The organism is Parapedobacter brassicae (assembly GCF_051400755.1).
In the GTDB taxonomy this organism is placed as follows: domain Bacteria; phylum Bacteroidota; class Bacteroidia; order Sphingobacteriales; family Sphingobacteriaceae; genus Parapedobacter.
Genome location: NZ_JBLFFL010000010.1, coordinates 1 through 57671, shown reverse-complemented (window position 1 = coordinate 57671; position 57671 = coordinate 1). Strand labels below are relative to the sequence as shown.

Below are 57671 nucleotides of genomic sequence, written 5' to 3'. Positions count from 1 at the left end.
GCACTGTTTTTGATCTCAGCAAAACTGACGCTGTTTGCGGTGTTGGTCATTCCCTTGTCGGCGTTTGTCATATCCCTTATTGTCAAGCGGTTGAAGGCGCAAGCGACCGAGGCCCAACAGGTGTATGGCAATATGATCAGCTACCTGGACGAAGCATTGGCCGGTGTAAAAATTATCAAGGCGTTTAACGGTACGGAGTTTATCAAGAAAAGGTTCCACAATGAAAACATCCGGTTTTCAAAAATAAGCCGGCGGATGGTCAGGCGTCAGCAATTGGGCTCGCCGGTATCGGAATTACTAGGGGTAGCCATGGTAGCGGTGGTTTTGCTCTATGGTGGTAAACTGGTATTGAGTGAATCGGGAGAATTGTCCGCAGCGGACTTCATCGCCTATATCGCGCTTTTTTCACAGGTCATGCGTCCCGCAAAGGCACTGACCGATTCATTCAGCAACATCCATTCGGGCATTGCCGCGGGTGAGCGGGTGCTCGACCTGATCGATCAGAAAAATGAAGTGCCGGACGCGCCGGATGCCAAGACCATTGCTTCGTTCGATCAGGGTATCCGCCTGGTCAATGTCAGCTTTGCCTATGGCGAGCGGCAGGTGCTCAAGAAAATTAACCTGGAAATCCCCAAAGGCAAGACCGTCGCGTTGGTGGGACCGTCCGGTGGGGGGAAATCGACCTTGATGGATCTGATCCCCCGATTCATGGATACTCATGATGGTGAAGTCATGATTGATGGTGTTAATATCAAGAACCTAAAAACAACTGATTTAAGGGAGTTAATTGGACTAGTAAATCAGGATTCGTTTTTGTTCAATGACACGATCTACAACAATATCGCGTTTTCGGCAGATCGGGTACAATTGGATGATGTAGTGGACGCCGCGAAGATCGCAAATGCGCACGAATTTATCCTGCAAACCGAAAAGGGTTACGAGACGTTTATTGGCGACCGTGGAATCAAGCTGTCCGGCGGTCAGCGTCAGCGCATTTGCATTGCCAGGGCCGTGCTCAAAAATCCACCTATTATGCTGCTTGATGAAGCGACGTCCGCATTGGATACGGAATCTGAGAAACTGGTGCAGGACGCCCTGGCGAAGTTGATGAAGAACCGCACGACATTGGTCATCGCCCACCGGCTGAGCACGATACAGAATGCAGACAAAATCGTCGTGCTTGACGCCGGAGTTGTTGTCGAAGAGGGTACCCATCAACAGCTATTGACCCATAACGGATTATACCGAAAATTAATTGATATGCAACAGTTTGGAGAATAACCGTCGGTAACGACGCCTGCGTTGCAAATAATCGCAATTTTAGCTAAGTTTGCGTGCTAACATTTCAAGATATGGATGCCGAAAAAAAACTTACTTTCCTGCTTGAAAATAAACATCTTGATGCTGACCTCAAAGCGATTGCGGCTAAGGTATATCGCGGCGAGCGGATAAGCCAAGAGGAAGGGATTGTATTGTTTGAGCGCGGTGAACTGGGATATCTGGGGGTGCTGGCAAACTTTATCCGCGAAAAAAGGCATGGCGATATCACCTATTTCAATCGGAATTTTCATATCGAACCGACCAATTTGTGTGTCTATGATTGCAAATTCTGCTCGTACTCGCGCTTGATCAAGCATCGGGCCGATGGTTGGGAGGCAACCATGGACGAAATGCTCGATCTGGTGAAATCGTACGACAATGAACCGGTAACGGAGGTCCACATCGTCGGCGGTGTGCTCCCGCAATATGATATGCCGTTTTACATGGAGTTGTTTTCGGCAATCAAGCGACACCGTCCTGATCTCCATGTAAAGGCACTTACGCCGGTGGAATATCATTATATTTTTAAGAAAGCGAAGGTAGACTACGCCACCGGCATGGCCATGATGAAGAATGCGGGCCTGGACTCCATGCCGGGCGGCGGTGCGGAGATTTTTCATCCGGAGATCCGAGATCAGATCGCGAAAGATAAGTGCAATGCCGAGCAATGGCTGCAAATCCATGAAGCATGGCACAAGCTGGGCATGCACTCGAATGCCACGATGCTATACGGCCATATCGAGCAATACCGGCACCGGGTGGACCACCTGGAACGGCTGCGGCAGTTGCAGGATAAAACCGGTGGATTTCAGACCTTTATTCCCCTTAAGTTTAGGAATAAGGATAATCAGCTGGCGCACGTTCCCGAGTCGACCGTGGTAGAAGACCTGCGGAACTACGCGATCAGTCGGATTTACCTGGACAATTTTCCCCACATCAAAGCATATTGGGCCATGATCAGCCGCGAAACGGCTCAACTGTCGCTGGCCTTTGGCGTGAACGACATTGACGGAACTCTTGACGATACCACCAAGATCTATTCCATGGCGGGGGCTGAAGAACAGCATCCGGCCATGACTACGCGGGAATTGGTCGAGCTGATCCGGAATGCCGGTAGGCATCCCATTGAGCGCGATACCAGCTACCGTGTCATCACGGATTATCAAGACGTGGTTTTTGAAGATGGACTATCCAATCAATCAAGGTATTACCAATTGCCCGTATTAAACGATAAGTAAACAACGAAATTTCTTGGAAAAAACACTGTACATCATTCGTCACGGACAAACCGATCTTAATCTGCAAGGGATTGTGCAAGGCAGGGGTGTTGATTCTCCACTGAATGAAATGGGGAGAAAACAGGCCGATGCATTTTACAATTATTACAAGGACGCAGGATTCGATAAGATCTACATGTCTACCTTACTGCGTACGCACCAGACGGTGGAACCCTTTATGAATCAAGGAATCCCTGCGGAGCAATTGAATGGACTCGACGAAATAGGGTGGGGTGTCTACGAAGGGAAGGAGCAGACACCCGATATCATGGAAGGTTTTGCAGACCTGACTGCACGCTGGCGAAACGGGGAGCTGGATGCATGCGTAGAGGGAGGCGAAACACCGAACCAACTGGCCGAAAGGCAGCGCGCGGCCGTGCGCTACATGCTTTCGTTCCCAACCGAAAAGAAGGTGCTGGTCTGCATGCATGGACGGGCGATGCGGGTATTGCTGTGCTTGCTTATCAACCGCGATATTGCGCTGATGGATGACTTTCCGCACACGAATACGGCGCTTTATAAAGTGTCGTATGACGGCAGCGGATTCTCCATTGACGACGCCTACAATATTCGGCATTTGGAAGGGTTACTGACGGAATATTAGCCATGGAAAAAGTGAACGTTTCGGCGGTATCATATACCAATACGTTGCCATTTATTTATGGCTTGCAGCATTCATCCATCCGCGATCGACTGACATTGAGCTTGGACATTCCAAGCCGGTGCGCCGATAAGTTAATCAACAATGAAGCGGATCTGGGGATTGTCCCGGTGGCTGCTTTGCTTGATATACCCAACGCCGAAATCGTTTCTGACTATTGCTTGGGCGCCACGGGAGCGGTTAATTCAGTCTTTATTTTCAGCAAAAGACCGATCAATGAGATCAGCACACTCCGGCTGGATGGTCAGTCGAGAACGTCAAACCAGCTTGCGCAGATATTATTGCGGGACTATTGGAAAAGGGAAGTGACGTTGACGACAGCCGCTGAGGCCGATGCCTATGTGGAGATCGGTGACCGTACCTTCGGGAAACAGCATCAGCACCCTTATGCCTACGATTTGGCATTGTACTGGCAAAAGCTCACCGGATTGCCCTTTACGTTTGCTGCCTGGGTGGCCAACAAGCCACTTCCAACTGCCTTTATTCAAGCTTTTAACGAAGCCCTGGCCTATGGTCTGGACCATCGGGAGGCGCTGATTGAACAGCTTCCGCAGAGACTGGATTTTGACTATCGCCAATACCTGATGGAACATATCGACTACCACTATGACGACGCGAAAAAGACGGCCGTGAGGACATTTTTGGGGCTGATGAAAACGCTGGATCACGCGGCACTCGACCGCTTGACTTGATGATCAAAAAATGCCATTGAAAACAGAAGACGAATGAAGATAGAAGACGAAATCCAGACGCGAAAATTCCGTAATGAACAGCATAAGGCGACGATAAACATCGTCTTTACCAGTAATTGGATTACGGGCATCTTGGAGAAACGGGCCAGTGCGCAGCAGATCACCCTGCAGCAGTTCAATGTATTGCGGATATTGAGGGGACAGCACCCCAATCCGGCGACCAACAGCATGCTGAAGGAACGGATGCTCGACAAAATGCCGGATGTGTCGCGTATTATTGATCGTTTGGTGACCAAGGAGCTGGTTTCGAGGGGAGTTTGCAATACAGATAGGCGGGCTGTTGATGTAAAAATCACACAAAAGGGCCTCGATACATTGGCTGAATTGGAAGAAAGTATGATGATGCTGGATATCCTCGAAAAGAATATTACGCCCGATGAGTGCCGCATCTTGAATGAATTGCTCGACAAATTACGGGGCCATCACTAACCACCGATCACCCACCACCGATCACTGACCACCACACCCTCAATGCCCGTGTGAGTCGAACAGAAAGTTTACTAACGACACGGCAATCCCCAAGACCACAGCAACCATTTTCCGCCTGTTAAACTGATGATGGTCGGCAGATCCCGATTCAAATAAGATGGTCGTGGAGATGTGCAGGAAAATGCCGATGACTACCGCCATCATCCGATCGAAATACTGCTCGATACGGCCAATTTCTCCCGTACTGATGGCGTTACTGACCATATAGCCGAGCGGTGTCATCAATGCGAACGTTGCTAATAACAAGATAATATACCGTTTGGAAAGTGAAGCATGCAACAATAGGCTGCCTAACGCAAAAGCCGCGGGCACGTGGTGCAGCGCGATGCCAAAGGTCAGCTCGTTTTGGTGGTGAGAAGCCAAGGGCATCCCCTCCAAGAATGCATGCAAGCAGAGGCTGATCATGATGCCCAATGGGAAAACCCCGCTGGGTTTGTGCAAATGGTGGATATGCCCATGTTCAATCCCATGCGAGAATTGCTCCAAGCCCAATTGGAATAAAAACCCGATGAGCACAAACAGGCCGATGTACTCATGTGATGTGCTATGTGTATGATAAACCTGTGGGATGAGGTGCAAAACGGTGACGGAAAATAGATAGGCCCCACTGAAAGACAGCGTCAGCTTCAGGGCATTGGTGCTGTCGCGCTTTACAAAAAAAACGGAAATTCCACTGGCAAATGCAGAAACGAATAAAATGGCAATGATCAGCATGGTACTCATAAGGTGTTAGTTGCCGGTGTAAAATTAGGTGAGATGAAACGGAACACGAGACCGCTGAAATAACCGATTAAACTGCCCAATAACGCGCCGCCAATGATGTCCAAGGGGTAGTGCACGCCCACATATACCTGGGCAATGCTGATGATGGCGGCCCATGAAAGTCCGAGCCATAGGATGTGTTTCCATCGCCTATAGAAAATCATGACCAAAACCATCGCGATGGCAAAGTGGTTGGTGGCATGCGAAGAGGTAAAGCTGTAACCGCTGCCACACCTGACCAATAGGTTGACCTCCTCCTTAAACTCAATGTCGTTGCATGGCCTGACCCGCTTAATTGATTTTTTAATCACCGATGAGGAAAGCGCATCTGCCACGCCAAAGGTGATCAGGATGAACAGGACGATGAGAATGCCTTTTTTCCGGTAGTTACGGATGCAGAAAACAATGATGAAGAGGTATAGCGGAGCCCATGTGTAGGGATTGCGTAGCATCGGCATAAGCCAGTCAAAGAAGGAGTTGCTTAGCCCCTGATTGATGGCCAGAAAAACCTCCTGATCCAGCGAAACGAGTTGGTCGATCATGTAAATTAAACAAAGTTGCAACAAAAGTAAGCAAAAATTTGAATTTTCAATCAAATGATGATCAATTTAAAAATGCTGAACAATATTTCTATTTTTATCGGCTCAACAATTAGCGCATAGACATGACATTAATCAAATCCATTTCAGGCATACGGGGCACCATAGGCGGTAGAACGGGTGAGGCCTTTACCCCGCTTGATATTGTAAAGTTTACCGCGGCGTTTGGCCGATTTATCGGTGACAAGACCGGCAACAATAAAATCGTCATTGGTCGGGATGCGCGCATTTCAGGCGAAATGGTGCGCAATTTGGTGGTGGGCACCCTTCAAAGCATTGGTATGGACGTCGTTGATCTGGGGTTATCGACCACTCCCACGGTGGAGATCGCTGTGCCGGCGGAAGGTGCAGGCGGAGGGATCATCCTCACCGCCAGTCACAATCCGATTCAATGGAATGCGCTCAAGTTATTAAATGATAAGGGGGAGTTCATCAACGATGCGGAGGGACAGGAAGTGTTGACAATTGCTGAAAACCTGGATTTTGATTTTGCAGACGTGAGTCAATTGGGTTCGGTAAAGGCAACGGACGAATACCTGCAACGGCACATCGATCAGGTATTGGCACTTCCGTTGGTAGATGTCGGAGCGATACGGCAAGCTGGATTTAAGATAGCGGTAGACGCGGTTAACTCCACCGGGGGGATCTTCGTGCCCGCGTTGTTGGAAGCGCTGGGTGTGGAGACCATCTATAAAATCTATTGCGAACCCAATGGCTATTTCCCGCACAATCCGGAGCCGTTGGCCGAAAACCTGACGGACTTGTCCGCGCTCGTTGTCGAGAAAGGCGCCGATTTGGGTATCGCCGTGGATCCGGATGTCGATCGGCTTTGCTTTATGATGGAAAATGGGGAACTATTTGGCGAAGAGTACACCTTGGTGGCCGTGAGCGACTATGTGCTCCAGCATACCCCCGGTGATACGGTATCCAATCTGTCGTCGACGAGAGCCTTGCGCGATGTGACGGTCAACCACGGATCGCAATACCATGCGGCGGCGGTGGGGGAGGTCAACGTGGTGACCAAGATGAAAGCGGTAGGCGCGGTAATCGGCGGTGAAGGCAACGGAGGGGTCATCTATCCGACCTTGCACTATGGACGAGATGCCCTGGTCGGAATTGCGCTGTTTCTGACGCATCTGGCTAAAAGTGGTAAGCGTATCTCGGCGCTGCGAGCAGGTTATCCGCCCTATTTCATGTCCAAAAACAAGATCGTATTGACACCCGGACTGGATGTCGACAGCTTATTGGCAGCCATGGAACAACGGTATGCCGGTGTGCCTCACAGCACTGTCGACGGGTTGAAAATCGACTTTGAGCAGGAATGGGTGCATTTGCGTAAGTCTAATACCGAGCCGATCATCCGGATTTATTCCGAAGGACCGACACCTGAAAAAGCCGCAGCCGTCGCGCAACGGATCATCCGGGAAATGGAGGAACTTATCAGCTAACGCTATCAATCAAAACCGCTGTTCAAACGGCTTCCAGGGTTGCTGCGGCTCGAAGTAATTCCATAAAAGCGAGGAGATCTTGCGGATCAATTCGGATGCCTCATTGTTGTATTCCCATCGTTGATCCTGATTGTTTTTTGTCATGACGCTGAAGACGTAATCGCCGCTGGGGGCATTCACGAGCACTACTTCAGATCGCGAGTCATTCACCATGCCTTGTTTGGAGGCTGACTGCACCGTAGGGGGAATCTGGGACAGCGCCCCTTCATCATAATAAATGTTGGCCATGAGCCGATACATCCGATCGCTTGCCGCTTCGCTGATGAGCGCTCCCTTGCGGATTTTGGTGACCAACAAGGCAATTTCCCGAGGAGTGGTCTGTCCCCATCCGTACACCTCCCGGATTGCCTCGCGCCCCGGGGTACGGGAGTTGACCCGTGTATGCTTCAGGCCATGAGTTTCCATCAATGCGTTGATGGCTTGGCCGCCCCCTGCGAGCGCCTGGCACCAAAGGGCGGTGACATTATCACTATAAGAGATCATTAGGGACGCCAATACGCTTACATCCGTTTTGGCGCTGTCTTTAAAAAACTGCATCAATCCCGAACCGCCATAATACATCGAGTCGTCATACACCAACTCCTGCCGGTAGTCCAGCTCCTTTTTGTTGATCTTGTCAAACAAGCCCACCAGTATGGGCACCTTCACGATGCTCGCCGTAGGAAAAATCGTATCGGCATGGATAGCAGCCCCTTTCCCCGTCCGCAGATGTTGCACATAGATGCCCACATCGCCAGCAAAGCCATCAACGGCTTGTTCCAGTGCTCGTTGGAGCTTGGCATCCGGTTGAGGGTCTTGGGCCTGGGTGGGAGCGGGGGCGGTGATGAATAGGATGGCGACGAGGATGCCGGCAAATGTAGGATAGTTCATGGTTTCTCTAACGAATTTTTGCAAAAGTAAGCTTTTCGCCATAATTATGTATATTGCCATTTTTGATAACAGGATATGCCTACGATTAACGATCCGATTTATGTGTCTTCTGAAACCGGCAAATTACGAAGCGTGTTGGTGCATAGTCCGGATAGCGGATTAGGCAAAGTGGTCCCTTCAAAAGCACAGGATTGGCTGTTTGAAGACATTGTGCACTTGGATACCATCCGGCGCAATGAATATGATTATTACATTAAGCTGTTGCTCTACTTTCTGGATGAAGAGAAAATCAAAGGCAAATTAGCCGACATCGATGACCCGTTGCGCCATCGAGACTTCTATAAGCCGGGGCATGCGGATTTCTACCGTTCGAAAAAGGTCGTCGAATTGCAGGTATTACTGACAGAAATACTGGAAGACGAGTCCATAAAAAGCCAATTGGTCGCCTCGGTTTGTGCGATTGAGGCGTGCAGTTACGAGATCCAGCAGAAATTGATGGGCTATGCGCCGTCTACGCTGGCCAGGGTCTTTTTCAGCGGCACCTACAACGAAACCGAGCTGATTTTTCCGCCGATCCCTAATTTTATTTTCACCCGCGACATTGGCATTGTCATCAAGGATTACATCCTGCTCAATAAACCCAAGAAGGAAGCGCGCAAACGCGAAGCGCTGATTGCAAAGTATCTTTTTTTTCACCATCCGATCTTTGCCGGATACCGGAATAACATCATTGAATTGACCGACTCGCCGCACCACTTTTTGCTGCCCAACGATGCGGCTTCGGAGAAGGTAACACTGGAGGGGGGAGACGTAATGGTGGTCAGCGAAGATCACGTGCTGATCGGTGTGAGTGAGCGCACCAGCCGGGAAGCCGCAGCGCAGGCGATAACGAAACTGTTTGAGCGCGAGGTGGTCAACAAAGCGACAATGGTGAAGATCCCCAATAAACGGGATTACATGCACATTGATACGGTGTTTACGCAAGTAAAGAAAGATACATGGGTAATGTTGGGCGCGTTTTCCCGCGAACGCATTGAAGGACTGCAGACGGACAATGTGCGCCGGGCCTTGCATATCCATGCGAACAACGCGGACCAACTGGAAATTATCCAATTTGAGAAGGCGGACATCGCCCGACCTCGTTATTTCGACAGCTTGGAAGATTTGCTCGTGGATATCAGTGTGACGGATTTGCGATGTGCTGCCGACGATGTACGGATCATCCTATCCGGCAACAATGAGTTTCCGTATGATGTGCGGGAACAATGGACCGATAGCTGCAACTTGCTGGCCATTCAAGAAGGAGTCGTATTGGGCTACGACCGAAACGACCGCACGACAGCGGCGTTCCGAAAAGCGGGCTTCAACGTAGTCGACGTGAAACACCTGCTTGCCGACCTGGAGGCCGACCGCATACAGGCGCATCAGTTGACCGATACGTTGGTGCTGATGCCATCGGCTGAGCTGTCCCGCGCGAGGGGAGGCTTTCATTGCATGAGCATGCCGTTGCGGAGGGACGAGATATGACGCTGTTGATGATCCGTCCGGTACAATTTGGTTATAACGAGCAGACAGCCGTAAACAATGCCTTTCAGGTGCAAACTGCGGAACGTGCAGAAGAGACGCAACGGAAGGCTGTTCAGGAGTTTGATGCATTTGTCGAAAAGCTGCGTAAGCACGACATCGACGTGGTGGTTGTACAGGATACGGCACACCCCCACACGCCGGATAGCATCTTTCCGAACAATTGGATGTCATTCCACGAGGACGGCACCATGGTGTTATATCCGATGTTTGCAGCGAATAGGCGCTTGGAACGGAAGCAATCGGTATTGGATGCGGTGGCCAATCGTTTCATCATCCGCCACCGGATAGACTATACGATGAATGAAACAACGGGCGTGTTCCTGGAAGGAACGGGAAGCATGGTGCTCGATCGTGTAGCTAAAGTGGCTTATGCCTGTCGATCCCCTCGTACGGATGAAGCACTATTTCTGGACTTTTGCAAGCAATTGGAATACCGGCCGGTGATCTTTGACGCCAAAGACGACAAGGGGATGCCGGTGTACCACACCAATGTAATGATGTGTCTAGCGGATCAATATGCGGTTATACATTTGGCGTGCATGACGGAGGCGGACCGGATAAGGGTGGTCGATGCGTTGGAAGGTTCGGGGAAAGTGGTTGTACCAATTACCTGGACACAGCTGATGGCCTTTGCTGGGAATATGCTGCAAGTTGAAAACAAACGGGGAAAGCGTTATCTGGTCATGTCGTCACGCGCATATGAGTCACTTCGACCGGAGCAAATAGCACAATTGGAGGCGTTTAATCCCATCATCCATTCCCCATTAGAAACCATTGAACAGCATGGGGGAGGCAGCGCCCGATGCATGATGGCTGAGGTATTCCTGCCCCTTAAGCGTGTATCCACTTAAAGCTATAGCTCTTTTCAGGCACCTTCATCCGGTCGGCTAAGCGCAGCAAACGATCGGGTAACCGCACTAAGTAATCCCGGGCGCGTTCACCCGCCTCATTGAGCTCCCGGATGGATTCAACGTTCCATTCGCGGATTAACTCTTTCAGGATGTCGACATAGTCAATGGCGGTATACACCCCAAGTCGTTGGGCAGCATCGGAAAAATGCGTAAACGCCTCACCTTGCGGTTCGCCGGATTGCCGCAGCAAGTGAGCCGGCATGACAATTTTCTTGCGCATCATGTCTTCAAAAGCCAGCAAGACTTCGCTGGCGTCCACTTCCATGGCTTTAGAAATGAAAGACATATACGCTTTGGCATGCCTTGCCTCGTCAGCAGCGATGACACCGCACATTTTGGCTAATAATTTGTCGCCGTCCTTCTTTGCCAGTCCCGCAACTCGCCGGTGCGATACATTCGTGGCCAGTTCCTGAAAAGACGTGTAAACGAAATTGCGGTAGGGGTCATTGCCCGTACCGATCTCAATACCATCCTGAAGCAGGTATTGGGTGGACACTTCCATTTCCCGCATATTGACACGGCCGGAAAGATAAAGGTATTTGTTAAGCAAGTCGCCATGCCGGTTCTCTTCGGCGGTCCATGCCCGTACCCACCTCATCCAGCCGCCTTGCTGATTTTTGTTGACATCTTCCACCATGCTCAGCCACGATTCATACGTAGGCAAGGCCTCCTCGGTGATGGTGTCGCCGATCAATACGGCTACCAGATCATACGACAGCTCCCTAGCACTTTCCTGTAAATCTTTTATTTCTTCGAAAAAGGTATCCCGCGAAGCGTCCGGTAGCAGGTCTGCGGGTTGCCACATTTCCTCCACGGGCTTCAGGTATTCACTCATTTCATCCAGCATAAAAGGCTCCAAATAAGCCATTACCTCTTTCCGAGATCCTTCAGGTATTTGTTGTGTTAGCGTTTGCATATGTCCCACAAAGGTAGTCAAATGTGCCGACAATCTTTTTTATCAATCCGATTATATTTAAATTATGACAAGAATCATATTTTTGAAAGTAGCTTTGCAAGCCCCAGTTATACACCGCTTTTCGGTTAACGCTTGAATCATGGGGATTGTTTTCTCACATGTATAAACGTGAAATGTTAATAAGATGAGTAAATTCAATGTACGCGTATACGGTATCCTGATCAACGATCGGCAAGAGGTGTTGATCAGTGACGAACGGGAATATGGCATGGAGTTCAGCAAGTTTCCAGGGGGTGGGTTAGAATATGGAGAGGGGTTATTGGAAGGGCTTGAGCGTGAGTTTCAAGAAGAGTGCGGTGTTGCGATTGACATCTCACGTCACATCCACACGACTGATACATTTTTTAAATCAGCGTTTGACGATACCCAAGTGCTCGCGGTGTATTACCTGGTGCATACCAAAGCCTCCTTGGCCTGCCGGTTTAGTGACCGGCCTTTCGATTTTGAGGACGGCAAGGAGCTTGATCAGGTTTTTCGTTGGATACCGGTCGATCAGTTGACCGAAAAAGACCTCACCTTTGAGATGGACAGAGCGGCTTGGCGCGTATTGATGTCGGAAAAAAGCCACGGTTTGAAATTTTAGGAGGCCAATTGCATAGCCATCGTGATATTGGGCAGAAGATAATTGCCTACATTCGTCCGAGTTTTAGGATCAACCGATGGAAGTATTTTTTTGGATCAGCCTATCTATTGTTTTCTACACATACGTTGGTTATGGAATGGTATTGTATGGGTTAGTGTCGATTAAAAGATGGTTTGTCCGTGCAAGACAAACGCCTGCGGCGGCTGTTGCCGAGCTTCCATCCTGCTCCGTCGTCGTTGCGGCATACAACGAGGCCTTGATCATTGAGCAGAAGATAATCAATACGCTTGCCTTAACTTATCCACCAGAAAAAATTCACTTTTATGTCGTCACCGACGGCTCCGCCGATGAATCCCCCCGGCTTGTTGCAAACTATCCGCAGGTCCGCCTGCTGCATGTTCAGGAACGGCTGGGCAAGATTGCAGCGATCCATCGGGTCATGTGTCAGGTGACGACCGATGTGGTGGTTTTCACGGACGCCAATACGCTCCTTAACCAAGAAGCCCTAATGGAAGTGTGCAAGCACTATGCGGACGACAAAATCGGTGCTGTAGCCGGGGAAAAGCGGGTACATGCCGATGAATCAGCAGATGCAAGCTCGGCGGGCGAAGGATTTTATTGGAAATATGAATCGACATTGAAAAAATGGGACTCCGAGTTATACTCGGTGGTGGGCAGTGCGGGGGAACTATTCAGCATCCGAAGCGGCCTATATGAAGCGGTACCGCCGGATACGGTCTTGGATGATTTCATGATCTCGATGCGCATTGCCGAAAAAGGATATCGCGTGGTGTATGAACCAAATGCATACGCAACCGAAATGGCCTCTGAAAATGTGAACGAGGAGTTAAAACGGAAAATCCGGATAGCAGCCGGAGGAATCCAATCCATTGTATGGCTAAACCGGCTATTGAATCCGTTTATTCACCCGATATTGACCTTTCAATACGTCAGCCATCGGGTGTTGCGGTGGACCATCACGCCGGTCTTGTTAGTAGTAGTATTTGTCGTCAATGCGGCGCTGTACAGTAGGGGAGCGGGCGACGTGTATACGGCGCTCTTCTATGGTCAGTTGCTGTTTTATTCCTTGGCTGTCTTAGGCTTGTTGCTTGAACGGAAAGCGCTGAAACTGAAAGCAGCCTTTATCCCATATTATTTCTGTGTGATGAACTATGCGGTATTGGCGGGCATGATACGCTATTTCAAAGGCACGCAAAGCGTGACTTGGGAGAAAGCGAATCGGAAACCGATTAACGCGTAGTTACAGGACATAAAAAGCGACATCGGCGACCGGTTTGGGTGTTGCAAAGGACCCGATATACTGATCCGTTACCGGAAAGGAGTACAGGTAAATGCGATCGGGCGAATGCTCGCCGGTGATACTCCTGTCGGCCATGCAGGCGCCATCCAGTACTTCAAACCTCGGAAGGTGCTCTCCGATTCCTTCACCTGTTAATTTTAGGATCGCCTCTTTTCGTGTCCATAACGTGAAAAAGCGATAAATCATCGACTCCTTATGCGAAGTAATGAAGGCAATTTCGTTGTCGGAAAAACACGCCTCCAGCATATCCTGAATGTCCAACGGCCGGTGCAGCCACTCGATGTCTATCCCCACGGGATAACCGCTAGCCAGACCAATCATCGCCCGATTTTCGGTGTAAGACACATTAAACTCGATATTGGTGTCTTCAGGCATGGAGAGGAATGGTTTATGATGGTATCCATCGGTAAAACCGATCGCTTTTGGATCAGCGGTTGTCGAACGCGCCATCAGCAATCGAAGCAAGATACGGGCAGTTTCAAAACGCGCAGCATGAGTTGCCTGATGGAACCTAGCCGCCCGCTGTAATTCGTGTTCATTCAAGATACCTTGATACCGATCGTCGGAAAACCGTTTATGGGCATCCGGTGTATTGACCAACCATACTCTCGGAGTACCAAGGGCTGCCGCGCTTTCCAATGCATCCCACCCGTTCATCCACCGGATATGGCTGATCCATGCGGTGGTTATTTCCGTCATCATAGTCGTCACTTTTGATTGACATGATTAATATGCATATCGAATAATTCATCGAGAAAGATATGCGCCGTGCCGATGGCCCCCGCCTCAGAACCAAACTGGGAAAGTTCGATATGCACGAGATCCCGTATCGGTTGCATGCAATACGTGTTGATAGCCTTCTGAATCGGGATCGTAATATATTCCTTGGCTTCGGCAATCTTACCACCTAAAACAATAAGTTCGGGGTTGAATAGCTGGATCAGCGTTGCCATTCCCTTACCCAGCTTTTCGCCGAGGTACGATAGGATACTGATCGCATATTGATCGCCCCGTTTAGCGGCATTGATGATCAAGTGCGGCTCAATATTCTCGATTTCGCGGTCAGAAAGCTCATTTAAGAGCGAATCTTGTCCCGATTGAATGCCTTCCTTAGCCATCCTGGCCAGTGCGATGCCCGACGCAACCGTCTCCAAACACCCCCGCTTGCCGCAATAGCAGAGCATGCCATCTTCTACAAAAGGAATGTGACCTATTTCACCCGAGAAGCCAGCCGTTCCGCCCTGCAACTGTCCGTCCATGATGATGCCCAGCCCAATACCCCAATCCATGAGAATGACCAGCACATCTTTCCGTTCTTTCGCAAGGCCAAACTTCAGTTCCGCGGTTGCCACACTTTTTACATCGTTGATGATGACGACGGGTTTGTTGAAATGGGCTGAAAACAGTTCGTTTAGGGGAGTATCCCCCTGTTGACCAATCATGTAGGTATAGTTGTTGCCCGCCTTGTCGTGGATAAGGCCCGGCATGCTGATTCCGATACCGAGAATAGCCGCCCAATCGATCGCATGGCTATCGACAAAAGCAGAAATAAGTTGATTAAGGTCGCCAATCGAGGACTGATTTTTAGTCAACAGGAATGGGTAGATCGTCGGGTTCTTAACATTGTTGTTATTGTCTACCACTGATATTTTGACCTTGAACCGCTCAACCTCTACACACAGGATAAGCAGGGTACTATCCTTGATCTTATTCAATACAGGCTTTCGCCCGCCGATGGAATTCCCTTTTTCTTTTTGTTCAAGGATATCCTCGGCCACCAGCTTGTTAATTAAGGTCAACAATTTTGGGGTGCTGATATTGAGTTCGTCGCGTATTTCTGAATTGGTCATGCCATTATTTTCAACGATGGCTTTGACCAGCTTCAGGCGGTAGGTATAGTTTTTCCGTTCTAATTTGGACATGCTGTCCAAGCGTTGCTTATCAAAAAAAAGAGATTTCATATGGATTTCAGATTGGCAGGTAAAAATAGTTAAATATCTGGTAAACGAAGTTTATAGGGTGGCTAATCTAGGTACTTTACATAATTTAACATAAAAATAACCGCACTTATATAAAAAAAACATGAAATAAACTTTTCTTCGCAAAACGACTAAAAAAAGTTTTGGTCGTCGTTTACCTTTGTGCTACCGTGGGCGTTTGGCAGTGAGAGCAGTTTCGGACAGGAATATTGGGCGCCTAATGCTGATGACTTCAAAATAGCCGATAATGACCTTCAAAAGTGGACAGAGGTCACCATTGATCTGTCCACTGCACTTGGTAAGCATAACAGGGTCATCGTCATAAATGTCGGCGGGGAACCATCATTGACATTCGAACCGCCCAGTGACATGGTTTATTATTTTGCCAATTTCCGATTTACGAAGGAGTAGCTGGGAATCGATAGTCGGTAGGCCAGTATATTTGAAAGGCCATCCCGAAATATTTCGGGATGGCCTTTTAGTTTGCATTGCGAAATGCAGATATCATATAAGGATAAAAAATAAACACATCTCGTGTATTGATTTCATTTTTCCAGTGAAGGTTTTAACCACTTAGAATTTAAAGGACTCACAGCGCTTCTTTGGCCCCGAAAAAAGGATGCGCCTGAAACCTCCACGCTTCCGGGCCGATAATGATGGGCAAAATCCGAAAACTCACCGGGGTGGAAAATAATTTTCACTGGGGAAACTTTCCAAAGTTTCTTCGGAAAGTTTGGAAAGAGACTTCGGAGCGTTTTTGATCTGCTTTTTTTCTTTCTTAGGACGATAATATTGCGGGTCTCGAAATTCTTTGATTAATTACAAATTAATCATTTACGGTAAACCTATCCGTAAAGCGTCATTATATTTTTATTAAAGAAGTGTGTGTATTATTTTAAATGGTGTTAATTGTATAATCTTTTATAAAAAAATAAAAAAAGTTTTTGTAGTTTATAACAATATTGTAGCTTCGTGTCGTGCTTGTAGTCTGGCAAAACCAATGAATCACCCTGATTAACTTGAGGAAAATATAGCGAAGGCAGGAATGTCTTCAATCTATACCATCGTAATGGATGGGATGGGTATGTTGGTTGCTTAACAAGAAAGGAGGCCGCTGTATGTATTAGTGCATGACTCACCAGGAAAAATTAATCGGTTGAATTGCCTGCTTCAAGGCAAGTAACCTAAGATACTAATATGAAAATAGTTATACATTGATTATGAACAAATTTATGATTACAGCCCTGTTGGCTGTTTTATTTTCATCGGCCATAGCACATGCCCAGCAGCGGACTGTGCAGGGAACGGTTTCAGATGCCGATGGAAAACCAATTCCCGCGGCTAATATTTTGGTCAAAGGGTCGAATGTCGGTACCACTACCGACGACGATGGACACTATCAACTGACTCTCGACGATGAAGCCACGCTGATATTCAGTATGATTGGTTATGCAGATGCGGAGCGAACCACAAAAGGCGAGACCCGTATCGACGTCGTGTTGGTAGCAGAGAGCGAGACCATTGATGAAGTGCTTGTGGTGGGTTATAACACGGTGGAGCGGCAGCACTTAGCGTCTTCCATTGCCGAACTGGATATGACCCGTACCAAGTCACGGCCGATTTTCAAAATGGAAGAGGCGTTCAGTGGTACGCTGCCGGGCGTCACGTTGATGCAGGGCAACAATTTGCCGGGCAGTGTGCCGGGTACCATCTCCATCCGGGGGATCAGTACACTGCAAAATGCGGCGCCGTTGGTGATCGTGGATGGGATGGAGCAGTCCCTGACAGACCTTGACCCCAATCAGATCAAAAGCATCAGCGTATTGAAAGATGCCGCATCGGCGGCGATGTATGGTTCACGTGGTGCAAACGGGGTCGTCATTATCGAAACCGAGCGCGGAACCACCGGCCAGTTCAAAGTGGATGTCCACGCTTGGAGTGCAGTCAATGATCCCATCGACTTACCTGATTTCGTGGGTTCAGCGGATTATATGCGGCTTAATAATGAAGCCCGTACTATGCAAGGGCAATCGCTGCTGTACACCGGTTCGGATATCGAAAATGCCGAACAGGGCCAGTATGCAAACACAAACTGGCTGGATGAAGTGATGCAACGCCGGGCATCGTCCAACAACTTGTCTGCCAGTATCTCCGGCGGGGGTGGTGTAGGCACCTTTAATCTGATGCTGGGTTATATTGCGGAGAATGGATTGAACACGGTTGAAGGAACGGATAAATTCAGCGCCCGGTTTAATACCAATGTAAACATTGCGGACAAGTTTGTCTTGCTGGCCGATTTTTATGCGCATCGTCTGCAGGTAGACCGTTTATATGCGAATAACGACGGACATGGCTTGTATCAGATTGCCTGGCGGATGAACCCAACTCAATCCATTTATTACGAGTCGGATCTGCCTGATCACTACATGTTGCACAACAACCTGAATCCGATGGCGTCCATCGAACGCGGTGGGGTACAGAACTACTTGCATGACAGAAGTACGATCAATTTGAGGCCGAGGTATTACATCAATGATAACCTGCATATCGATGCCAATGTGTCCTATCTCATCAACAAATCAGCGGATAAATTCAAGCGGGAAACATTCAAGTTTTTTGATGGTGATGGCCGACCCGTCACGACCTGGGGGAACGCCGTTGGGGCGACACAAGGCGTGAGCGAAAGCCAGATCACCGCGCGGGCGAATATCAACTACGAACGAAACCTCCGCAAAGACAAGGATAAACTGTATTTAGTTGCCGGAACCGAAGTAATGGACTACAACTATACGGATTACCGGGAAATAGCTAAAGCTTCTTTTTTTGGAAAACTGAATTATTCCCTGGACAACCGTTACCTGTTGGAGGTGACCGCACGGGGTGATGGCAGCAGCAAATTTGCACCCGGAAACAGGTGGGGCTTTTTCCCTTCCGCAGCATTTGCCTGGAACGCACATAATGAAGGGTTTCTTTCGGGCTTGCGGGATAATGGAGCGATAACGAACCTGAAGTTCAGGTTTTCATACGGACTCATCGGTAATGAAAACGTAAACCCTTATCTCTGGCAGGAAATCGTCAATACCTGGGGATGGATGATGCGGGTTCCCAACCCCGATTTTTCTTGGGAAAAGCAAAAGCAGCGTAATATCGGTGTGGATGTTACAGCCCTAAACAACAAGTTGAATCTGACGGCCGAGGTCTATCACAAACATTCGTATGACTTGATTTATTCTGAATTTCCCGTACCGCCCTTGACAGGATCTTACTACCTGACGTCTTCGATCAATATCGGAGAGGTGGAAAACAAAGGATGGGAGGTGTCGGCTTCTTGGAGTGATCAGGTAGGCGATTTCTCTTATACCATTGGAGGAATGCTCTTTGACAATCGGAATCGGGTACTGAAAGCGGGATATACGACCTCAGATACCCTCATTTTCAAAGACAACACGGACAAGATCTGGTATCGGGGTATCGCAATCGACAATTTCTATGGTTACCAAAGCAATGGCTTCTTTCAGACCCAGGAAGAGGTAAACAACACCGCAGCTAAATTGCCGAACACGCTCCCGGGAGACATCCGTTATGTAGATCAAAACGGAGACGGGATCATCAACGATGAAGATAAGGTAGATCTCGGTGATCCGTTTCCCCACATGAATTTTTCCATCAATATGAACGTCACTTACAAACGATGGAATCTCAGCGTCTTGGGCCAGGGTGTAGGCCAGCGCACTGGCAGATTGAATGGGATGGAGGGATACCCGGTACTGATGGACGGCTCTAACAATAGCCTGGGAGCGCCGAGGCAATACTATGCCGATAATCGGTGGACACCCGGAAGCACGGCCAACCGTTTTCCGAGGGTTTGGACTGGTGCCAGCTCGAACGCGGTGCTGAGTGATGTCTGGTTGAGTGACGCATCGTTCTTCCGTATCAAAACGCTTCAGCTGGGCTACTCATTGCCCGGTGTCGGCAAAGGTATCCAGAATCTGAATGTCTATGTCAATGCACAGGATGCCATCACGTTTACGCGTTGGGAAGGGCTGGAGCCGGAACGTGACGGAGGAAACGGTAATTACCCGAGAATGGCCATTTACAGCCTTGGATTGAAGGCCTCTATTTATTGATTGCATTTTAAATCGAATACTCATGAAGAAGCGATTATTGATTTTAGTACTTGCGGCATCCACCATGACCGGATGTGAGGAGTTTCTGGATAAAACAGACCCTACGGCTACCTCATTTGTGGAGTTTTTTAATACGGAAGAGGATTTACGGCGCGTGGTCTATAGCAGCTACCTGGATGTTTTCACCAATCCCGGTGTCCATCAGACCTTGTTTTACATGGAAGACGGGAAATCGGATAATGCCTATAGCAGGGTAGAAGGGCATCATCATCAACGTATTGCAAATGGCAATATCAACAGCAATACCCAGGCGTTTTTGTATTACTATGAGTTACAAATGAAGCATCTGGGCCGGCTGAACACATTCATTGCCAATGTCGATGTGCCCTATGTGGAGGACGAATCCGTCCGGACCAAATACAAAGGTATATTGGAGGCGCTACGGGTATGGCACTATTTCAAGCTGTCTTCCCGATGGGGCAATGTGCCCTTTTATTTGGAACCGGCCGGCATTGCCGATGCCGTACAGCCCCCGACACCCAAAGCGGAAATTCTGAATGTCCTGTTTCCATTGGCTGACGAGATAGCTGGTCGCTTGCCTGAAGCAGAATATACATCGGATAAATACATGTTCAATCGGTATTCGCTCAAGGCATTGGCTATGCGATATGCCCTCTATGACGGACGATATGAACTGGCTGCGCGCTTGGCAAAGGAAATCATGGATAGTGGCAACTACTCCCTGTACCCCAATTATGAAGACCTGTTCCAGTATGAAGGTGCCTCCTCCAACAACGAGTTCATCATGCACTTTGATATGTCTAGCCATGACAACAGTGCAACGAACAGCTTCAGGGATCTGGGGCCGCATTTCCGGACGGGGAATGGGGAATCCTTTGTTGTGCCGTTGAAATCCCTGGTGGATTCATATTGGACCATGCAGGGCAACCCGATTGACAATTGTCCTTACCATACGATGGAAGAGTACGAGCTTGATCCGAATTTGAACAGGGATCCCCGGTACGAGGCGAGTATCATGGGCCATGGCGATATGTTCTACGGAGAGCAAATAGACGTCTATAACACGAACAATCCCATGTACTATGAAAATCAGCGCGCGAGCAAATCCGGGTACTGGTTCAAAAAGTTTGTATCCGAGACGGATGTGTTCCGGAATGGTGGAAATTTTGACTTCGGCCTGTTGCGTTACGCGGAAGTCCTGCTGACCTACGCAGAAGCCAAAATCATGATGAATGATATTGACGACCTGGCCAAAAACTGCATCAACCAGGTAAGGACAAGGGCAGGTCTGGATATGTCAGCGGCCGATGTCACGTTGCCACAATATGATGCCTACACCCAAGAGCAATGGATTGAACTGATCAGGAACGAGCGGAGGATTGAGTTTGCGGGTGAGGGCCTTAGGTATGACGACATATTACGCTGGGGAATTGCGGAAAGTGTCTTGAACCAACCGGCATTGGGGCATACCCGCATGGTGGACGGGCAGAAACGTACACTCAAAATAGAGGATCGCTCGTTTACCTCGCACAACTACCTATGGCCATTTCATGAAAATAGCTTAAAGGTAGAACCAGGTTTGATTCAAAATCCCGGATACTAGTTTTGCCATATTGAGCAGCTTAACGTAAACGTTCCGCTAATGGAACGGTTTACTTGCTTTTCAGTGAAAAACAATGATTATTATAAAAATAGCATGAACACCCGCCTCTTTCATAAAAAAATAAAAAAAGTTTCCTATGTTTATTGCAATATTGTAGTTTTGAGCCGGTGATACAATGTGTCATCGTTCGTTACCCACGAAAACCAATTTTGCTTATCAGATCGAGGAAGTGGTTTTGCCGACCCAGCTAAGGCTGGTATAAGAAAATGCAGAGAAGCTCATACAGGCTTCGTTGCCGTTAAAGAACGATTTATAAAAATGAAGCACTATAAAACTATTCTTTAATTCAAACCACTATGTTGAGATGTTTATTAATCGGGGTTCCGGACGGCACATGTCGGCGTTTCCCCCCAACGATGCGAATGACCATTCGCGCGATGCTGATGTGCCTGGCAGGCGTATTTCAGGTACTGAGTAGCATGGCCTTCCAGGGTGAGGTCCAGGGCACAGTGTATGATGAATCCAACCAGCCCCTGATGGGTGTTTCCGTGCGGGCGTCGTCCACAGGCGCGGAGACGGCGACGAATGACAGGGGCGAATTCAGGCTTGCCGCTGTGACAGGTGATACGCTGACATTTACTTTCCTGGGTTACCAGCAGGCCACGGCGGTGGTCGATGGCAAACCGGTTTTGGTGACCCTACTGGCGGCCGGAGCGACGGATTTGGAAGAGGTGGTCATCGTGGGGTACGGCACGCAGAAAAAATCAAACCTTACGGGCGCGGTGTCTGCCGTCAACGCGAAAGAGCTGACTAACATTTCACCTTCCAACTTGTCCAACACCCTGGCGGGTCGGGCACCTGGGGTGAATGTCACTAATACATCCGGGTTAAGTGGGGCGACGTCGAGTATCCGCATCCGCGGGGGGTTTGGCGAACCGTTATACGTAATCGATGGGGTTGTGCGCGACAAAGCGGCGTTCGATGCATTGGAGGCATTTGAAGTGGACCAGATGAGCTTCTTGAAGGATGCGGCGACGGCGTCTATTTACGGTTCAAGAGCCGGTAACGGTGTCGTGCTGGTGACGACCAGGAAGGGTACGCAGCAGAAACCTACCTTTACGTTCCAATCGAATTATACCATCGGTACGCCCACCATGCCCCTGCTTTCTGATCTTACCACGGCTACCGACGAATTGATCTATCAAAACCGCGTGGCCGAATTCAATGGTACGCCCCTGCCCAACGGAGAGGAGGAGTTTGCCTATTTTCAGGATAAGAGTTACAATGTGCATGATTTTATCTGGCGCAACCCCACCAGCCATCGGCAATCACTCAGCGTGTCCGGTGGATCCGAGCGGGTCACCTATTACTCGTTGCTGAGCTACCGTGGTGAACAAGGGTCGTATAAATCGGTGGACCACGGTAAGTTTAATCTACGCAGCAACGTATCGGCCAAGATCAATGAGAGTATTTCGATTGATCTTAACTTATCGGCTTATCAGCAAAGTGGCGACAGGTTTTATTGGCCGTTTACCGGAGATGATGATTATGATGTTTCGGATCTCTACCGCGTTACCTTCAACTGGCCCAAAACCTACCCTTTCTATACCGAAGCGGACGGTACGCCTGCCGATTATGTGACGGATTATCCCGTCCAAACCCCCATGGGTAGCTGGTTGGCTTGGAGCGTGATCGACCAGGTGATCGGCGACCGCTATATCAAAACGCGGGAACGGCAGTTCAATCCCATCCTTTCGCTCAATTTCAACCTGGATAAAGTGATTCCTGGTTTATCGACCAAAGTGGTGGGCAGTTACCTGGGCGAGGACTTCATGCGCAAAAAGTACCTGACATTCCAGACCAATTATCAGTTTATCCCGGCTGATCCGGATGGTAACCGGTTTATTCCGGCTCCTCCCGATCCGAACCGGACGAATACGTTCAATTTCAGTCAGAACCAGCCGTTTCTCGATTACGAGCTTGAGAACAATTGGGCGTATCAATTCAATTGGTTTCTCAACTATAATCACACATTCGGTAAGCATGGGATAGATGCGCTGCTTGTTTTTGAGCAGGCGGAAGATGGCCTATTCGGTGCGTATGCCCGGGGCGAAAACCCGATTACCGATTATGACCAGATGTTTGCGTATCCGACCGACCGCCAATTTCGCGAAGCGGATGGCTGGGAAGAGATCGGGGCGAGACAATCATATATTGGCCGCGTGAATTACAACTACGATAATCGTTATATTGCGGAGTTCTCCTTCCGGCATGACGGCAATACGCTCTTTCCCGAACACAAGCGTTGGGGATTCTTCCCATCGGTTTCCGCTGCGTGGCGGATTTCGGAAGAAGCGTTTTTCCAGCATGGCGAGTCGGCAGTCAACGACTTGAAGCTACGGGCATCCTATGGTACCACGGGCAATGATCTGATGATCAGCACGACTGATCGGATACCCGCGTTCTCCTACGTGAACAGGTATGTCAACGCCGGTGGATATATGTTTGGCGACCGCTATTACAGCGCAATTGCACCCGGTCCGACACCCAGCCCCAATTTGACTTGGGCGACATCGACCAGTTATAATGCCGGATTGGATATCGGTGTTTTCAACAGCAGATTGACCGGTACCTTGGATGTGTTCTTGAGGGAAGAGACGGATATTCTCGGTCCACGCTTGGTCTCTGTACCGGATAACTACGGCCAAGCATTGGCACCGGAGAATTATGCCGCCCGGTCTTGGCGCGGCGGGGAGCTGGCCCTGCAATGGAACGATCGCCTGGCGGCGAATAATGAAATCAGCTATTCCGTAAACGCTAACCTCGGGTATGCCAGGGATCGCTGGGATATCTATGACGAGAGTGCTGCTTTCGGACCAGAGGGGTATCGGCATTTTGAATCCCGTATCGGATTGCCACATGATCGGATCATCGGGTTGAAGGCCCTCGGCATTGTCCGTACACAGGAACAATTGGATGAACTGTTGGCAACGGGATTCAAACAGTACGGACGTGACCCTTATCTCGGCGGATTGTACTTTGAGGACGTCAGGGGAGATGGCTATGCCCCCGGACCCGATGGTAAAATTGACGGAAACGATATGCAGCTGCTGTCTACCAATGGTGCTCCTCGCATCAATTATGGGTTCGGTTTCGACTTCTCCTACAAGAATTTTACGCTGCAAGCGCACTTTCAAGGGGTCGCCAACTACGACCACATCATCAGCAATCAGGAAGGGCCCGGTATGCGGCAACACGGCGGAGCGATCCGGCCTTACTATCCCATATGGGCATCAGATGAGGTATGGACGCCGGAAAATCCGGACGGAAAATACCCACGGCCGATCGGTCAGAATTGGTATGAGTCGGGTACAGAAGCCTCTTCATTCTGGATCCGCAATGGGGCTTATCTACGCTTGCGCACGCTGAACCTGGCGTACTCGCTGCCGAAGAATTGGCAATCGGCCATGCACCTGGGTAGTGCACAGTTGTTTTTCAACGGGACAAACCTGTTCTTCCTATCGGCAATGAAAGAATTTCATGACCCCGAACAAAAGAACTACGATTCGTACCCTGTTATGAAGACCTTCACCTTTGGATTAGATGTTAGTTTCTAAATGCACGATGATGAAAAAGATATTATATTTAACGATATGCCTTGCCGGACTCTTTGCCTCCTGCAACAAGGTGCTGGATATTGAGGACTTGTCTAGTTATGACCCCGAACAGGTATGGAACGATGCCAACCTGGCCAATGCCTACATGGCCAATATTTACAATATGTTTGGCAATTGGAGCACGGGGGCTGAACAGCGGAGCGAGCAGCTTACTGGGATTCATTTTTATCCAGACCGGATCACCATTACAAATGGTGAATACAAGTCTTGGGATTATAGCCGTATCCGGCTGATCAACCAAGCGGTCCAGGATGTTAACGCCGGATCGCTGGATCAGGCGGTAAAGGACGACATTACCGGGCAGGCCCTCTTTATGCGGGCTTACGCATACTTCCAGATGGTCATGTATCACGGTGGCGTGCCGTATATCACGGTGCCGCAGGACCGCTATGAAGATGACCTGTATGTTCCGCGCAACAGCACCAGGGAATGTTTCGATTTTATTCTCCAAGATCTGGATGAGGCGATCACGAAATTACCCGAGCAGATTGCGAAGGCATCGCCGGATTATGGCAAGATTGACGCGAAATTTGCTTTAGCGTTCAAGGCTAAAGTACTGCTTTACATGGCATCCCCTCAATTCAACCCATCTAACCCCTTCGACAATACGTATTGGGAGCAGGCCTATACGGTCAATAAGCAGGCGTATGAGGAACTATCCGCAAGCGGGTATACGCTGGCAGCCGAATATGCTGACATCGCATTGGCCGAACGCGGTCCGGAGGTGGTCTTTGCGGTTGTCAATGCGTATCCTAATAAGGTTGCCGTTTGGGATTATGGCGTACGTCCGGGATCGGAAAGCCGCGGTCCAGCGAACGCATGCCCCACTTGGGAATACATCAAGATGTTTCCCATGAAGGACGGCAAAGCCTTCGACGATCCCGGAAGCAGCTACTATAAAACCGAAGCGGAACTTTTGCAAAGCTACTGGGAAAATCGGGATCCGCGCTTTGATAAGTCAGTAGTCTGGAACGGCAAGATCTATGAAGTGTCCGGCAAAAGCGGTCGACGTCAGTACACGGCATTGGGTGTCGCCCATGAGCTGGATGACTTCGGCGTCAATCCTCGGGCGGGAGTCAATTCTACCAATCTCGATCGGTACAGCGGTTTCTTTATCGAAAAGAACAGCTTGCTACGGCTTACGCAGGAGGAAGTGCAGCAATATGACGTGGATTTCGTGCTCATGCGCTTTGCCGAAGTCATGTTGAATTATGCAGAGACGGCAAATGAAACGGGAAGGACAGCTGAAGCTTTAACGATCCTGAAACAGATCAGGCAACGGGCAGGCATCGAACCCGGCGCCGATGGAAACTACGGAATCGACGCCACTTCACGTGCTGAAATGCGGGAAGCCATTCTAGCCGAGCGGAACATCGAATTTTGCTTTGAAGGTCACCGCTTCTGGGATCTGAGGCGGTTGCGCATGCTCGAGCGCTTGGATGGTACCACCAAGCATGGAGTAGAAGCCATCGCCGTTAATCCGGATGGAACGGAAATGTCTATTACTCAGGCGAGGGCACAAGCGGCATCCTATGCACTGGAGGCAGACGACTTCAAATATAGCCTGCTGCAGGTACCGCTTTCAGGTGTCAAGGTCAATTCGCTGCCCGATACGTATTATTTTTTCCCCATACAGGAAAGCGTCATCGACAAGAATCCGAGTATTGAACAGAATAATAATTGGGGAGGCACATTTAACCCCACACTTGAATAGGTATTTTGCGGAATATGCGTTAATTTAGGCGACCAAAGATTATAAATATAAAACCAGAATAAAACGAATGAAAGAGACAAACACATCCCGCAGGGACTTTATCAAGAAGTCATTGGTGGGGGCTGCAGCATTTAGCATCGTCCCCCGCTTTGTGTTGGGAGGCCAGGGCTATTTGGCCCCCAGTGATCACCTGACCAAAGGTGTGATAGGAGTGGGTTCGATGGGTCGGGGCCACTTCGGCTATGCCGGTACCAAGACCGTGGCGATTTGCGACGTGGATACGCGTCATCTCGCCATTGCCATGAAGCAGCTTGGCGATAACAGCGTAAAACAATTAGCTGACTTTCGCGAACTCATCCAACTGCCTGAAGTCGATATTGTGCATATCGCCACACCACCACACTGGCATGGCCTCATGGCAGCCGAGGCCGCACGGATGGGCAAAGACATTTGGTGCGAGAAGCCGATGACGCGGACCATCGGCGAAGGAAAGCGTGTGAAGGAGGCCGTCAAACAGTATGGAAATATATTCCGGTTGAATACGTGGTTCCGCTTTGATGCCAATTTTTACGGCATGGATGTACCGGTAAAACGCATCAAGAAACTGGTGGACTCCGGCATGCTGGGCTGGCCGCTTAAGGTGACGATCAGTAAACATACTGGGTTCGACTGGAAGTTTTATTGGGTAGGCCACGAGAATCTGCCAGTGGAGGAAACACCCAAGGAGCTTGACTACAATATGTGGCTGGGGCCCGCACCGTATAAGCCATACAGTGCGCACCGCGTGCACACGACGTTCCGAGGGTATTGGGACTATGACGGGGGTGGATTGGGCGATATGGGGCAGCATTACATCGACCCTGTCCAGTATTTCTTAAATAAGGATCATGAAAGTCCGGTATCGGTAGAAGTAGATGCGCCGCAACAGCATAGCGACGCGGTCGGGACGTGGCGCCGGATTACCTATACCTATGCGGATGGCTGCCAGATCGTCCTCGACGGTGAGGGCAAGGATGTAGGAATGCCTTATATCGAAGGTCCTAATGGCAAATTGTTCAAAGGTTTTAAGTCGGATATTCCCGATATGGAGCGTAAATTGGCTGCTTTCCCCGATCCTGAGCCGCAGATGACAGACTTCGTAGAAGCGGTGAAGACACGCCGGAAATTTGCGCTCAATGAAGAGAACGGATACCGCTCATGTACCATTGTCAATATGGGATTGGTGGCCTTGCGCCTGGGTCGGTCACTCAAATTCGATCCCGAAAATCAGGTATTTGTGGACGACGAGGCCGCCAACAGATTGATTGACCAGCCGATGCGCGGTCCGTGGTCAATATAATTGCTCATATAAACGTTAATGAACTAATGATCAAATCGATATATACGCTTTTAGCACTATTCATATTGCAATTGCCCGTATCTGCCCAACAGGGCGATACACGAACAACGACGACCAAAATTGCCGATTTGCTTGCCCTGCTGCCCGCTGAAACACCCGAACGTTTTCAGGATGCGTTGGGACAGCTGGAACGCTTCGGCGCGACCGACATTTCGGCAATGCTCCAACAACTTCTTCCTCCGGGTACCGGCAATAACGCAGGTGTTGAATATGCGGCCAATAGTTATAGCTACTATGTGCTGCTGAGCGGAAAGCAAGGAGCACGGGCCACCTTTATAAAAGGTGCTGTAGACGCATTGGCTGCCGTAGCCAATAAGGATACCAAAGGGTTTATTATCCAAATGCTCCAAAATGCGGGAGATGACACCGCGGTTGACGCACTTAGTCCGTACCTCTCGGATGAATACCTGAGTGAAAAAGCCGCCCGTGCCCTCGCGCGGATTGGCACCACGAATGCTGGGGAAGCCCTGTTGAAGGCCTTGCCCAACGCTTCCGGCGACGCGGAAATCCAGATTGTCAACGCACTTGGATTTATGGCGTATGCACCTGCTGAACAGTCCATTTTGGCCAAAGCAAATACGGAAGACATTGCATCACGTAGAACTATATTGTATGCCCTTTCACGGATCGGCGGCAACGCGGCGGGACAAACGCTGGCGAGTGCTGCAGCAGATGCCGGCTATGTATACGAGCCCACCGAAGCAACAGCAGCGTACATAAACTACTTGCACCGGTTAATCGCCAATGACGAAACGGCTAGGGCCAAAAAAATGGCCACTAAGCTATTCAAAGCGACCAATCAGGCGGAACAAGTACACACGCATGTCGCCGCATTGGGGTTGCTTACCGATATTAACGCTGGAAAACAGGTGAAGACGCTTGTCAAGGCATCAAAGGATACCGATGGCAAGTACCGGAATGCTGCGTTGCGACTGCTGACACCTTATTTGAATGACCGTGTTTCCGCTCAACTCGTGAAGCGCTTATCGCGGGCGGACGAACAGGCTCAGGCGGATATCTTGCGTTACGTCGGGGACCACAATCAAGCCGTAGCGCTTCCGGAAGTCAAGGACGCATGGCACGCAGAGTCGGCAGGGGTTCGCGTGGCGGCGGTTGAAGCGTCGCACAAGCTGATGGGGGACGCGGCCGCAGAGGAACTGATCGGCTTGCTCGCAGAAAACGACACGATAACGAGGGAAGCGATTAAGCAGGTGTTGCTCATATCCAAAAACGAACAGCTTCCTCAATTGGTGAGCACGGCCCTCTCCAAGGAAAAGGACGCCGAGGTACAGCTCTTGCTGATTGACGTACTGGCACAGAGAGGAGCTTCCGAAAGCGTGCCCATCATGCTGGAAATCATCCGCGGTGATGCTCCTAAGACCGTGAAGGATGCGGCTTATGCCGCATTGCCGCAGGTGGTACGGCCGGATGATCTGGAAAAGATACTCGACTTGCTGCCGGATGCAGAAGCCGAGTATGCCACATTTATTCAAGATGCTGCGGTCGCTTCGATCAGTCGCAGCGACGACCCGGGAGCGCAGACACAACAGGTCATTTCACGTATACAAGGAGCTGATGCTTCACGCCGCACGCTATTCTTTCCGATCCTTGCAGGGGTTGGCGGCCAAGAAGCGTTGGCGGTGGTGTCCGGTTATACCGATCAGGGTGAACCTGCACTACGCGCCGCCGCTACCGCTGCATTGGCCAATTGGACATCCGCAGAAGCATTGCCGGAGTTGGTGGCGCTGAGCCGCAAGCAGACGGTAGATGCCGCAGCATTGGATGCGGTGATAAAAGGTCTGGTACGCATCGTAGGTGCTGCCGATATTCCGGCGGAGCAAAAAGTGCTGTACCTACGCGATGCATTCGAAGTAGCAGGAACAGCTGCGCAAAAACAGTTGATATTACGCGCGTTGGAAGCCAACAAAACCTACAATGCATTATTGTTTGCCGGCCGATTCCTGGACGATGAACAATTGAAATCCACCGCCGCAAACACCGTCATGAATATTGCTTTGGATAGCAAACAGTTTTACGGTGCAGCGGTAGAGAACCTGTTAAAAAAGGTGATTACCCTGCTATCGGGAAGTGAAAGCAGCTACCTGCGCGAGGCCGTCCAAAAACACATCAATGAATTGCCGAAAGGCGCAGGCTATGCGCCATTATTTAATGGGCATGATTTGGAAGGCTGGAAGGGATTGGTAGCCGATCCCATTAAACGGGCCAAGATGAGTGCCAAAACACTAGCTGAAGCACAAGTGAAGGCCGACGAGACCATGCGGCTGGGCTGGTATGTCAAAGATGGTGCACTGCACTTCAACGGTAAGGGCGATAACATCGCCACAGTCAAGCAGTATGGAGATTTCGAACTTTTAGTTGATTGGAAATTGGCCAAAGAGGGTAAAGAAGGCGACGCGGGCATCTACCTGAGGGGCACACCCCAAGTACAGATATGGGATACTTCACGCGTAAACGTGGGGGCGCAGGTCGGTTCCGGCGGCCTATACAATAATCAACAGCACGAAAGCAAGCCCTTGAAAGTTGCCGATAACCCGTTGGGAGAATGGAACACGTTTCGTATAACCATGGTGGGCGATCGGGTGACAGTGTACCTCAATGGGGAGTTGGTAACGGACAGCGTGGTACTCGAAAATTACTGGGACAGAAATCTCCCGATTTTTCCGACAGAACAGCTTGAATTGCAAGCACACGGAACCCACGTATCCTATCGCGACATTTATGTCCGCGAACTGCCGCGCAAGGAGGTGTTTACGCTACCCGAAACAGAAAAGCAAGCAGGATTCGAGGTGTTATTTGACGGCACCAATTTAGACGCGTGGACGGGTAGCACCACGGCCTATCAAGTGAGCGAGGAGGGTACCTTAGCCATTTATCCGACAGAAGGATCGGGAGGCAACTTTTACACCAAGGAGGAATTCGCTGATTTCGTTTATCGGTTTGAATTCCGGTTGACACCCGGTGCGAATAATGGGATCGGTATCCGCGCGCCGGCAGAGGGCGATGCCGCCTATGCAGGTATGGAAATACAGGTGTTGGACGATGGGGCAGATATGTATAAAGACTTGGCCCAATATCAATATCATGGGTCTGTATACGGAATTATCCCAGCCAAGCGGGGGTACCTACGACCAGTAGGCGAATGGAATGAAGAAGAGATATACATCAAAGGCAATAAAATCCGCGTGACCTTGAACGGTACGGTTATCGTAGATGGCGACTTAGCGGAAGCCACTAAAAACGGCCCATTGGACCACAAAGATCACCCAGGCTTAAAACGGAAATCCGGCCACATCGCCTTCCTCGGGCATGGGTCAGAAGTTCATTTTCGGAATATACGGGTAAAGCGGTTATAGCTTCGAAAATTTTTCAACCACAGCAGCATCCTAACCGGTAAAGCCTTACAGCGCTTTGCCGGTTTTTTGTTTTTGGTACATTGGTTGCCCAGTTGTAGCGGAATCGCTACAAATAGACTGAATTACAGGTTTTTTTCGTTCGTTTTTATGAGAAATCATGGAGATTTGCTGGTGAAAATTAGACGCCTCATCCATCATATCGGGCATGAAGAAAAAAATACTGTTAATAGAAGACGAACCTACCATTCAGCGGTTGTTAAGTTTCATACTTTCAACCGAATTTGATGTGCAGGTTGCCGCCAATGGCTATGAAGCATTCCTTTGGCTGGAAAGCCGACAAATCCCGGATTTGATTATTATGGATTGGGTGATGCCCCACATGGATGGCAAGGCCTTTCTCAAATGCATTAAAGTAAGTGGAGTATATAGCGAGATTCCTATTATCGTATTGTCGGCTTCTGAAAATGTTTTGGAAGAAGTAAGCAATGTACAACACCCCGTAAACAACTGCCTTCATAAGCCTTTTGATCCCACCCTCTTAAAGAAAGCCATTGAAAACATATTTAATGCGAACACCTATGGATTTATTAACTGAACCTAAAAAAGAGCATAAGTTTTTAACCATTTCAATTGCATATTTAGGTACCAAGTTTGTCGACGAGTTAGATGCTGGTCTAAATGAAGATATTGATGTGCTTCGTTTTGAAAAGCTTTCAGCGCTTGAGAAGCATATCAAGACGCAGTCAGTGCTGTCCATACCAGATATTATACTGCTGGAAATCGAAGACGACGCAGCTGAATTATTGAAATTTGTGCTGTCTCTCCGGAACAACCCAATGACGCACGGCATTAATATCATTCTCCTTGGCTTTAAAAATAATAAAAAGGCGATTACAAGTGCTTTTGTGTCTCATGTAAGCGATATCTACTTTTATCCTTTCAATATTGCTAATATCCAAGAGCGCCTTAGATTTTTGTTCAAATTTAAGATGCTAGGACATCAGCCGTTTGCATCACCAGATAAGCGGCCAACGCAGGAATACAAGATGCCTTTTTTTAAGCGCATGTTCGATGTTATAGCGGCCGGTACCGCCTTATTAATGCTGTCGCCGTTGCTTTTGCTCATTGCCTTTTTAATCAAGCTGGATTCAAAAGGTCCTGTTATATACAAAAGTAAAAGGGCTGGTTTGGGCTATAAGATATTTAACTTTTATAAGTTCCGTTCGATGAAAGTGAATGCAGATAGGGAGTTAGAAAAACTGGCTATTCTCAATCAATATGCGTCAAATGGAGGTGTTTCGGCATTCATCAAAATAAAGCATGACCCAAGGGTGACGAAACTTGGTTCCATCCTGCGTAATACCAGTTTGGATGAACTGCCCCAATTGTTTAATGTGCTAAGAGGCGATATGTCACTGGTCGGCAACCGGCCGCTGCCGTTGTATGAGGCGCAGATGCTCACTTCTGATGAATGGGCTATGCGTTTCCTTGGGCCAGCAGGGATCACAGGGTTGTGGCAGGTAAGCAAGCGAGGGAGGAATGAGATGTCGGATGCAGAGCGTAGGCAATTAGACAATCAATATGCTGAATCCTATTCTTTTTTGATGGATTTAAAGATCATTTTGAAGACAATCCCCGCACTTATCCAAAGCGAGCAGGTTTAGTCAACAAGTTTTGTTTCAAAAAGATATTGTCGTTGGCCCTAAGTTGTAGGTGTACAACTACAAAAAAAGAAATTGTGTATGATCTTGGAGTTAGAACACTGGAAATAGTATCACTTTTGTTTCGCTTGATGCAAGCACGTTCGAATTGGACTACATGTGTGCGTAGGTGGTATACTAATATTTATATAATGTCTATGAAAAAAGTACGTTACATCCTTTTGTTGCCTGTTTTGGCTGTCAGCCTTGGTTCATCAGCACAGGAATCAATAATGGGAGAGATTAATTACAGCCAGCTGGAATCTTATATCCAGTTAGCAAAAAGCAACTATCCCAAAAGCAAAATTCTAAAAGTTGAAGAAGAGCGAAGTAAGAGCCAAGTTTCTGCAGCGAAGATTTCCTATTTAGACTTCGTCGATGTATCCTATTACTATCGACCTGGGGATCGTGCTGCGCTGAATCCAGACAATCCATTTGTATTTAATGGATTTCAGTTCGGCATAACATTGAGCCCGGGCAGTTTTTTGCAGAAGCCGTTTGAAGTGAAACAAGCGAAAGCCGAGCATGAAATCGCCAAACTTCAGCGGTTAGACTATGAACGTGTGCTCGAAAGTGAGGTGAAAAGTCGGTATTACGACTACATATTTTTACTAAACGAGATAAAGGTGAAAACGGAAGAAGCTCAAGCAAGCAAAGCACTTTTCGAGGATACTCGGCTTAAATTTGAAAGAGGCGAAGCCCAGATCGAATCTTACAGTAGTGCACGAACCAATTTCACAGCGGCTTCTACAGCACTTTCCCAGATCGAGGTAAACTTTTTAAAAGCTAAAGACGCATTAGAAGAGATTATAGGCACGACGCTTAACGAAGTTCAACAATAGTTTATCACGATTAACATCATGGATATTAAGAAATTACTCTCTTTCCTTTGGCAGTATAAATGGTTAATCATCATGGTTCCGCTGGCCAGTTTGGCAATCACCTATTTCTTGGTCAAAGATTTGCCCAAACAATATGTATCTCGAGCAATGATCGGTGCTGAATCGGGAGTCTCTGAGCAGTTGCTATCGGCCAATCCGGAACGTCACCATGTTTGGCAACAGTTGTACCGCATCGCTGAGATGATGCGGATGAAACGGGAACTGGATGCGTTATCTTATCGGCTGATTATCTACGATCTGGAACATCCCGAAAAGCCATTTCGTCCATATTCTCAATTACTCAATGACCTTTCTCACGAAAAAAAGGAAACCGTTTTGCAGGCATTCAAAAGCAAGTTAACGAACCAATCGTTGTTAACCGTTAAGGACAACGAAGCGCTCGGACTCATGGATTTGGTAACTTCAATGAAATATGACGATAAAAACCTGTCGAAGCAATTGGATATTAATGTCAAAGAAGAACTCGACTACATTTATGCTGAATTTGGCTCTGAAAACCCCGATCTATCTGCCTACGTCGTCAATACGTTAGCTTCTGACTTTATTTATCGGTATAATAGCGCGAGTTCCTCAGAGAGCAAGAAATCGTTGGCGTTGCTTGATTCTATTATACGAAACAAGGAGCGGATTATGAATCAAAAAAATGCACAGCTGGCCAGCTATCGATCGTATACAGGGGCAAGTAGCAAGGGCGGCCAATCTGATGTGCTTTATCAGCAGATACTCGCTTATGAGAATCGTGAGTCCGAAGTGAGGCGGGAGATCGCATCGTTAAGAGGGGCAATCGCTAGTATTAACTCCAAACTCGAGAACCCCAATGACCGCGACTTGAACTCGCCTTCTTCGGCTGGCAACAATGAACTCATTAACTTGGAAAATCAACTCCAGCTTGCTAATCAGCGGTACATTGATAATGGGTTTAATGCAGAAGATAAGCGAGCAGTTGATTCCTTACAGCGCTTAAGATCGGCTAAGGTCGCCAGTTCATCGACTCGCAATACCGGCAATTCGCAAGCCAACCGGCAAAGCCTGGTTGCTGAACGCATGCGGCTTGAAACGCAATTGGCTTTAGCAGAAAACAGTGTCTCTTCGATCCAGACCGAAATAAGTACGCGAAGAGCACAATACAATGCGATGATACCGGCAGATGTAGGCGCCCAAAGTTTGCTCAGGGATGCTGATTTGGCAACGAAAGAGTATACCGAAGCACTGGACCGCTATAATCAAGCGTCTATCGCCAACAATACGAGCGGTATGATACTTACATTGGTAGAATCGGGGATACCGGGCCAAGGAGAAGATTCGAAGCAGAGAATTTATCTCGCGCTGTCAGCAGTTGCGAGCTCCGCATTATGTTTTTCTGCACTATTTTTTATTTTCTTGCTGGATAAGAAGGTACGAACGCCTAGACAGTTGACCGAGTTAACACGTGGTAAAGTAGTAAGTACAGTAAATTACATTGGCGAGGACGATAAAGATTTAAGAAATATTTGGGCTGACGATGGTGGTGTAGTTGATTATTCAGTTTACAAAGACTGTATAAGATCACTTCGGTTTGAGTTGAGTGCTGCGCTCGCAGAAGATCAGGGGAAGGTATTGGGAATTACCAGTCTGCATTTCGGGGAAGGCAAGACATTTGTTTCTTCAAGCCTTGCTTATGCATTTGCGCTAACAGGCCAAAAAGTCTTGCTTATCTGTGAACATGCACCTGATTTATTGACGTTGATCACTAATAAAAAAATACCGAATGAGCAGAATTTCGAAACATTCTTAACCTTAAAAGAAATCCGTACGGAAGATCGAATAACGGTATTAAGCAAGAACACGTCCAGAGGCTCGCTTCTTGAGATAAAGGACACAAAAAGCCTTATTGCCGGTTTTGATATTTTAAGAAGCCAGTTTGACATCATTATCATCGATATTGACTGCTTGCAAGATTTTAACAAGGTGAAAGAATGGTTGATGTTTACGGATAAGAATATTGCGGTTTTCAAAGCCGACAGCACCGTGCGCGATGAAGATCAAGAATATATTGAATATCTCCGAAAACAACCTGGTTTTTTAGGTTGGGTGTTTAACATGGTAAGGGTTGCATGATTTTGTATGTTTAGCGTTGCTGTGATTATTCCTTATTTCGATTAGTGCCATGAGTACACTTGTTCAACGTAAATCGAAAGCATTTTTATTGTCATTTGTTGTTGGTGTGCTCATACCCCTCGTTGTTGGGTGGCTTACAGTGACCTATGATGTCTTTTTCCCGATACTTGTTATTGCTCTTTGTTTTTCCGTTTTCTTTTTATTGGCGGTTTTTCAGAAACCCATATTCAGCGCGTTTCTTTTCATCTGCTTCGGGTTCTTTTTGACGACCATTGGGCGGGAAATAGGTGGATTCAATTATGGGATCTTACCGGAGTGTCTGCTAGTGCTTACTTGGTTTTCCGCACTATATCATTATAAGAAAGAACATTGGGCACGCATACGCAATGACGTCAATTTGCTCATGTTGCTTTGGTTCGTAATTAGTGTTTTAGAGGTCTTCAATCCTACTGCCAATTTTGCGGGAGCAATCCGAGAACTACGAACCGTCGCTTTATACCCCTTGTTGGTTGTGCCCCTTTTTTTTGTGGTGGTTGACAAGGTAAGGTCTGTAGATGTATTTATCATCGCAATCATTGCGTTTTCGCTTATCGCTGCTTTGAATGGTGTAAAACAGAAACATATCGGCTTGTTCCCCGGCGAGCAGCAATTTCTGGATGAGGGGGGAGACATTACGCACATCGTGTTTTCCAGATTGCGTGTTTTTTCCTTTTATAGTGATGCCGGACAATTTGGTGCATCACAGGCACATATCGGGTTAATTGCACTGATTTTAGCATTTGGACCTTATAAATTATGGAAGCGAATCCTTCTTTTTTCAGCTGCGGCGATGATGTTCTATGGAATGTTGATTTCCGGTACAAGAGGATCGCTTTCGGTTATCATTGTGGGTGTTTTTTTTGCATTGTTACTCAGTAAAAATTATAAAGCGATTGGAGTCGGCACCGTTCTTTTTATCGGGCTGCTGGGGGTACTTAAGTTTACATACATCGGAAATGGCAATTACGACATATACCGATTAAGGACTGCTTTGGACCCCGAAGATGCGTCATTAAACGTTCGTCTACATAGCCAACGGGTGTTACGGAATTACCTGCGTGATAAGCCATTTGGAGATGGTTTAGGCACAATTGGATATTTCGGAATGGAATACAACAAAGGAACCTTCCTTTCGAGTGTTCAGCCAGATAGCTATTGGGTAAAAGTGTGGGCGATGTATGGAATTGTAGGCCTCACCCTGTGGTTCAGTATGATGATGTATATTCTTGGAAAGTGCTGTGGCATTGTTTGGCGTATTCAAAACAAAGGCTTGAAAGTAAAGCTGCTGGCCCTGACTGCGGGTTATGCCGGGATCTTGGTTAGTAGTTACGGAAACGAAGTCATCAATAACCAGCCATCGTCTTTTGTTATCTATCTTTCTTGGGTGCTGGTGCTGCTCGGGCCACGTTGGGATAAAGAGTTAAAAAATGACAATCAGTTCGATGGCAAACCATCAGGCAATTCGTAATTTTAAAAAAAACCGTCCTTATGCCTTTTGAAATTTTTATTCTCCCCGGTATTGTTTGCCTTGTAATCGGTTTCCTTATTGGACTGAAATCCAATCAGGAGGTAGGCCCGGATAATTGAAGCGTATACTTAACGATATCTCAGCTATGCTTACGGCTTTTTTGAAATCAAATGACACCCTAAAGAAACTTGCCTTGTGGATGCTGAAGCCCGGAAATGACTACCGCCCACGGCTTTGGGTACGGTTGCTTTATAACCCGTTTGTACACAAGCGGGGCAGCGCGTCAATTATCAGGCGGAGCACACGGATGGACGTATTTCCCTACAATGATTTTCGGATAGGATCGCAGAGCGTTATCGAAGATTTTGCGACAGTAAATAATGCGGTGGGCGCTGTCGTGGTCGGAAATAATACGATCGTAGGATTGGGATGCGTCATCATTGGCCCGGTGCAGATCGGAAATAATGTAATGATCGCACAGAATATCGTGATCTCAGGTTTAAACCATGGGTATGAAGATGTGCACACACCTCCCAGCCAGCAAAAGGAAACGCGCGCGGAAATAATCATTTCGGACGACGTTTGGATAGGAGCAAATAGCGTCATTACTGCGGGGGTCACGTTGGGTAAACACACAATAATCGGTGCGGGTAGTGTAGTAACAAAGGATATTCCTCCGTTTTCAGTAGCGGTGGGCAATCCAGCAAAAGTCATTAAGCAATTTAATCCGGAGAGCGGCAATTGGGAACGGTTGCATGTTCGTGTTTCCGAAGATTCCAACTAAATGCCATGTATCAGTTTAACGACGTGACCCTTTTAATTACGCATCACAACCGAAGTAGGTCGTTGGAAAGGTTGCTTGCTAAGTTTAATGAACTCGGATGTGCTTTTGCCGAAATCGTAGTTTCAGATGACAGCAGCAAATCAGATCATCTCGACTATATCACGGGGCTGGCGGCTAAGTATCCGGTGCGTATCATCACTTCGCCGGTGAATGGAGGTTTAGGGAATAACCTGAACAAAGGACAAAAAGTTGTCAATACTCGGTATACCCTCTATGTACAGGAAGATTTTGTGCCGACCGCTGATGCGCCGCGTAACTTGCAGCAGGGATTGGAACTGCTGAAGGAAAACGAACGGTTTGATATGGTCCGGTTTTACGCCTACAATCGTTACCCGTACTTGGTTCCTCTTAAGCACGGGTTTTCGGAAATGCTGTTTAGCCCTTGGTCTCCCGGGCTCGGTAAATTTGCATATTATAGTGATCATCCGCACCTTCGTAAAAGTGATTTCCTTGAGAAATTCGGGCCTTATGCCGAAGGCATATCGGGAGACCAAACAGAATTCCGGATGATGATGTCCTTCTTAAGAAAAGGCGGGAAAGCACTTTTTTTTGAGGATCATAAGGCTGTTTTTGATCAAGTAAATTCCGCTGCTGAACCGAGCACGATGAAGCGGGACTTTCTGAGGAATAGTGAAAATCCATTTGTTGTAGCAGCGCGAACGCTATATCGATATATCAATTTTTACTTCGGTTATTTCTTCGGGAAATCCCTTAGGTTACCATAAACAAACCAGACGACCCTATATACCTCATGAAAGAAAAATGCTTTGTCATCGTCGGACAGCAACCTTGGGATACGGAAATCGGTAGCAATTGCAAAAACATCGCGTTGGAAATCAGCAAAAAGCACCCCGTGTTATACGTAAACTCTCCTTTGGACCGGATTACGCTATGGCGCAACAAAACAGATGCGAAGGTAAAGAAGCGATTGGCCGTTATCAAAGGCAAAGCAAATGGGCTGGAAAAGATCCAACGCAATTTATGGACATTATACCCCGATCGCTTGGTTGAATCGATTAATTGGATAAGAACGCATGGGGTGTTTACGCTATTTAATATGCGGAATAATCGGCTTTTCGCAGATTCCATCCGTTCAGCGATAAGAATACTGGGTTTTGATAATGTAATTTTATTCAATGATAATGAAATTTTTAAAGCATTTTATCTGAGGGAATTATTAAATCCAAGAGTTGCGATATACTATTCCAGGGATTACATGCTCGGAGTAAGTTACTGGAAAAGGCACGGCATGCTTTTGGAGCCCCGGCTGATTGAAAAAAGCGACTTGTGTTTCAGCAACTCTACGTACTTACGCAATTATTGTGCACAGTACAATCCGGAATCCTTTTACGTGGGTCAGGGTTGCGACATTGCAGTCGAAACGTCGCCAGATTGTCGTGAGATGGTCCGGGAAGCCTCCCGCATCACAGCCCCAATAATCGGATATGTTGGTTCCTTAGACAGCAACCGCCTATCCATCGAAATCATTGAGCACATCGCTTTGAATTTTCCGGATCATGCCGTTGTATTGGTCGGGCCTGAAGACGAAACATTCCGGTCCTGTCGGTTACACCAGTACAACAATGTGTGTTTTCTTGGAAAGCGACCGGTCGAAGACCTACCTGCGTACATCCAGTCTTTCGATGTGTGTATCAATCCCCAGCTCGTTAATGAAATCACCATCGGGAATTATCCCCGTAAAATAGATGAATATCTGGTATTCGGCAAACCTGTCGTTGCAACAGCTACCGAGACGATGGAGATTTTTAAAGATGTGGTATATTTAGCGTCAACCAAAGAAGATTATATCCATTGCCTGAAAAGAGCCCTGGGGGAGGACAGCGATACAGCAATATCGGCAAGAAAGGCGCTTGTTGCATCACACACCTGGGAAAATTCGGTGAATGAGATGTATCAACACATTGATGAATTTGCAAACGGTAGGGCTTAATTGCCAAAATACAATTACACATGGAAGCACTATGGTTAGTCATACAAATATTGGTCGGCTGTTACTATGTTGCGCCGATACTGATGTTTCTGGCGTTCAAGCTGCGAAGCAAGGCGTCGGAACCTGACCGCCCAAGCACAAAAAAGGAATATGACTATGCGCTCATCGTCACGGCCTACGAAGAGACCAAACTTATTTCAGCTGTCGTAGACTCGTTGCTGCAGCTCAACTATCACAATTACATGATATACATCGTGGCAGATAAGTGTGATGTTACCGATCTTCAATTTGGTGATCAACATGTAGTGGTCTTAAGGCCCGAAACCACCTTGGCAAACAACGTGGCGTCACATTTTTACGCCATCAATCGTTACCGCAGACCTCACGACGTGCTCGCAATTATCGATAGCGACAACTTGGTACATCCGGAATTTTTAAATGAATGCAATCGTCTTTTTGATAAGGGATATTCCGCTGTACAAGGTTTGCGGGCCGCAAAAAGAACCGATACCTTGTATGCTTCACTTGATGCCGCCCGGGATAACTATTACCATTTTTACGATGGTGAAGTGCTGTTCGGTTTGGGCTCGTCCGCCACACTCGCTGGATCCGGAATGGCATTTACAACAGCCCGGTATGTCGATTGTATGTCGGCTGTTACAAGTCGGGGAGCAGGTTTCGATAAATTACTACAGGCGCAGCTTGTATTGAAAGGTTACCGCATTGCTTTTAATCGGCATGCAATCGTTTATGACGAAAAAACAGCTCACAGCGATCAACTGGTCAATCAACGTGCACGCTGGATAAATTCATGGTTTAAATATGTCGGACTCGGTTTCGAGGTATTCTGGATGGGGCTTCGGAAAGGCAGCTTAAATCAGCTTTTATTTGGGTTTATTCTACTTCGACCGCCTCTTTTTATGTTTTTGTCAGTAGGGGCACTGTTTATGGTTGCCGGATTTGCGCTGCACCCCGCTTATGGTATAGGTTGGCTGTTTGCCTTTGTGATGTTTACCTTAGGCTTTATCGTTGCACTGCTGCATAGCAACGCCGATAAGAAAATCTACCGATCGCTGCTCCGGGCGCCCATTTTCATGTATTACCAGTTTATTGCGTTGTTTTTCAGCCCGAATGCCAACAAGCGATCGGTAGCGACAAAGCACAATAAAGAAGAATTCAACAACTAATTCAGGTAGATGATGAAAAACAAGAAAATTTGCTTCAACCACACCACTGCTTGTCGGAATTTGAACATTGCACTGATTTTGCTGGTCGCCATGCTGCATTTGCAGTGTGCCAAACCAAAAGGAACTGTGCAGCGTGACGCTCCGATGCAGTCGGCCGATACGGTAAATGGAATTAAATTCAAGTATCTGCTGGGAATAAATGGTTTTGAATGGGAGTTTTCCGGTGCTGACAATGAAGTTTCCGATGCCAAGACAGCGCTGATTAAACCATTCGGTGGGTTCAGGCATTATCTCGATTGGAGCAGACTGGAAACAGCGGAAAACAGCTATGCATTCCAACCCTCGCTGAGCGGACTGTGGCGTTATGACGATATCTACCAATGGTGCAAATCGAACGATATCCCCGTCCTTGCCTGCATTAAAACCATACCGGACTGGCTCCGCGATACCTATCCTCCTGACGAACGTGATGAAGAGAACGCACCGCTACCCTACGGATTGGACAGACTCGCTCCTGCGTCTTATATGCAATTTGCAAAATTAGGGTTTCAGTTTGCAGCCCGCTATGGCCGGAATAAGCAGGTAGATACCAGCCTCGTATTCATCACACCCGAACCGCATTGGGAGCCGAACCAAAAGAAAGTCGGATTAGGATTGATCAGGTATATCGAATGCAACAACGAACCGGATCGTACCTGGAAGGGCCGGAATCCCCATCAGACACCGGAGGAATATGCGGCAAACCTGTCGGCATTTTACGACGGACATCTCGGTACATTGGGTCCGGGTATCGGCGTAAAGAATGCCGATTCCGAAATGCAGGTCGTGATGGGCGGCTTGGCGGAGGGAGATCCGGACTATATCGGCAGGATGATCGATTGGTGCAAGCAAAACAGAGGGCTGCACCCGGACGGGACAATCAACCTTTGTTTCGACGTTATCAATTACCATCATTATTCGTTTTCCGAGCAGGGGATATTTGGTAAAAACGCAAGGGGTGTCGCGCCTGAAAAATCAACAGCGGCTCAAACAGCGCGGCAGATAGTCCGTTTGGCCGAAGAAAAAACAACGGGATTGGAAGTTTGGGTAACCGAATTGGGGTATGACGTGCATCAGGAAAGCCCATTGCGAGCAATTCCTATTAAAGAGAAGTCCCCGCTCGTTACCCAGGCGGATTGGTTGTTGCGGTCCAGTTTGCTTTACGCCAGAAACGGTGTCAAGCGATTGTTCTTTTATATGCTTAACGATGCAGATTTCTATAGCGAAGTACAATTTGCTTCTTCGGGTTTCATCGACGGCGAAGGGCGTCGGCCCGCAGCTGATTTTTTCATGCAGGCGAAGAATCTGATAGGGGATTATTTCTACTTTGGCACCATCAACGAGGATCCAATCGTAGACGTTTATGAACTCAATGGAAAACGGATGTACGTGCTTTTGGTACCCGATGAAAAGGGTCGGGAAATCGACTACGAACTAAAAATCCCGAATGTTGACATGGCCCGCATCCATTATCTTCAAGCCGGCAAAGAAAAGACAGTATCAACGGATTCCGCTATCTCAGACGGGAAATTGATGATACGTGTTACGGAAACGCCGGTTTTCGTTGAGGCGCTTTAGCATTCCCCGGGGATATCATGGCATTGTTTTTTTTCCGGGTTGTGCCCACGGTTATCGGTAGATACCTAATAAAGAGGTGAATAAGCGGTATGCACATTAGTACTGTACTTGCTACAATCAGTGGGCTTACATATGCATTATGTGTCATCAGACCTGGAGATGGCTCAAGGACGGACAAGAAAAACCTTCTCACTAAACTCATAACCATTAGATGAAAGGCAAGAATGACCAATGTGTTTTGTCCGATATACAGGAAAAGCGAAACTGGACCCATCAATACCTCTAACACCCGACTCAGACTTATGATGAATAAGATACCGATGAAAGCCCCGCATATAAACAGGGGGAGATTTTGGTATTCGTTATCATTCATATCCGCATAGTTTATTGAGGCAACATAATAGATCAGGACTAGACAGCAGCTGCTAATGAGCGCTAAAACGTGCCAATGGATTTCCATTAGCTTGCTAACCTGCACCTTGAACAAGTTGCCCATAGCGTAAAAAATGACGCCTATTAGCGCTATGTTAAGACTCCATGGCCACCTTACAGGGTCGTATCGCCGATCAAAAATGCAGCATATGAAAATGGCAAGTATGACCACACACGCTGTCCAAAGTTGCTTAACGTTCCTGAAAAGTAAAAAATAAATATTCTCGACAACAAACAGGCAAATAATAAACCAGGACGCTATGCAATGAATCAGGTTGTTGTCTGTCCCGTTGCCATAAAAGATTCCAAAAAACGGTGTATACCATGGATCATCAGTAGCGAAGTACGCATCAAAATTTCTGAAAAATATCAGCCACAGCGTATATGTTATCAGATTCAGCAAAAAATAAGGTACGACAAGCTGGTTTACTCGCGCCTTTAAAAATTTGCTATAACTGTCGAATTTTTTGAATGAAAACAAAAAACCTGATAAAAAGAAGAAGGTCGGCAGAGCAAACGCCGAAATGAAATTGGTCCAAGCCAGCCGGTCCGTTTGATGGGCGGCCACCACCGAACATATGCATATAAATTTTGCGTAATCAATCCACAGTATACGCTTTTTCAATATTGAAGAACCTGCTTTCTCCATATAAATAGTTTGTTTTTGATTAGTTTTAGGTAAGATTCTTCTTGAAGCGTTTTAACGTTGCTTTCCATAAACCACCATCGATAAGCAGGCGCCTATCCGTGGTCCAAACGATATGGCTAACATCGGTGACCCAATGTAATTTGCCGAAATTCCGATCTCTCAGTTTTACCGCCAACCAGCCGTCTTCATTGGTGCCCTCCGGATGGTTAAAGCCGTCCACAGCTAAGCATTGCATCCTGCGGCATGCCGAATTGAAACCGTATACGTTTAATGCTTCCTCCCGGAACGATTTGTTTATAAACCGGTTAAAGTCTGCTAGGTATTCAAAAAGGAAATATAGAGACCGCGAAGTGCCTTCCAACGGTATGAAGGAAAACCGGCCATAAGTCAGTGCAATTCGCTCATCGGCCACAAGCGGGTCAACCATCCCATCTATCCAGCCGGCAGGATAGACGGTGTCGGCATCGGCATTGATGATATATGTTCCCTTCGCAATACGAAGCCCCGCGTTTCTCGCGTTGGTAATCCCCTGTTTTGGCTCAGTGATGCATAGGGCACCTGCAGCCGTAGCCAGCACGTCGGTTCGGTCTGTGGAATTGTTATTGACAACAATAACCTCTACGCTTTTCTTGGTGACGGTTGTTGAAAGCGAATACAGCGTTTTGAGAATGTTTTCCTCTTCGTTATATGCAGGTATAATGATGGAGATATCAGGCAGGTCTGCGTTTAGTTTTTTGAAGTTATCCGCGATTGAATCGATTTCGGGTTTTAACACATCGGCTACCTTGTTAAATCGTTGAATGGACGGAGGAATTTCAATGGGTCTCATTTGTTCTGTTATTAGCAAGTGCAAATGTATGCGATAAAAAAAACAATAGGCGGAAAAGCCAGAAAAAAGTGCCATTATATAGTAAAACAGCTACAAAAAGGTAATCAACGCAACAGTATATTTGTGCTCGACTCGTCAAGCTGATTTTAATGGCAGAACAGACAGCAGTTGATTGAAACGAAAGGAGCAAAATGAGCCTTAAACTTAAAGCAATAAATGGCGGCAAGTGGTTGACCGTATCCACGGTGTTCCAGACGGTTATACAATTTGTTCAGATCGCCGTACTCGCTCGGCTTTTGGATCCCGTGGTTTTTGGCATCGTGGCAATCAGTAATTTGATTATTGCTTTTTTTGGCATTTTCGCAAATCTTGGCTTTACTAATTCTATTATTCATAATCAGGAGAGTGATCGAAAGATACTTTCCACTGTCTATTTTTTGAATATTCTACTGGGAGTCGCATTGTTTCTGATCGTTCAGGTGACCTCTCCATTTATTGTGTCATTTTACGATGAGCCACGCTTAATCAAGGTTATTGGATACTCGTCTTTTGTTTTCCTATTTGTTTATTTTGGATCAATACATACTATCCTGTTAAAAAAGGAACTTCAGTTTAAATTCGTTGCGCTGATCGATATCTTCGGCAACTTAATCGGCTCGGCGATCACGATCTACTTAGCTTATAGTGGTTATGAGGAACTGTCCTTGGTTTATGGCGGGCTTGTTATGCATATATGTCGCACCTTATTGGAAATATATTTCGGCCGCTGGTTATTCAGACCTACATGGCATTTCAAACCCCGCGAGGTAAAGGACCACCTTAAGTTTGGCATGTATAACTTTGGTGAAAATTTTGTTAATTATATCCAAAGTAATTGGGACAATATCATCATTGGCAAAATCGTTGGGCCGAAATATTTAGGTATTTATTCCTTGGCTATGCAGTTAGCGGTATATCCGATCGTTAAGCTGAATCCGCTGATCTTGCAGGTCGTTTATCCCGTAATTGCCAAAATAAAAGATGATGAAGCACTTTTTAAGCGGGCTTATTTGAAGGTCATTGAGCTATTGAGCTACCTCAACTTTCCTTTATTGGCTGGATTATACGTTATGGTTGAAAGTGTGGTGCCACTATTTTATGGTGCCGGTTGGGAAGAAACCTTTCCGCTGGTGAGGATATTCGTGTTCGTCAGCGCGATTGGTTGCCTGACACATCCGTTATTTACATTGGCCTATTCCAAAGGCAAGCCGAAGTACATGTTTTATCTCAATCTGGTTAATTTTTCAGTTAAGGTGCCGTTGGTTTATTTGTTTGGTAATGTTTGGGGTGTCATCGGCGTAGCATATGCCTTGGTGTTATCCAGTGCAATTCATCTGTTTTTGAATTTCATTATTACCCAAATGCTGATAAAAGACTATTTTATTTCAATGATGAAAGAGTTGGGTAAACCGATTCTTTTTTGCATCATCATGACCCTGGCAGTTCAAGTATATAAGAATTGGGTGGGTTATGAAGGTTGGGGCCATGCCATCGCGGAAATCTGCATCGGGGCGTTGGTGTACCTTTCGCTGGTACTCACCTTCAAATATTCGCTTACTGATCTAAAGGAATTACGTAAGGCGTTATAACACCATAATTACAATTGATAACCGACCCAGTCATCGTTCATTTTAAAACGGTCGGCAAGCCGAATAACGAATGGTGGTTTTACTTGGCTGCTTGGGTTTCTCGGCGGTATAAACCGCGAGTCCGAACGTACGATCGCCTTAGCTCGCTCGTCTCCCTCCAAGTCCCGCTCAATATAGGGGATATTATTTTCTTTAAATCGAATCCGGTTGCTTTGCGCCTTTCTAAATTCGACTATAATGACTTCGCCAGATGCCTTTAATTGAGCAAGCTGATAATCAATATGGCTGGTAATTAAAAGATTCCAGATGATTCCCGTTCCCGTGAAGCTGATGTTTGCTACTATGGCTATATATATTATGTATTTCAATATTCGATGTTTTTTAGAAGCTAACCATTCCATGCCCAATAAGATGACAAGAGGAATAAACCATAACTGGGGCACATACCTCGCCCACCAAGCCTCGGGGATGATGGCTATCGAAACGCCCATAACGCCCAAAAGAAATGCAAGGTATTTAACCTCATGCTTTGCACGCAATCGGTAGAGTAGGAAGATTAGCAATACAAGGGCGAGGAGAAGGATGCCACTGAATAGCGGTCCGAAACCTGCCAACCTCGTATCTACCTTTCCGGCACTCCCGATATCGATCTTGTTCAGCGTAAAGGGAATCTTGAGCTCGGGAACGCCGCTGTTTATTGCTTTCGTATTGTCCGTGTGCGAAAAAAGAGAAACACCGAATTTCGCTATGCCAGACATTTCTTTGAAATTTCCGGGAAGGTTATGGGTCATGATGTCCACCTTATTGGGTCCAAACAGCGGGTAGAGTGGGTGGCCATGACAGATCGTATTGGTAACGTAAGGATTGAATCCGATTAGGATTGCGGAGATCACGGCCAATACGCAGGTAATGATGAACGGCTTGTGATGTATAAGCTGCTTATTTTGCATAAGCCATACCCACGCGCCGCACACAAATATCGCCACATATACAATGGCGGTAAACTTTACGTTGAACGCAAGCACAACGGTAAATGCAAGCAGGAGATAATATGTCAACTGTTTTTCGATGATTGCCAATATAAGTGCGGAAATTAATATGATGATCAAAGACGCTAACACACCATCCACATAGAAGGTCAACAGCTGATTGACGACCACGGGATTTAACGTTAGCAATAGTCCGAGTATTTGCGCTTTTCCACGTGATAACCCGAGGGTGAGCATCACGGCGACGGAAAGAAAAAAACCGGCTATAGCGAGGATGAAATTGGTTGATTTTCCTGCTTCGATACTGCCTGTTGCATAATAAATGGACGATTGAATGGTTTCCATTCCCTTGGCATAGTGATTTATCCAAATGGCTTGATTGGTATTTTCAGACAGGGCGATGTGATAAGGATTCCAACCGTTATGCAGTTGAATAATTGCTTCCTGATGATATTCTTGTCCGTCGGGAGATACATCAAAAAAATAATCACCTACAAGAAGCGAAAAAAGTATTGCTAGCAACGGCACGTAGAGTGTATAGTATTTGTAGTTAGTTTTCGTCTGATTAAGCCAACCTCTTTTAAATATTAGGAAGCCGTTTATGCTCAATGCAAGGACAATGGCCACCGGGAATTGCCAATAACTAACCGAAAAACCAACTATCATGGCCAAAGCGGTGATGACCAGCGTTGATCCCAAAACATTGACCAAGAAAAAGCCTATTAGGAAATAGCATTTGTGCGGTGTGTCAAGTCTTCCCATATATCTACTGTGATGATTGATGCCAAAGATAAGGCATGTCTACTGCAAGAGATATTTTAGGAGCTTCAATTATCGAGTCTATACTAAAGAAAATCCAGAAATGTAGTGGAAACGCGACACCGGATCCCATCATATTTCCAAGAACAATTACTTTTTTAGTTAGTTTTGGCGTCGTAAGGTTTTTTCCCGTGGACAGAAAAGCATTTGTCAAGTATATCTTCACTTTAGGGGCATTTTCAATGCTCATAATGCTGTTTGTCAGAAAGTTTGGTTTCGGAAGTCGGCTGGATATCAATGAGCTCACGGCAAAAAAACAACTTATCGAAGAGTTAGTGTCTACGATCATACCACGTACCGATACGCCGGGAGCAAAAGAATCGGGTGTTGCCGAATTTGTAATTGATATGATCTGCGACTGTACTGCTCCAAAAGAGCAGCAGATGTTTTTAAGTGGTCTTCATAATTTGGAGAAATACACCATCAAGAAACATCAGTGCCCGTTCGTCACATGCTCGTTAGTAGATAAGATTGCGGTATTAACCCATTTTGAGAAACACGATGTTTATCGTAATCCCATTTTTAACAAACTGAAAATGCGTCTTTTTGGCGAACCGTTCATTATTAAATTAAAGCGTCTGACTGTAGAAGGCTACTGTACGTCGTTACTTGGAGCCACGCAGGGGCTTGCCTATGACTTCGTCCCGATTACTTATGAATCCTGTATCTCTTTAACACCAGGTCAGCGTGCCTGGGCAATAAAATAACGTCATGGCAAATTTGATTGGCGAGGTGACGGAGACAATGACTTACGATGCGATAGTCGTAGGATCAGGCATCAGCGGTGGATGGGCAGCTATGGAATTGTGCAAAGCGGGCCTGAAAACATTATTGCTGGAACGCGGTAGGAACGTAGAGCATATAAAGGACTATTCGACTGCATTTAAACATCCATGGGATTTTAAATATCGGAAGCATTTTACTACAGCATATCGGGCGAAAAATCCCGTTCAGAGCAGTTTTGGCGACGAGTCGACGAGTATGTTTTTCGCCAATGACGAAGATCATCCCTACATCCAGGAAAAACCATTTGAGTGGTACCGCGGTTACCAAGTTGGCGGGCGATCATTGACCTGGGGAAGGCAATGCTATCGGTTAAGCGACGTCGACTTTGAAGCCAACCTCAAAGACGGCGTAGCCGTAGACTGGCCCATCCGATATCGAGATATCGCTCCCTGGTACGATTATGTAGAGTCTTTCGTGGGCGTCAGTGGTCAGACGGAAGGATTGGCGCACCTGCCTGATGGGAACTTTCTGCCGCCCATGGAACTCAACTGCATTGAAAAACACCTGGCGCAATCGATAAAAACGAAATACGATCATCGAATACTCACTATTGCTCGTGTGGCTAATCTCACCAAGGGGTGGGAGGGACGCGGACCATGTGTCTACCGGAACCTTTGCATGAGGGGTTGCCCTTACGGCGGTTATTTCAGCAGCAACAGCGCAACGATTCCCGTCGCCATGGCGACCGGTAACCTGACGTTACGGCCATTTTCGGTAGTATCCGAAGTAATATATGATCACCATACAGGTAGGGCCTCTGGCGTTCGCATCGTGGACACGGTTACAAAAGAAGATCTGTCGTTTCACGCAAAAATTATATTTCTCAACGCCTCGACGATTAATACGGCAGCCATACTCCTCCAATCTCGGTCACCTAGATTTCCAAATGGACTCGGAAACGATAGCGGGCAAATTGGTCACAACTTGATGGATCATCATTCGTCCGCCGGAGCTTACGGAATTCATGAAGATTTCAAGACCTCTTATTACAAAGGTCGTCGACCGTGCGGTTTTCTCATACCGCGGTTCAGAAATTTGCAGTCCGCTGAAAAGGTGAACTTTATCCGTGGCTACAATATCCAAGGCGTGGGCGAACGCCAGGATTGGATGGACGTCGGTGAGTCACAAGAAGGGTTTGGTGTGAGGTTTAAAGAACACCTTACCACTCCGGGGCCGTGGAGTGTGTGGATGGCTGGTTGGGGAGAGTGCTTGCCTTATTACAATAACCGGATTTCATTAAGCGAAGATCAGAGAGACCAATGGGGGCTTCCCTTGGTAAAAATCAATTTTACGTTTGGGGAAAACGAGCATCGTATGATGAAAGACATCGAAACTAATGCAAAGGAGATGCTTAAGAGCGCGGGGTTCCGTTTTGTTCAATCATTCCTTCATGAAAAGCCAGGAGGTTCAACCATCCATGAAATGGGAACCGTGAGGATGGGAAGGGACTCCGATACCGCGGTATTAAATGGATTTAATCAGATGCATGCTGTTCCCAATGTTTTTATCACGGACGGCAGTTGCATGACTTCCTCATCATGTCAAAATCCATCATTGACTTATATGGCATTGACGGCACGGGCGTGCGATTATGCAGTTGCCCAGTTGAAACGAGGAGAACTATAGGCTAAATACTGAATTCTATATGGAAAACAATCGCTATATGCAGTATAAAAGTATCAAATATATGGTAAACGGTCAGGTGTTCCGGTTCATTTTGGTAGGGTCGGTATGCGCCGTGGTCGAATTTGTACTGTTCACCCTCTTATATACGCAGTTCAAAATTGATTATTTAGTGGCCAATGTGATTGCCGTTGTGGTTGCTATTTTGCTCAATTACTTTTTGTCCCGGGAATTTGTATTTCAACGAAGCAAATACACCATGGTCACCGAAATCGTGTCATTTATTTCCTTCTCCATGGCTGCTGTTTTTCTTAATCAGCTCATCCTATGGTGCTTGGTGGAAAAAATCCATGTAGATCAAGTGCTCTGGTGTAAGATAATCGCTATTTTGGTTGTGTCTGCCTTCAATTTCTTAACCAAAAAATATATCGTATTTCATAAATAAAAATGGAATACATGAGCAACACATTTAATCATCTACTAAAAACAAACGTCTGAATGAATAATATGCGCTACTACCTTCAACTAATGCGGCCAAACCAGTGGGTGAAGAACACTTTTATTTTGCTTCCAGCATTTTTCTCCCTACAAATTGACGATCCTGGGGTCGCGCTTCACCTTGTGTTGGCATTCTTTGGTTTTTCATTATTAGCCAGTGCTGTTTACGTCTTCAATGATATGCTTGACATCAATGAGGATCGCCTACACCCCACAAAACGGAACCGACCCCTCGCAAGCAACCGAGTTTCGATAAAAGAAGGGATTGTGTTAATCGTTATTTTGCTGATTGCCGGTTTGGTCACTTTTTACGTATTTATTGGTAATCTCTACGCTTTTTTGCTTGTATGCTTCTACTTGGTGCAAAATATTCTTTATACCGTCAAATTGAAACACATATCCATTTTGGATGTTTTTATCATCGCTGTGGGCTTTGTCATTAGATTGATCATTGGTGGTGTAGTATCGGGTACCGACCTGTCGCATTGGATTGTCCTAATGACCTTTGTGCTGGCGCTGTTTCTCGCGTTCGCAAAACGCAGGGATGACGTGTTTAACCATGTGCGAACCGGAGTCAGCGCAAGAAAGAATTTGAACGGTTATAACCTGGAGTTTCTCAATGTCGTCATTACCAGCTTAGCTACTGTTGTCATTGTATGCTATATTATGTATTGTACATCGGATGAAGTCATCTCGAGATTTAATAACCACGTATATATCACTTCTTTCTTTGTTATATTGGGTGTGTTACGCTATTTGCAACTCACGTTCGTATGGTTGATAAGTGGTAGCCCTACTGCAGTGCTTTTGAAAAATCGATTTCTTCAAGTGATTATTTTTGGTTGGATTCTGTCGTTCATTGGTATTATCTATTTCAATCTATGATGCAGGGTACAAACGAAAAGGTGATAGCTGCATTTGATTTCGATGGCACCATCACAAAAGGAGATAGTTTATTTTATTTTTTACTGTTTCGGTTAAAAGTGGGCAAGTTGCTCCGCGTGGCTATTCCATCTTCTTACTATTTTTTGCTTTACAAACTGAAACTTATGCCTAATTATACGGCCAAAGAAAAGTTGTTTAGCCTATTTTTTAGGGGAATGTCAATTGAAGAATTTAACAATCGTTGTGTTCAGTTTCGCGAAGAATTGACAAAAATGGTCAGGCCGAACGCATTAGCAAAGCTTCACTGGCACGTCAGTCAAGGACATGAGGTCATTATCATCAGTGCTTCCATTGAAAACTGGATAGCTCCCTGGAGTAATACCATAGGCGTTACAGAAATTTTGGCTACTCAAATAGCGGTGCAGGATGGATTCATAACCGGTGAATTCCTGTCCAGAAACTGTTACGGATCTGAAAAAGTCAACCGTTTGTTGGCATTTCGTCCAGAAAGATCGGAATACAAATTATATGCCTATGGAGATTCTAATGGGGATAAGGAACTTTTGGGAATAGCCGATTATCCATATTATCGTGCCTTTTGATGAGTATGCTCATCAGTAAAACAGCAAAAAAAGAAAAATGAAAACAACCAGACTAGCCATATGTGGCGTCACTTTTAACGCGCCATTAGCTATAAAGCTTTTGAAACCATTGCCTGTTCAATTTTAGGACCAAGAGGTGAGCGATGGTTTTTGACGGGTGGCTGGCGAGCAGTCGAAAGATTGTTCGATAACTTACCGCATTGCAGCAGTTACGCAGAATCTGATTTAGTTGCTCGCTGTCCGGCGAAAAATAAATCGCGTGGCATGCGATAACGTGGTAAGTCAAATAAACATATCGTCTATAAGCAATCTTCAGTTTTTTATCAGTCAATCGATCTTGAAAGTACCTATCCATTGCCGTAAATTCTCGGACTACACCCTCCAGTTTTGCATTATAACTCTTCGTTAATGATCCCGGCCGTTGTAAGTAGTTATAAAGCACATCGTCAATAAAATATATAGTGTTGGCATTATCCAATAGGTACGGTAGCGTGAGGACGTCTTCATAAACAATACCTATGGGAAACCTGATACCGTCGAACAACGATTTTGAGATAAGTATTTTATAAATATGCGTGGGATAATCACCCTTAAACAGCCTTAACAATGATTCTTGTTTGTTCCACAATCCCTCGGGCAGGCTCTTCAGGACTTCAAACCTGTCCGATTGTTCATAGACCTGTCTGACTCGACAAAATACCATATCCGCATTTTGTTGTTCGGATGCCCCAACCAGTTTTTGTAGCATTTCCGGTTCGATCCAATCATCACTGTCTATGAATAGCAGGTGGTCTCCTTTTGCCGCTTCGATACCTGTATTGCGGGCGGCAGATATACCACTGTTTTCAGGCATATGGATGATCTGGTACGGAATTTCTACCTGTTTCGAGAGAATGGCATTGGCTAGTTCAATAGATTGGTCGAGCGTCTTGTCGTTGACAACGATGATCTCGAAGTGACGGTAAGTTTGGCTTAACACGGACAGAATGCATTTTTCGATATATTGTTCAACGTTATAGACCGGGATAATTACGCTAACTCGAGACACGAACGGTTAATTTAAAGTTAAGAAGGTTTGTGGTGCTATTCTGCGTTAATTTTACGTTTACAAAAGTAGAAATTATTTATCAGTAATATGATCTAAATCAACTATCTTTGAGCAGCCACATCCTCATTACATATTATGTTCTTTTATCAACATAAACAGATTAGTGCAAACCTCATGCTTAGGACTTCTTTTCACTTTTAGCCAATAATTTAATGGAAAAGAAAAACCTAAGTATTGTTGTGGTTTGTGACGATTATTATGCCATATTGCTTGCGGCATTTCTAAAGTCGGTTGAAATTAATCATCGGTCAGAGGAAATTATTGACGTTTTTATCATTGATGACAGCATATCAAAACTAAATTTTAACCGGATTGTAAATTCGCTGAATACCAGTAAATTGATATTGCATTGGATTAGGATGGAAGAAGCCATTCCGAACGATATAAATTTGCCTTTCATCAATAATGCATACCCGTTGAATATCTTAGTTCGCTTATTTATACCTCACTTTATTCCTGCACATATTAAAAAGATCATCTATTTTGATGTCGATATGATCATGCTTGATGACATTATCAATTTGTGGAATATTGATATCAAAGACAAGATTATCGGTGCCGTAAGCGATACCATAGGACCCATTGAAAAGACAATAGGAAATGGTATCGAAAATTACAAGGAGCTTGGGCTGAATCCCGATGCAAAGTATTTCAACTCCGGTTTATTAGTTATTGATGTTGAACGGTGGAAGGCGAACAATATTACTGAAAATACATTGAAGATAATTTCGACAAATAAAAAATATGCTGCCTTGAGTGATCAATACGGGTTGAATGTTGCATTGGCGGAACGTTGGTTTGAGATCGATCCAAGCTGGAGTTGTTTTTCCGTAAATGACGATCCTGATCCGAGTTTAGTTCATTATTTTTATAGAAAGCCGATTTACAAAAGTTATTCATTTAACTATAAGGATGAGTTTTATTCTTATTTAAATCAAACCGAATGGAAGGGTTTTAAACCGATTAGTGAGACCACCAGGTATTGGAAAAAGGTCAAGAATTTTTTGCAGAAGATAAAATTTAACGTTGGTCGGTAATATCCTTGCCTGACACAAAATCATACCGGTTATTATCATGGGAAGTAAAAAAGATCATATTTCAGTCATTGTCGCTAGTGACAACCACTATGCTATCCTTATAGCTGCGCTTTTAAAATCCATTGACGTTAATCATGAGTCTCAGGAGCACATTGATTTTTATATCATCGATGATGGTATTTCCAAAGAAAATAAAACAAAAATCGCTGAAACTGTTGACCCAGGCCGGATTACCCTGATGTGGCTTAAAAGCAAGGGAATCGTGCCGGCGGGCGTGACGATTCCCGTTGATAGCTCAGCATATCCCATGACGGTCTATTTGAGACTGTTTGGACCCCATGCCGTGGGCGAGGAAGTGGAAAAGCTGATTTATTTGGATGTGGATACCATTGTACAGCAAGATATTTCGGCATTATGGAATACCGATTTAGGTGACTTTACTATTGGGGCCGTCCAGGATGTCGGCAAAACGGTGGCGTGTGAGTGGGGCGGAATACCTAACTATTTGGAACTTGGGCTCACTGCGGACACAAAATATTTCAATTCAGGTGTATTACTCATTAATGCTAAGAAATGGCGTGAAACAAACCGTTCTAAAAAGGTGATACAAACGCTGAGTGAATATAGGAAATATGTGAGGCTACCCGATCAATACGGATTAAATGTGGTATTTGCCGAGAAATGGCTAGAACTCGATCCGCGTTGGAATTGGTTTGCTTTTGCAGCCCGCGAGGAGCCTTACATTATTCACTTTTTGGATATCAAACCTATATTTAAAACGTATAATTCGCAACCTGCATTCAAGGATGAGTTTTTCCGGTATTTAGCGATGACACCATGGAAAAACTTTAAACCCTTGAGTGGGAATCAACGGTATAAACGCAAGGTGGTTAATAAGGTTAAAAACATGTTTTTAAAGATTGCAAAGAGCGGATTATAAACCCTGCTTAGCTGATTTCGAACATAGCGTTTCTACCCGCGATACGCGTCGTTTATTTGTTTCCATTTCGTATTAAATTGAGGTTTGATTCCATGTTCAATTTTTTACTTAATTGTAAGCAAAAGAACAAAAATAACAAGGCCCCAAAAAACAGGTAAGATTGAAAGATGTTCAACCAGGTGCCAGCAAAAACGTTTAAAAAATTAAAATTTATGGAGACAAGCAAATACGCGATCGCCAATAGTAAAAGTTTCCATTTTTTGTTGCGATAAAATAGGCAGCTAAAGGGCGAAAGAATGATGAATATAGGTAATATAACGCCATAGTGATGTTCCCATGCAATGGGAGACGCAATTATTGAGCATAGCAGCATCAAGCATAAGTCTACGACATTCGGGGTGTTTTTTTTATAGTTCCATAATAAGCCTGTGGTAATAATAATCAATGAGGAAATGAGTGTAGTGAAATACACAACGGGAGAATATGGCGGAAAGGCGTTAGGTTGCCAGGTCAAGTTGTCGCCATTAAATAACAGCCTATTCATTAACCCATTAATCGACTGATTGGGGAAATATGCTTCCCCGTGTTTTGAGAGAAAAGATAATGCCGCCAAATAATCCATATGATTATCGAAACCATAAAGCGCAATTGAAGTTAAAAGTCCAATGCAGATCACGATACCGCCCCCTATTACCATATTCCATTGCCTGCGAATAATTCCCCAAACAAAAACAAGGCCCAACTGTGGCTTCACAAGACAGATGAATCCAAGCAATACGCCACAAAAAGCGCGTTTATCTTTTATCCATAGTAATAACGCAATGGACGTCAAACACGTTAAAAGTGTTTGGATCTGGCCAATATGGAAGGAAAATATTAACGGATAGAAAAGAACGGTTAAAGCTAGAATGAGCAAATGCTGATAGATGGGCCGTTTTGGGATATATGACGCTTCAAAATGATATCGTGACAACAAAATACGGAGTATTTTTGAGCAAACTAGAACAGCGACGAAAATGGAGACAAATGAAATAATATCTAGTATGCGCCCAACTTGGTAATAACTCAATCCGGTAACCTGTTGCGGGATATCAAAGATTAATAGACTCGTGGGTAAGTATTGGAATTTTATGCCTCGCTTTATTAGCAATTCCTGATAAATTAGATCATCGGGCGATTCCTTTATATGGCTGATGGCGTAATGCATGGCTTTCCAGGAATCCCAGTTTGGCGATTTCGTGGTTGAAAGCCATTTGAAATGGGTAAATGAATTAGGATGATTATTAAAACAAACCAATGCTGCCGAAACGGCAAGATTCAATACAATAATAAAAATAAACCAACCACTTATAATATTGGTATTCTTTAGTTTCGCTACGGGTGACGTCATTTCGAATAGTGTCAAGTTGACCTGCTGCAAACATACAAAAGAAGGGTTTATGCAGGCAAATAATGGTAGTGTAACGTGAACTGTGTCATCCGGATCAACCTATTCCTAAACACTATTTTGATTCAGGCGCAGCCTGTCACC

The 57671-nt window shown here is 46.4% G+C and carries 46 protein-coding genes (1 of these 46 running past the window's edge); 35 read left to right on the top strand and 11 right to left on the bottom strand.

Going from position 1 to position 57671, the window contains the following annotated elements:
- The 5 genes from ACMGDE_RS18590 to ACMGDE_RS18570 form a co-directional block, all read left to right on the top strand.
- Nucleotides 1-1281 carry the 3' portion of an ABC transporter ATP-binding protein gene (locus tag ACMGDE_RS18590; protein ID WP_436834334.1) on the top strand. 540 nt of this gene lie to the left of the window's left edge, so the window shows 1281 of its 1821 coding nt (coding positions 541-1821); the start codon falls outside the window, past its left edge; the stop codon is at nucleotides 1279-1281.
- A 71-nt stretch (nucleotides 1282-1352) separates the two neighbouring features.
- Nucleotides 1353-2558 carry an aminofutalosine synthase MqnE gene (gene mqnE, locus ACMGDE_RS18585; protein ID WP_436834333.1) on the top strand — a complete coding sequence of 402 codons (1206 nt, stop codon included), beginning with the start codon at nucleotides 1353-1355 and terminating at the stop codon, nucleotides 2556-2558.
- Between the two features lie 13 nt (nucleotides 2559-2571).
- Nucleotides 2572-3201, top strand: coding sequence for a histidine phosphatase family protein (locus tag ACMGDE_RS18580; protein WP_436834332.1), 630 nt, complete (start codon nucleotides 2572-2574; stop codon nucleotides 3199-3201).
- A gap of 2 nt (nucleotides 3202-3203) precedes the next feature.
- Nucleotides 3204-3950: a menaquinone biosynthetic enzyme MqnA/MqnD family protein gene (locus tag ACMGDE_RS18575; RefSeq protein WP_436834331.1), complete on the top strand. Its 747-nt coding sequence runs from the start codon at nucleotides 3204-3206 to the stop codon at nucleotides 3948-3950.
- Nucleotides 3951-3983: 33 nt separating this feature from the next.
- A complete protein-coding gene (locus ACMGDE_RS18570) occupies nucleotides 3984-4439 on the top strand; it encodes a MarR family winged helix-turn-helix transcriptional regulator (protein WP_436834330.1) in 456 nt (151 codons plus the stop codon).
- Between the two features lie 39 nt (nucleotides 4440-4478).
- Here the strand turns inward: ACMGDE_RS18570 and ACMGDE_RS18565 are convergent, their stop codons facing one another.
- Both ACMGDE_RS18565 and ACMGDE_RS18560 read right to left on the bottom strand, forming a co-directional pair.
- Entirely contained in the window at nucleotides 4479-5222 is a 744-nt protein-coding gene (locus tag ACMGDE_RS18565) for a ZIP family metal transporter (protein WP_436834329.1), read from the bottom strand.
- Entirely contained in the window at nucleotides 5219-5803 is a 585-nt protein-coding gene (locus tag ACMGDE_RS18560) for a phosphatase PAP2 family protein (protein WP_436834328.1), read from the bottom strand. Before ACMGDE_RS18560 ends, ACMGDE_RS18565 begins: the two co-directional genes overlap by 4 nt.
- A 122-nt stretch (nucleotides 5804-5925) precedes the next feature.
- Between ACMGDE_RS18560 and glmM the strand changes: the two genes are divergently transcribed.
- Complete coding sequence (gene glmM / locus ACMGDE_RS18555) at nucleotides 5926-7308, top strand: phosphoglucosamine mutase (RefSeq protein ID WP_436834327.1); 1383 nt, start codon at nucleotides 5926-5928, stop codon at nucleotides 7306-7308.
- Between the two features lie 9 nt (nucleotides 7309-7317).
- Here the strand turns inward: glmM and ACMGDE_RS18550 are convergent, their stop codons facing one another.
- Nucleotides 7318-8238, bottom strand: coding sequence for a serine hydrolase (locus ACMGDE_RS18550; protein ID WP_436834326.1), 921 nt, complete (start codon nucleotides 8236-8238; stop codon nucleotides 7318-7320).
- Nucleotides 8239-8313: 75 nt separating this feature from the next.
- On the opposite strand from ACMGDE_RS18550, the gene ACMGDE_RS18545 reads away from it, so the two are divergent.
- Both ACMGDE_RS18545 and ctlX read left to right on the top strand, forming a co-directional pair.
- On the top strand, nucleotides 8314-9765 hold the full coding sequence (locus tag ACMGDE_RS18545) for an arginine deiminase family protein (RefSeq protein ID WP_436834325.1): 1452 nt from the start codon (nucleotides 8314-8316) through the stop codon (nucleotides 9763-9765).
- On the top strand, nucleotides 9762-10676 hold the full coding sequence (gene ctlX, locus ACMGDE_RS18540; RefSeq protein ID WP_436834324.1) for a citrulline utilization hydrolase CtlX: 915 nt from the start codon (nucleotides 9762-9764) through the stop codon (nucleotides 10674-10676). Before ACMGDE_RS18545 ends, ctlX begins: the two co-directional genes overlap by 4 nt.
- Here ctlX and ACMGDE_RS18535 read toward each other — a convergent pair.
- The gene (locus ACMGDE_RS18535; protein WP_436834323.1) at nucleotides 10657-11652 is read right to left on the bottom strand and encodes an acyl-ACP desaturase; all 996 of its coding nucleotides are present in this window, start codon (nucleotides 11650-11652) and stop codon (nucleotides 10657-10659) included. The two genes, ctlX and ACMGDE_RS18535, sit on opposite strands and share 20 nt — an antisense overlap.
- A gap of 184 nt (nucleotides 11653-11836) precedes the next feature.
- Between ACMGDE_RS18535 and ACMGDE_RS18530 the strand changes: the two genes are divergently transcribed.
- Both ACMGDE_RS18530 and ACMGDE_RS18525 read left to right on the top strand, forming a co-directional pair.
- Complete coding sequence (locus tag ACMGDE_RS18530) at nucleotides 11837-12295, top strand: NUDIX domain-containing protein (protein WP_436834322.1); 459 nt, start codon at nucleotides 11837-11839, stop codon at nucleotides 12293-12295.
- A gap of 76 nt (nucleotides 12296-12371) precedes the next feature.
- Nucleotides 12372-13556 carry a glycosyltransferase family 2 protein gene (locus ACMGDE_RS18525; protein ID WP_436834321.1) on the top strand — a complete coding sequence of 395 codons (1185 nt, stop codon included), beginning with the start codon at nucleotides 12372-12374 and terminating at the stop codon, nucleotides 13554-13556.
- Here the strand turns inward: ACMGDE_RS18525 and ACMGDE_RS18520 are convergent, their stop codons facing one another.
- Nucleotides 13557-14318, bottom strand: a complete 762-nt coding sequence (locus ACMGDE_RS18520; protein WP_436834320.1) for a 4'-phosphopantetheinyl transferase family protein — start codon at nucleotides 14316-14318, stop codon at nucleotides 13557-13559.
- 5 nt (nucleotides 14319-14323) lie between these two features.
- Nucleotides 14324-15577 carry an ROK family transcriptional regulator gene (locus ACMGDE_RS18515; RefSeq protein ID WP_436834319.1) on the bottom strand — a complete coding sequence of 418 codons (1254 nt, stop codon included), beginning with the start codon at nucleotides 15575-15577 and terminating at the stop codon, nucleotides 14324-14326.
- A 180-nt stretch (nucleotides 15578-15757) separates the two neighbouring features.
- Here ACMGDE_RS18515 and ACMGDE_RS18510 point away from each other — a divergent pair, with 180 nt between their 5' ends.
- From ACMGDE_RS18510 to ACMGDE_RS18430, 17 genes are all read left to right on the top strand, one after another.
- A complete protein-coding gene (locus ACMGDE_RS18510; protein ID WP_436834318.1) occupies nucleotides 15758-16006 on the top strand; it encodes a hypothetical protein in 249 nt (82 codons plus the stop codon).
- 809 nt (nucleotides 16007-16815) lie between these two features.
- Nucleotides 16816-19722: a SusC/RagA family TonB-linked outer membrane protein gene (locus ACMGDE_RS18505; RefSeq protein WP_436834317.1), complete on the top strand. Its 2907-nt coding sequence runs from the start codon at nucleotides 16816-16818 to the stop codon at nucleotides 19720-19722.
- 22 nt (nucleotides 19723-19744) lie between these two features.
- Nucleotides 19745-21346, top strand: coding sequence for a RagB/SusD family nutrient uptake outer membrane protein (locus ACMGDE_RS18500; protein WP_436834316.1), 1602 nt, complete (start codon nucleotides 19745-19747; stop codon nucleotides 21344-21346).
- A gap of 422 nt (nucleotides 21347-21768) precedes the next feature.
- Nucleotides 21769-24963 (top strand): SusC/RagA family TonB-linked outer membrane protein, encoded by a 3195-nt coding sequence (locus ACMGDE_RS18495; RefSeq protein ID WP_436834315.1) that lies wholly within the window; start codon nucleotides 21769-21771, stop codon nucleotides 24961-24963.
- A 10-nt stretch (nucleotides 24964-24973) separates the two neighbouring features.
- Entirely contained in the window at nucleotides 24974-26737 is a 1764-nt protein-coding gene (locus ACMGDE_RS18490) for a RagB/SusD family nutrient uptake outer membrane protein (protein ID WP_436834314.1), read from the top strand.
- 67 nt (nucleotides 26738-26804) lie between these two features.
- A complete protein-coding gene (locus ACMGDE_RS18485) occupies nucleotides 26805-28076 on the top strand; it encodes a Gfo/Idh/MocA family oxidoreductase (protein WP_436834313.1) in 1272 nt (423 codons plus the stop codon).
- A 26-nt stretch (nucleotides 28077-28102) separates the two neighbouring features.
- Nucleotides 28103-31510: a DUF1080 domain-containing protein gene (locus ACMGDE_RS18480; RefSeq protein WP_436834312.1), complete on the top strand. Its 3408-nt coding sequence runs from the start codon at nucleotides 28103-28105 to the stop codon at nucleotides 31508-31510.
- A gap of 205 nt (nucleotides 31511-31715) precedes the next feature.
- Nucleotides 31716-32105 (top strand): response regulator, encoded by a 390-nt coding sequence (locus ACMGDE_RS18475; RefSeq protein WP_436834311.1) that lies wholly within the window; start codon nucleotides 31716-31718, stop codon nucleotides 32103-32105.
- Nucleotides 32089-33174 carry a sugar transferase gene (locus ACMGDE_RS18470; RefSeq protein WP_436834310.1) on the top strand — a complete coding sequence of 362 codons (1086 nt, stop codon included), beginning with the start codon at nucleotides 32089-32091 and terminating at the stop codon, nucleotides 33172-33174. The genes ACMGDE_RS18475 and ACMGDE_RS18470 overlap by 17 nt, the downstream gene beginning before the upstream one ends.
- A 194-nt stretch (nucleotides 33175-33368) precedes the next feature.
- Entirely contained in the window at nucleotides 33369-34052 is a 684-nt protein-coding gene (locus ACMGDE_RS18465; RefSeq protein WP_436834309.1) for a TolC family protein, read from the top strand.
- Nucleotides 34053-34070: 18 nt separating this feature from the next.
- Nucleotides 34071-36209: a Wzz/FepE/Etk N-terminal domain-containing protein gene (locus ACMGDE_RS18460; RefSeq protein WP_436834308.1), complete on the top strand. Its 2139-nt coding sequence runs from the start codon at nucleotides 34071-34073 to the stop codon at nucleotides 36207-36209.
- A gap of 49 nt (nucleotides 36210-36258) precedes the next feature.
- Entirely contained in the window at nucleotides 36259-37716 is a 1458-nt protein-coding gene (locus ACMGDE_RS18455; RefSeq protein ID WP_436834307.1) for an O-antigen ligase family protein, read from the top strand.
- Between the two features lie 145 nt (nucleotides 37717-37861).
- Entirely contained in the window at nucleotides 37862-38500 is a 639-nt protein-coding gene (locus ACMGDE_RS18450; protein WP_436834306.1) for an acyltransferase, read from the top strand.
- 5 nt (nucleotides 38501-38505) lie between these two features.
- Nucleotides 38506-39285 carry a glycosyltransferase family 2 protein gene (locus tag ACMGDE_RS18445; RefSeq protein WP_436834305.1) on the top strand — a complete coding sequence of 260 codons (780 nt, stop codon included), beginning with the start codon at nucleotides 38506-38508 and terminating at the stop codon, nucleotides 39283-39285.
- Between the two features lie 26 nt (nucleotides 39286-39311).
- A complete protein-coding gene (locus tag ACMGDE_RS18440; protein WP_436834304.1) occupies nucleotides 39312-40511 on the top strand; it encodes a glycosyltransferase in 1200 nt (399 codons plus the stop codon).
- Nucleotides 40512-40531: 20 nt separating this feature from the next.
- Complete coding sequence (locus ACMGDE_RS18435; protein ID WP_436834303.1) at nucleotides 40532-41698, top strand: glycosyltransferase; 1167 nt, start codon at nucleotides 40532-40534, stop codon at nucleotides 41696-41698.
- A gap of 12 nt (nucleotides 41699-41710) precedes the next feature.
- On the top strand, nucleotides 41711-43315 hold the full coding sequence (locus ACMGDE_RS18430; RefSeq protein ID WP_436834302.1) for a hypothetical protein: 1605 nt from the start codon (nucleotides 41711-41713) through the stop codon (nucleotides 43313-43315).
- On the opposite strand, the gene ACMGDE_RS18425 is transcribed toward ACMGDE_RS18430, so the two are convergent.
- Together ACMGDE_RS18425 and ACMGDE_RS18420 are read right to left on the bottom strand one after the other, a co-directional pair.
- On the bottom strand, nucleotides 43281-44396 hold the full coding sequence (locus ACMGDE_RS18425; protein ID WP_436834301.1) for an acyltransferase family protein: 1116 nt from the start codon (nucleotides 44394-44396) through the stop codon (nucleotides 43281-43283). The two genes, ACMGDE_RS18430 and ACMGDE_RS18425, sit on opposite strands and share 35 nt — an antisense overlap.
- A gap of 25 nt (nucleotides 44397-44421) precedes the next feature.
- Complete coding sequence (locus ACMGDE_RS18420; protein WP_436834300.1) at nucleotides 44422-45225, bottom strand: glycosyltransferase family 2 protein; 804 nt, start codon at nucleotides 45223-45225, stop codon at nucleotides 44422-44424.
- Nucleotides 45226-45416: 191 nt separating this feature from the next.
- Between ACMGDE_RS18420 and ACMGDE_RS18415 the strand changes: the two genes are divergently transcribed.
- Nucleotides 45417-46853, top strand: coding sequence for an MOP flippase family protein (locus ACMGDE_RS18415; RefSeq protein ID WP_436834299.1), 1437 nt, complete (start codon nucleotides 45417-45419; stop codon nucleotides 46851-46853).
- Between the two features lie 8 nt (nucleotides 46854-46861).
- Here ACMGDE_RS18415 and ACMGDE_RS18410 read toward each other — a convergent pair whose 3' ends face one another.
- Nucleotides 46862-48604 carry a hypothetical protein gene (locus tag ACMGDE_RS18410; protein ID WP_436834298.1) on the bottom strand — a complete coding sequence of 581 codons (1743 nt, stop codon included), beginning with the start codon at nucleotides 48602-48604 and terminating at the stop codon, nucleotides 46862-46864.
- Nucleotides 48605-48639: 35 nt separating this feature from the next.
- Here ACMGDE_RS18410 and ACMGDE_RS18405 point away from each other — a divergent pair, with 35 nt between their 5' ends.
- From ACMGDE_RS18405 to ACMGDE_RS18385, 5 genes are all read left to right on the top strand, one after another.
- A complete protein-coding gene (locus ACMGDE_RS18405; protein WP_436834297.1) occupies nucleotides 48640-49368 on the top strand; it encodes a gluconate 2-dehydrogenase subunit 3 family protein in 729 nt (242 codons plus the stop codon).
- A gap of 4 nt (nucleotides 49369-49372) precedes the next feature.
- Nucleotides 49373-51073 (top strand): GMC oxidoreductase, encoded by a 1701-nt coding sequence (locus ACMGDE_RS18400; RefSeq protein WP_436834296.1) that lies wholly within the window; start codon nucleotides 49373-49375, stop codon nucleotides 51071-51073.
- A gap of 37 nt (nucleotides 51074-51110) precedes the next feature.
- Nucleotides 51111-51515: a GtrA family protein gene (locus tag ACMGDE_RS18395; protein ID WP_436834295.1), complete on the top strand. Its 405-nt coding sequence runs from the start codon at nucleotides 51111-51113 to the stop codon at nucleotides 51513-51515.
- A gap of 62 nt (nucleotides 51516-51577) precedes the next feature.
- A complete protein-coding gene (locus ACMGDE_RS18390; RefSeq protein WP_436834294.1) occupies nucleotides 51578-52453 on the top strand; it encodes a UbiA prenyltransferase family protein in 876 nt (291 codons plus the stop codon).
- A complete protein-coding gene (locus tag ACMGDE_RS18385) occupies nucleotides 52450-53055 on the top strand; it encodes an HAD family hydrolase (RefSeq protein ID WP_436834293.1) in 606 nt (201 codons plus the stop codon). The genes ACMGDE_RS18390 and ACMGDE_RS18385 overlap by 4 nt, the downstream gene beginning before the upstream one ends.
- Before the next feature lie 85 nt (nucleotides 53056-53140).
- Here the strand turns inward: ACMGDE_RS18385 and ACMGDE_RS18380 are convergent, their stop codons facing one another.
- On the bottom strand, nucleotides 53141-54103 hold the full coding sequence (locus tag ACMGDE_RS18380) for a glycosyltransferase family 2 protein (RefSeq protein WP_436834292.1): 963 nt from the start codon (nucleotides 54101-54103) through the stop codon (nucleotides 53141-53143).
- Between the two features lie 212 nt (nucleotides 54104-54315).
- Here ACMGDE_RS18380 and ACMGDE_RS18375 point away from each other — a divergent pair, with 212 nt between their 5' ends.
- Both ACMGDE_RS18375 and ACMGDE_RS18370 read left to right on the top strand, forming a co-directional pair.
- Nucleotides 54316-55200, top strand: coding sequence for a glycosyltransferase family 8 protein (locus ACMGDE_RS18375; protein ID WP_436834291.1), 885 nt, complete (start codon nucleotides 54316-54318; stop codon nucleotides 55198-55200).
- Between the two features lie 37 nt (nucleotides 55201-55237).
- Entirely contained in the window at nucleotides 55238-56140 is a 903-nt protein-coding gene (locus tag ACMGDE_RS18370) for a glycosyltransferase family 8 protein (protein ID WP_436834290.1), read from the top strand.
- Between the two features lie 52 nt (nucleotides 56141-56192).
- On the opposite strand, the gene ACMGDE_RS18365 is transcribed toward ACMGDE_RS18370, so the two are convergent.
- Nucleotides 56193-57560 carry a glycosyltransferase family 87 protein gene (locus ACMGDE_RS18365; RefSeq protein ID WP_436834289.1) on the bottom strand — a complete coding sequence of 456 codons (1368 nt, stop codon included), beginning with the start codon at nucleotides 57558-57560 and terminating at the stop codon, nucleotides 56193-56195.
- Between the last annotated feature and the right edge of the window lie 111 nt (nucleotides 57561-57671).

Excerpts from the sequence above, each read along its gene's own strand:
- ACMGDE_RS18465 (WP_436834309.1), top strand. The coding sequence starts at position 33,369 with ATGAAAAAAGTACGTTACATCCTTTTGTTGCCTGTTTTGGCTGTCAGC.
- ACMGDE_RS18400 (WP_436834296.1), top strand. The coding sequence starts at position 49,373 with ATGGCAAATTTGATTGGCGAGGTGACGGAGACAATGACTTACGATGCG.
- ACMGDE_RS18500 (WP_436834316.1), top strand. The coding sequence starts at position 19,745 with ATGAAGAAGCGATTATTGATTTTAGTACTTGCGGCATCCACCATGACC.
- ACMGDE_RS18470 (WP_436834310.1), top strand. The coding sequence starts at position 32,089 with ATGGATTTATTAACTGAACCTAAAAAAGAGCATAAGTTTTTAACCATT.
- ACMGDE_RS18385 (WP_436834293.1), top strand. The coding sequence starts at position 52,450 with ATGATGCAGGGTACAAACGAAAAGGTGATAGCTGCATTTGATTTCGAT.
- ACMGDE_RS18530 (WP_436834322.1), top strand. The coding sequence starts at position 11,837 with ATGAGTAAATTCAATGTACGCGTATACGGTATCCTGATCAACGATCGG.
- ACMGDE_RS18460 (WP_436834308.1), top strand. The coding sequence starts at position 34,071 with ATGGATATTAAGAAATTACTCTCTTTCCTTTGGCAGTATAAATGGTTA.
- ACMGDE_RS18410 (WP_436834298.1), bottom strand. The coding sequence starts at position 48,604 with ATGGGAAGACTTGACACACCGCACAAATGCTATTTCCTAATAGGCTTT.
- ACMGDE_RS18545 (WP_436834325.1), top strand. The coding sequence starts at position 8,314 with ATGCCTACGATTAACGATCCGATTTATGTGTCTTCTGAAACCGGCAAA.
- ACMGDE_RS18415 (WP_436834299.1), top strand. The coding sequence starts at position 45,417 with ATGAGCCTTAAACTTAAAGCAATAAATGGCGGCAAGTGGTTGACCGTA.
- ACMGDE_RS18535 (WP_436834323.1), bottom strand. The coding sequence starts at position 11,652 with ATGCAAACGCTAACACAACAAATACCTGAAGGATCTCGGAAAGAGGTA.
- ACMGDE_RS18570 (WP_436834330.1), top strand. The coding sequence starts at position 3,984 with ATGAAGATAGAAGACGAAATCCAGACGCGAAAATTCCGTAATGAACAG.
- ACMGDE_RS18475 (WP_436834311.1), top strand. The coding sequence starts at position 31,716 with ATGAAGAAAAAAATACTGTTAATAGAAGACGAACCTACCATTCAGCGG.
- ACMGDE_RS18405 (WP_436834297.1), top strand. The coding sequence starts at position 48,640 with ATGTCTACTGCAAGAGATATTTTAGGAGCTTCAATTATCGAGTCTATA.
- ACMGDE_RS18490 (WP_436834314.1), top strand. The coding sequence starts at position 24,974 with ATGAAAAAGATATTATATTTAACGATATGCCTTGCCGGACTCTTTGCC.
- ACMGDE_RS18495 (WP_436834315.1), top strand. The coding sequence starts at position 21,769 with ATGACCATTCGCGCGATGCTGATGTGCCTGGCAGGCGTATTTCAGGTA.
- ctlX (WP_436834324.1), top strand. The coding sequence starts at position 9,762 with ATGACGCTGTTGATGATCCGTCCGGTACAATTTGGTTATAACGAGCAG.
- ACMGDE_RS18550 (WP_436834326.1), bottom strand. The coding sequence starts at position 8,238 with ATGAACTATCCTACATTTGCCGGCATCCTCGTCGCCATCCTATTCATC.
- ACMGDE_RS18395 (WP_436834295.1), top strand. The coding sequence starts at position 51,111 with ATGCAGTATAAAAGTATCAAATATATGGTAAACGGTCAGGTGTTCCGG.
- ACMGDE_RS18565 (WP_436834329.1), bottom strand. The coding sequence starts at position 5,222 with ATGAGTACCATGCTGATCATTGCCATTTTATTCGTTTCTGCATTTGCC.
- ACMGDE_RS18445 (WP_436834305.1), top strand. The coding sequence starts at position 38,506 with ATGTATCAGTTTAACGACGTGACCCTTTTAATTACGCATCACAACCGA.
- ACMGDE_RS18575 (WP_436834331.1), top strand. The coding sequence starts at position 3,204 with ATGGAAAAAGTGAACGTTTCGGCGGTATCATATACCAATACGTTGCCA.
- ACMGDE_RS18455 (WP_436834307.1), top strand. The coding sequence starts at position 36,259 with ATGAGTACACTTGTTCAACGTAAATCGAAAGCATTTTTATTGTCATTT.
- ACMGDE_RS18440 (WP_436834304.1), top strand. The coding sequence starts at position 39,312 with ATGAAAGAAAAATGCTTTGTCATCGTCGGACAGCAACCTTGGGATACG.
- ACMGDE_RS18480 (WP_436834312.1), top strand. The coding sequence starts at position 28,103 with ATGATCAAATCGATATATACGCTTTTAGCACTATTCATATTGCAATTG.
- mqnE (WP_436834333.1), top strand. The coding sequence starts at position 1,353 with ATGGATGCCGAAAAAAAACTTACTTTCCTGCTTGAAAATAAACATCTT.
- ACMGDE_RS18525 (WP_436834321.1), top strand. The coding sequence starts at position 12,372 with ATGGAAGTATTTTTTTGGATCAGCCTATCTATTGTTTTCTACACATAC.
- ACMGDE_RS18430 (WP_436834302.1), top strand. The coding sequence starts at position 41,711 with ATGAAAAACAAGAAAATTTGCTTCAACCACACCACTGCTTGTCGGAAT.
- ACMGDE_RS18390 (WP_436834294.1), top strand. The coding sequence starts at position 51,578 with ATGCGCTACTACCTTCAACTAATGCGGCCAAACCAGTGGGTGAAGAAC.
- ACMGDE_RS18375 (WP_436834291.1), top strand. The coding sequence starts at position 54,316 with ATGGAAAAGAAAAACCTAAGTATTGTTGTGGTTTGTGACGATTATTAT.
- ACMGDE_RS18450 (WP_436834306.1), top strand. The coding sequence starts at position 37,862 with ATGCTTACGGCTTTTTTGAAATCAAATGACACCCTAAAGAAACTTGCC.
- ACMGDE_RS18560 (WP_436834328.1), bottom strand. The coding sequence starts at position 5,803 with ATGATCGACCAACTCGTTTCGCTGGATCAGGAGGTTTTTCTGGCCATC.
- ACMGDE_RS18520 (WP_436834320.1), bottom strand. The coding sequence starts at position 14,318 with ATGATGACGGAAATAACCACCGCATGGATCAGCCATATCCGGTGGATG.
- ACMGDE_RS18515 (WP_436834319.1), bottom strand. The coding sequence starts at position 15,577 with ATGAAATCTCTTTTTTTTGATAAGCAACGCTTGGACAGCATGTCCAAA.
- ACMGDE_RS18425 (WP_436834301.1), bottom strand. The coding sequence starts at position 44,396 with ATGGAGAAAGCAGGTTCTTCAATATTGAAAAAGCGTATACTGTGGATT.
- ACMGDE_RS18435 (WP_436834303.1), top strand. The coding sequence starts at position 40,532 with ATGGAAGCACTATGGTTAGTCATACAAATATTGGTCGGCTGTTACTAT.
- ACMGDE_RS18370 (WP_436834290.1), top strand. The coding sequence starts at position 55,238 with ATGGGAAGTAAAAAAGATCATATTTCAGTCATTGTCGCTAGTGACAAC.
- ACMGDE_RS18485 (WP_436834313.1), top strand. The coding sequence starts at position 26,805 with ATGAAAGAGACAAACACATCCCGCAGGGACTTTATCAAGAAGTCATTG.
- ACMGDE_RS18420 (WP_436834300.1), bottom strand. The coding sequence starts at position 45,225 with ATGAGACCCATTGAAATTCCTCCGTCCATTCAACGATTTAACAAGGTA.
- ACMGDE_RS18505 (WP_436834317.1), top strand. The coding sequence starts at position 16,816 with ATGAACAAATTTATGATTACAGCCCTGTTGGCTGTTTTATTTTCATCG.
- glmM (WP_436834327.1), top strand. The coding sequence starts at position 5,926 with ATGACATTAATCAAATCCATTTCAGGCATACGGGGCACCATAGGCGGT.